The sequence below is a fragment of the Amphritea atlantica genome, from assembly GCF_018860855.1.
Taxonomy (GTDB): domain Bacteria; phylum Pseudomonadota; class Gammaproteobacteria; order Pseudomonadales; family Balneatricaceae; genus Amphritea; species Amphritea atlantica_A.
This window is the reverse complement of the sequence record NZ_JAHKQE010000035.1, coordinates 1-57,671: the sequence shown is the minus strand read 5'-3', so window position 1 is coordinate 57,671 and position 57,671 is coordinate 1. Positions and strand designations below refer to the sequence as shown.

The 57,671-nt window shown below is 48.3% G+C and carries 17 protein-coding genes, 1 tRNA gene and 1 CRISPR repeat array (1 of these 19 running past the window's edge); of the genes, 15 read left to right on the top strand and 3 right to left on the bottom strand.

Going from position 1 to position 57,671, the window contains the following annotated elements:
* Positions 1 to 410: a CRISPR direct-repeat array (repeat unit 28 nt; unit sequence GTTCACTGCCGCACAGGCAGCTTAGAAA); it reaches 1,177 nt to the left of the window's first position.
* Between the two features lie 191 nt (positions 411 to 601).
* Positions 602 to 688 (bottom strand) — tRNA-Leu (locus tag KO512_RS15805).
* Positions 689 to 926: 238 nt separating this feature from the next.
* Positions 927 to 1,700: a ferredoxin--NADP reductase gene (locus KO512_RS15800; RefSeq protein ID WP_215953319.1), complete on the bottom strand. Its 774-nt coding sequence runs from the start codon at positions 1,698 to 1,700 to the stop codon at positions 927 to 929.
* Between the two features lie 144 nt (positions 1,701 to 1,844).
* Between KO512_RS15800 and KO512_RS15795 the strand changes: the two genes are divergently transcribed.
* From KO512_RS15795 to KO512_RS15780, 4 genes are all read left to right on the top strand, one after another.
* The gene (locus KO512_RS15795; RefSeq protein WP_215953318.1) at positions 1,845 to 2,735 is read left to right on the top strand and encodes a LysR family transcriptional regulator; all 891 of its coding nucleotides are present in this window, start codon (positions 1,845 to 1,847) and stop codon (positions 2,733 to 2,735) included.
* 153 nt (positions 2,736 to 2,888) lie between these two features.
* Entirely contained in the window at positions 2,889 to 4,235 is a 1,347-nt protein-coding gene (locus KO512_RS15790) for a vWA domain-containing protein (RefSeq protein WP_215953317.1), read from the top strand.
* 55 nt (positions 4,236 to 4,290) lie between these two features.
* Entirely contained in the window at positions 4,291 to 6,066 is a 1,776-nt protein-coding gene (locus KO512_RS20540; protein ID WP_215953316.1) for a sensor histidine kinase, read from the top strand.
* A gap of 12 nt (positions 6,067 to 6,078) precedes the next feature.
* On the top strand, positions 6,079 to 6,771 hold the full coding sequence (locus tag KO512_RS15780; protein WP_215953315.1) for a response regulator transcription factor: 693 nt from the start codon (positions 6,079 to 6,081) through the stop codon (positions 6,769 to 6,771).
* A 61-nt stretch (positions 6,772 to 6,832) separates the two neighbouring features.
* On the opposite strand, the gene trhO is transcribed toward KO512_RS15780, so the two are convergent.
* Complete coding sequence (gene trhO / locus KO512_RS15775) at positions 6,833 to 7,813, bottom strand: oxygen-dependent tRNA uridine(34) hydroxylase TrhO (RefSeq protein ID WP_215953314.1); 981 nt, start codon at positions 7,811 to 7,813, stop codon at positions 6,833 to 6,835.
* A 445-nt stretch (positions 7,814 to 8,258) separates the two neighbouring features.
* On the opposite strand from trhO, the gene KO512_RS15770 reads away from it, so the two are divergent.
* From KO512_RS15770 to KO512_RS15720, 11 genes are all read left to right on the top strand, one after another.
* Positions 8,259 to 8,744 (top strand): hypothetical protein, encoded by a 486-nt coding sequence (locus KO512_RS15770; protein WP_215953313.1) that lies wholly within the window; start codon positions 8,259 to 8,261, stop codon positions 8,742 to 8,744.
* An 83-nt stretch (positions 8,745 to 8,827) separates the two neighbouring features.
* Positions 8,828 to 9,313, top strand: a complete 486-nt coding sequence (locus tag KO512_RS15765) for a hypothetical protein (protein ID WP_215953312.1) — start codon at positions 8,828 to 8,830, stop codon at positions 9,311 to 9,313.
* 79 nt (positions 9,314 to 9,392) lie between these two features.
* Positions 9,393 to 9,881: a hypothetical protein gene (locus tag KO512_RS15760; protein WP_215953311.1), complete on the top strand. Its 489-nt coding sequence runs from the start codon at positions 9,393 to 9,395 to the stop codon at positions 9,879 to 9,881.
* 451 nt (positions 9,882 to 10,332) lie between these two features.
* Positions 10,333 to 11,370: a tRNA preQ1(34) S-adenosylmethionine ribosyltransferase-isomerase QueA gene (gene queA, locus KO512_RS15755; RefSeq protein ID WP_215953310.1), complete on the top strand. Its 1,038-nt coding sequence runs from the start codon at positions 10,333 to 10,335 to the stop codon at positions 11,368 to 11,370.
* A gap of 169 nt (positions 11,371 to 11,539) precedes the next feature.
* Complete coding sequence (gene tgt / locus KO512_RS15750) at positions 11,540 to 12,664, top strand: tRNA guanosine(34) transglycosylase Tgt (RefSeq protein WP_215953309.1); 1,125 nt, start codon at positions 11,540 to 11,542, stop codon at positions 12,662 to 12,664.
* A 41-nt stretch (positions 12,665 to 12,705) separates the two neighbouring features.
* Entirely contained in the window at positions 12,706 to 13,041 is a 336-nt protein-coding gene (gene yajC, locus KO512_RS15745) for a preprotein translocase subunit YajC (protein WP_215953308.1), read from the top strand.
* Positions 13,042 to 13,217: 176 nt separating this feature from the next.
* The gene (secD, locus tag KO512_RS15740) at positions 13,218 to 15,068 is read left to right on the top strand and encodes a protein translocase subunit SecD (RefSeq protein WP_215953307.1); all 1,851 of its coding nucleotides are present in this window, start codon (positions 13,218 to 13,220) and stop codon (positions 15,066 to 15,068) included.
* A 14-nt stretch (positions 15,069 to 15,082) separates the two neighbouring features.
* Positions 15,083 to 16,006, top strand: coding sequence for a protein translocase subunit SecF (gene secF / locus KO512_RS15735; protein WP_215953306.1), 924 nt, complete (start codon positions 15,083 to 15,085; stop codon positions 16,004 to 16,006).
* Positions 16,007 to 16,310: 304 nt separating this feature from the next.
* On the top strand, positions 16,311 to 19,007 hold the full coding sequence (gene rnr / locus KO512_RS15730) for a ribonuclease R (RefSeq protein ID WP_215953305.1): 2,697 nt from the start codon (positions 16,311 to 16,313) through the stop codon (positions 19,005 to 19,007).
* Positions 19,008 to 19,475: 468 nt separating this feature from the next.
* The gene (locus KO512_RS15725; protein ID WP_215953304.1) at positions 19,476 to 20,831 is read left to right on the top strand and encodes a TolC family outer membrane protein; all 1,356 of its coding nucleotides are present in this window, start codon (positions 19,476 to 19,478) and stop codon (positions 20,829 to 20,831) included.
* Between the two features lie 127 nt (positions 20,832 to 20,958).
* On the top strand, positions 20,959 to 57,671 hold a 36,713-nt coding region (locus KO512_RS15720), incomplete at its 3' end, for a DUF4347 domain-containing protein (RefSeq protein ID WP_215953303.1).

Genomic DNA, 57,671 nt, shown 5'->3' with positions numbered 1-57,671 from the left:
TGCGCTGGTTGGTTGCATCCTGGTTCACTGCCGCACAGGCAGCTTAGAAAGCAACACACCTCGGGCATACGCCTTCTTTAGAGTTCACTGCCGCACAGGCAGCTTAGAAAAAAATAGGACAATCGCCGGCGCGTATTGAGGCGTTCACTGCCGCACAGGCAGCTTAGAAAAGGCACCAGACCACCAGCGCAGCAAAACAGAAGTTCACTGCCGCACAGGCAGCTTAGAAAACAAAAGGCCGCTGGGTTCGCGCAAGCCGAGCGTTCACTGCCGCACAGGCAGCTTAGAAACGTATTACTAATCGAGGGTTTTAAGAGCCTAAGTTCACTGCCGCACAGGCAGCTTAGAAAGACCAAATTGTGCCGTTTTTTAACGCGTAGCCGTTCACTGCCGCACAGGCAGCCTAATAGAAAAAATTATTAAGTTTTAAGTGGAGCTGTTGTATGACTTGGCTCTGCACCAAAATCTACAAGGAATGGGGCGTTTTCACGGCCTATTTTTTCATGGGAAGTCTACATGGGTATTTCTGTAGACATAAAAAAACCGAGGGCTAAGTCAGCACTCGGTTGTCTATTTAGTAGTTTTGAATCAATGAGTTAAGTGGTACCAGTGGCCGGACTCGAACCGGCACGCTTTTAAGGGCGGGGGATTTTGAATCCCCTATGTCTACCAATTCCATCACACTGGCGCAGACACTTAAACTCTACATGGCTCTACATGCCATTTTTAACGCTTGAACTTAACAATTTACTATAAAAATCAAATTGTTGCAGTAGTTTTCTTGCTAGAGGGGTTGAATTTTGAATCCCCTATGTCTACCAATTCCATCACACTGGCGCAAACGTGGAGCGTATTATACGGTTCGTTTTCATTGGGTCAATGGGGTTCATGAATATTTTTTAAAATCATGAACCTTATGACCATTTTTAGCGTTCAACAAAGGCTCGTTCTATAACGTAATGGCCTAAAGTACCATTGCGAGCTTCGGTAAAGCCCATGCTGTCGAGGATGTTGGTGGTGTCTTTTATCATGCTGGGGCTACCGCAGATCATAAAACGATCATCATCCGTATTAAGATCCGGCAAGCCAAGATCTTTCGTCAGCTTACCCGTAGCGATCAGGTCGGTCAGGCGACCCTGGTTACGGAAGGCTTCGCGGGTGACGGTGGGGTAATACAGCAGTTTGTTGCTGACCATGTCGCCAAAGTATTCGTTGTTCGGCAGATGATCTTGAATTACATCGGCGTAGGCCAGTTCTGATAGTTCACGTACGCCGTGGGTGAGGATCACTTGATCGTATTGTTCGTAGATTTCCGGGTCTTTAATGATGCTCATAAAGGGCGCTAGGCCGGTGCCGGTGCTGATCAGGTAAAGATGCTTACCCGGTAGCAGGTTATCGTTGATCAAGGTGCCAGTGGGTTTGCGGCTAATCAGAATCTGATCGCCTACTTGGATGCGTTGTAATTTGGAGGTCAACGGACCGTCCTGTACTTTAATGCTGAAGAACTCGAGTTGTTCCTCATGGTTGGCACTGGCAATGCTGTAAGCGCGCATCAGTGGGCGGCCTTCGTGTTCTAGACCGATCATGGTGAAGTGACCGTTTTTAAAGCGAAAGCTAGGGTCTCTGCTGGTGGTGAAGCTAAATAGGGTATCGTTCCAGTGATGTACGCTGAGAACTTCTTCGCGACCGATATTAGACATGGAACTACCTCATACTAAATGGGTGATAGTGGTTTGTATTCAGGTTATAAAAACTGAATCACTTATTTCTTAAGTGCATATTAAACCTACCTGCTATATTGTTAAAGACGATTGTTATGATAATGCTTATCGGAAAAACAGATTATGAAATATACCTTGCGGCAATTAGAGGTTTTTTTGGCGGTGGCGCATTTCGATAATATCTCGCGAGCGGCGGATAGTTTGTCGATGTCCCAGTCGGCTGCCAGTGGTGCGCTGCGTGATCTTGAATCTCAATTCGATATTCAGTTGTTTGATCGTATTGGTAAACGATTGAAAATTAACGAGTTGGGACGGTTGCTACGGCCCCGTGCTGAGGCCTTATTAGAGCGTGCTCGAAGTTTGCAGTTGGATATGTCCCAGCATCAAGCGGTGGGGCAGTTGAAAATTGGGGCTACCATGACTATCGGTAATTATCTGGCGGTGGGCTTAATGGCCCGTTATCTGGATGAGCAGCCTCGCGCTAAGTTGGATCTTCAGGTGGCTAATACATCGGTCATTACGGCTCGGCTGATCAACTTTGAGTTGGATATCGGTTTGGTGGAGGGGGAAGTGCAGCATCCCGATCTGGAGGTGATTCCTTGGGTGAAGGATCAACTGGAGGTGTTTTGTGCGCCGGATCACCCCTTGGCTAGCAAACATCAGTTGAGTGATACCGATTTGGTGTCCGCTCGCTGGGTGCTGCGTGAACAGGGCTCAGGTACCCGTCAGGCGTTTGATTGGGCGTTACACGGGTTGTTGCCTAACTTGAATGTACTGTTAGAGTTGGAACACGTCGAAGGGATTAAACAGGCGGTGATGCAGGGCTTGGGGATCGGTTGTTTATCCCGCATTGCATTGCAGGAATCTTTTGAACTGGGCTCCTTGGTGCCGTTGCGTGTTGCGGGTCGTGATTTTAGTCGACAGTTATATTTGGTGATCAATCGACATAAGTATCGCAGTGCCGGTATCGAGCGCTGGATGGAGTTATGCCATGAAACGGCTAATCCGATTTAAGCGATGCGCTGTTAGGTGTGACGGGTGACGCCCGATGTTTTACAAATTTCTTACAAAATCGATAACTTCATCTGACTTTTTAATCTCGGGCTGAGGGTAGAGTCACTACAACGGTGGTTTACGCCACTAGACTCTCAACTCAGGAATGTGACCATGAAAACTCAAGCTGATAAACATATGTTAAGACGATCCCTCAGGACATTGGGCTGTGTATTGTTGACCCTGTTGCCGCTGTGGGCTCAGGCGAATCAGGTCAGTCTGAATATTAATCTGGCCACTCCGGTGATGCAGGCGGATCAGTCCCATCGGGCCTTTATTAAGGTGTCGTTGGAAGGGTTCAAGCAGCAGGATAAACAAGCCCGGATACCGGCCAATGTCGCTATTGTGCTGGATAAGTCCGGTTCTATGGGTGGCGATAAAATTCAGTATGCCCGTGAAGCGGCGATTATGGCGATCAAGCGGCTGGATGAGCGGGATATCGTCTCGGTGGTTAGTTACGATTCACGGGTTCAGGTGGTGGTGCCCGCCACTCAGGTGCGCGAGCAGCAGCATATCTATGATGCTATCCGTCAAATTCATGCCAATGGTAATACCGCGCTGTTTGCGGGTGTCAGCAAAGGCGCCAATGAACTGCGTAAGTTTCTCAGCCGTAATAAAGTGAATCGGGTGATTTTACTCTCCGATGGGCTGGCCAATGTTGGCCCACAATCAGCCTCTGAGTTAGGTGAGTTGGGGGCGTCATTGGCGAAAGAGGGCATCAGTGTCACCACTATCGGTTTAGGGTTGGGTTATAACGAAGATTTGATGACCCGCTTAGCTGGCTTTAGTGATGGCAACCATGCCTTTGTCGAAAACGCGGAAGACTTAGCCTCCGTATTTCAGTATGAGTTTGGCGATGTGTTATCGGTGGTAGCGCAGGGGGTCAATATTGAGATCCATTGTCAAAACGGCGTTAAACCGATTCGTTTGCTCGGACGGGAAAGTGAGATTATGGGCAATCGGGTGACGACACGGCTGAATCAGCTGTATAGCGAGCAGGAAAAATTCGTTATTCTGGAGGTCGAGGTGCCCGCCCAGCAAGCCGAGACCGAACTAGAACTGGTGTCAGTGAAGGTGGCTTACGATAATCTGTTCACTCAGCACCAAGAGCAGTTGGCCGGCCAGAGCATCGCCCGTTTTAGTGGTTCACGACAGGAAGTCTCTGCGGCGCGGGATGATAAAGCACTGGAAGCAGCGGTTGAGCAGGTGGCGAACGAATACAGTCGGGATGCCATTGAAGCGCGGGACAGTGGTGACCTCGAAGGGGCGAAGAAAATCCTGCAAGATAGTGCTTCTTATTTAGGCTCGCAGGCTAAGTCTTTGAGCTCGCCCCGTTTGCAAGAGCAGCAAGAGGAAGCCCTGCAGGATGCGGATGCGCTAGAAACCGAGCAGGACTGGAACAAACAGCGTAAAGAGCTGAAAGCGCGGCAGTATAAACGCGCCACTCAGCAGACCTATTAATACCACGGGTGTGGGGAAGCCAATTGGTTAACCCCACGCCACAGCGGAAGAGCCTGTGAAAAGACGAACACCCTTGTTGCTTGCCGTGATTATTGCCTTGCCGCTGCTATTGCTGGCGTGGTTTGGGGTGCGCTGGCAGTTGGATCAACAGCAGGTGGTCGCTCATCAATTAAGTAACTTGGTTAGTGAACGGTTGCAGAGTATTGATGGGCAGTTTCAAGAGCATTTTTTTCTGCTGCAGCAGGGCTTTATTCGTCAGGCAGAAGCCTTACAGCAAGAAACGGCGGGGCAGTATAGCGTTGCGCCTATACGCCGTTTGATCTCGCAGTCGGCGGTGGTTAAACAGATGTTTGTGTTGTCGCCTACAGGGGAGCGTCGTTTCCCACCGCGGGATCAGCCGTTAACTCAGCAGGAGCAGGCGTTTGTTGATTTAAGTCGTAACCTATTGCGCGAGCCGGAACGTTTTACTATGCCGGTGCTCGATCCGGTTGGGCCGGCTGGGCGTCAGGGTTTCTCCTCGGCCAGCATCGATGAGTTGCAGAGCGCTCAATTAAACGAATCCGTGGCGCAAAAATCCCGTTATCGTGCCGATGCTTCTGTTCAGGCGCTGTCGGGCTCCACCGGACTCAACGCTTCGCAGCAGCCCCACGGCTGGATCGCTTGGTATGCTGAAGCGGGTTTGCAGCAGATCTTCTGGTGGCAAGACAGGGGTGGCAATACCATTGGCTTTGCGCTGAACTCTCCCCGTTTGTTATCGGATCTGATCAACCTGTTGCCCTCTAGTACGGTGAGTGCTACGGATGATCAGGCAGATGACATTGAGAGCCATAGTGAAATTCGGTTGATGAATGATCGTGGTGAAATGGCTTATAGCTGGGGGAGTTCGGTGGCGGGGTCCACGGCAAAACCGCTGCAGATTCTACCTTTGAGCCACCCGTTGGCGAGTTGGCATCTGGCCTATTATGCTGCTGAATTGCCGGTGGCGATCACTGGTTGGCTGGGATTAGTCGTGTTATTGGTGTTGCTTGGGGCGGGGTTGTCGACGCTAGCTTACTTGTTGTATCGCGAACATCACCGCGAGCTAAGCATTGCCGAACAGCGAGTGAATTTTGTGAATCAGGTTTCCCATGAACTGAAAACGCCGTTGACCAATGTGCGCTTATATACCGAAATGCTGGAACAAACATTGCCGGATGATGAGCCGCTGGCGCAGCGCTATTTGGGCGTGATCAGCAGTGAAGCAGGGCGATTGTCGCGTTTGATTGATAATGTGCTGAGCTTTTCCCGTGCAAAGCGAGAAGGGCTTAGTGTTCGCTATCAGCAGGGCATGATCGATCAGTGCATCGCTCAAGTGGTGGCGCTGTTTACGCCGGTGTTGAGTGCGCGACAATTAAGCCTGCGTTTTAGTGGCAAGGCGACGCAACGGTGTTATTTCGATAGCGAAGCGTTGGAGCAAATTCTTAACAACCTGCTGAGTAACTGTGAAAAATATGCGGCGGCGGGGCGTTTTGTTGATATCCATAGTTGGCAAGAGGAACACGTGGACGGCTTATATAGTTATATTCGGGTGAGCGATTTCGGCCCTGGGGTTTCGCCGGATGATGTCGAAAAACTGTTCGAACCCTTCTACCGTGGCAGCGATAAACTCACCGAAGGGGTGAGCGGCACAGGGATTGGTTTAGGGCTGGCGCGGGATTTAGCCAGAGCGCACCGGGGCGATCTTATTATCGAACCTCATGGACTAACAGCCCCGTCGGGCGCTTGTTTTTTACTCACGCTGGCAACCCCTATTAGGATAGAAACTGCCTCCACGGAGGCCTGCCATGAATAGACGGACCCTATTATGAAGCTTTTGATTGCCGAGGATGACCTGCATATTCGTCAGGGGCTAGCGCTGCTGCTGGAAGCGGAAGGCTATGACTGTATCGAAGCGGCCGATGGTGAGCAGGCCTGGCAGTTATATCTGCAGCATCAGCCGGATCTGGTGTTGTTGGATATTATGATGCCAAAGCAGGATGGTTATGCGGTGTGTCGGCGTATTCGGCAACAGAATGAGCAGCTACCGGTGATTTTTATTACCGCTAAGTCGGAAGAGATTGATCAGGTGCTGGGTCTAGAACTGGGGGCGGATGATTACATTAAAAAACCCTTCGGTAGCCGAGAAGTGATTGCCCGGATTCGGGCAGTGACGCGGCGGGCGCAGCGTCCAGTGGTCGATCTGGCCGAGTCGGATAACTTTGTTATGGCCGACCTTGAGATTAGGCCTGCTGAATTTCGTGCGCTGCGGGTTGATAAGGTGATTGAGTTAAGCCTAAGAGACCTGAAAATACTGCGCTTGCTGTTCGAGCAGCAGGGCAAGGTGGTGGATCGCGATGCGCTGTTTAATCACTGCTGGGGGCGGGACTATTTTGCCAACAGTCGCACGCTGGATCAGCATATATCGAAACTACGTAAGGCAATTGAGTTGGATGCGAAGTCGCCGCGGATTATCATCACGGTGCATGGCGTCGGTTATCGCTTTGATGGGGTGTGTTGAACGGGCGTGAGTTGAGGCGAGAGACTAAGAGGGCGCCTGATAACACCCTCTTAGGTTCTGTTTACTTACTTTCGTGTTGGGCTTCACGCAGTTGCTGCTTGAGCTCGCGTCGTTTGCTGCTGGTATCGTTAGCGTCGGCACCGATATGGGCTTCGCCCCGCTGCTGTGCCAGTTGCATCTGTTTCTGACGTTCCATGAAACGTTGACGCTGCTCATCGCTGAGGCTGTCATAGCAGTTCGGGCAGCTGATGCCGGCCTGATATTGCTCGCTTTGCATCTGTTCTTCGGTCAGTGGTAAACGGCAAGCATGACACTGATCGTAGCTGCCTTTTTCAAGCTGGTGGTTGACGGTTACGCGGTTATCAAACACAAAGCATTCGCCCTCCCACAGGGACTGTTCCTGTGGAACCTCTTCCAAGTATTTAAGAATACCGCCTTCTAAGTGATAGACCTCATCGAAGCCTTGCTCTTTCAGGTAAGCGGTGGATTTTTCACAGCGGATACCGCCGGTGCAAAACATTGCGACCTTCTTGTTTTTCTGCGGGTCTAGCTGTTCTTTTACGTAGTCCGGAAACTCGCGGAAGGTGTTGGTGTTGGGATTAATAGCCCCTTTAAAGGTGCCCACCTGTACTTCATAATCATTACGGGTATCAACCAGTGTTACTTCAGGATCAGAGATCAGGGCGTTCCACTCGTCGGGTTTAACATAGGTGCCGACGATCCGTTTGGGATCGATGCCGTCCACGCCCATGGTGACAATCTCTTTCTTCAGCTTAACTTTGGTGCGATGAAAGGGGTTGCTGTCGTCAATGGATTCTTTATAGCCGATATCGGCTAGGCGAGGGTCGTTCTGCAACCAGCTCAGCAGGGCATCAATACCGGCGCGGCTGCCAGCCACGGTGCCGTTAATGCCTTCACGCGCCAGCAGCAGTGTGCCGCGCACATCGTTGTTCAACATAACGTTGTGCAGTGGTTCACGCAGGGCTTCAAAATCTTCAAGCACGACAAACTTATACATCGCGCAGACTATAGTCTGTGACATCTGTTCTCCTCAGCCGACCGAATCGTAAATCCGGAGCCTATGGTTAATAAAGGGTTAATAAATGGTTGATATAATTAAGAGGGTTAAAAAGATCAGGGCGGCATTATACGCGCATCCAAGTACTATTAAGACGGATAAATAGTAGGGGCTTTAGTGGTGCGGCACAAAAATCGTTCAGGTGTTTTGTAACTTATTGATTAAAAAGAAGGTTAAGGCGTTAGTGGACGACTATGTAAGCCAGTCTTACGCTCGGAGACTTTTACTTCCTTCTTCTGAACCATAGTAATGTCGAATTAACGCTTTGATTTAACAGGATGTGGCTATTATGCTTGAAGTACGTTTATGGCAGGGATGCAGCCTCGATAGGTGCTATAACGCGCTGTTTAAGTGCCTTAGCCGCAAAATCAATATCGTTTTGTAAAAGATGACACAAGGAAAGAACATAATGAATATATTTAAAACGTTATTAAGCATCACCTTGCTTATTCCCACTTTAGTATTTGCCCAAGGCGGGAATACTCCTGTTGAAGGGATTGATATCATTATTAAAAGCATAACTATGTCTGAAAAAGTAGAATTAAATGAGGGACAGTTAGAAAGAGTCAGCGCGTTAAAAGACGAAGCCCGCTCATATTACCTTTCTGAAGTAATTCCCCCGATGCTGAACAAAGCGATGGGCGGAAAATACAATGAAAAAGAACTACAGAACATCTTGCTTAAACAGTTGCTCGCTAACCGATGTAACCCCTGTAAAGCTTTTGAAACTTTCTCGTATAAAGCTAAAGACTCACGAACAAAAGAGACTTATTCCGTCACGTTTAATCTACATACTCAAGTTGATATCGCAAAACCGCAACATAAGGTGGCTGAAGTGAGTGCTTCACGCGAACTCAAAGTGAAAGCCGTTCCTGATGCGATAAAACCTAAATAGGATGCATCATATCACGGGCTGTTAAGTGCCTTAGCCGCAAAAGCAATACTGTTTTGTAAAAGATGACACAAGGAAAGAACATAATGAATATATTTAAAATGTTATTAAGCATCACCTTGCTTGTTCCCACTTTAGTATTTGCCCAAGGTGGGGATACTCCTGTTGAAGGGATTGATATCATTATTAAAGCAGCAGGTTTATCTGGGAAAGTGGAATTAAATGAGGGTCAGTTAAAAAGAGTCAGCGCGTTAAAGGATGAAGTACGCTCATATTACCTTTCTGAAGTAATCCCCCCGATGCTAAACAAAGCGATGGGCGGAAAATACAATGAAAAAGAACTACAGAATATCTTGCTTAAACAGTTGCTCGCTAACCGATGTAACCCCTGTAAAGCTTTTGAAACTTTCTCGTATAAAGCTAAAGACTCACGAACAAAAGAGACTTATTCCGTCACGTTTAATCTGCATACTCAAGTTGATATCGCAAAACCGCAACATAAGGTGGCTGAAGTGAGTGCTTCACGCGAACTCAAAGTGAAAGCCGTTCCTGATGCGATAAAACCTAAATAGGATGCATCATATCACGGGCTGTTAAGTGCCTTAGCCGCAAAAGCAATGTTGCTTTGTAAAGATGATACAAGGAAAGAACATGATGAATATATTTAAAACGTTATTAAGCATCACCTTGCTTATTCCCACTTTAGTATTTGCCCAAGGCGGGAACACTCCTGTTCCAGGGATTGATATCATTATTAAAAGCATAACTATGTCTGAAAAAGTAGAATTAAATGAGGCTCAGTTAAAAAGAGTCAGCGCGTTAAAAGACGAAGCCCGCTCATATTACCTTTCTGAAGTAATTCCCCCGATGCTGAACAAAGCTATGGGCGGAAAATACAATGAAAAAGAACTACAGAATATCCTGCTTAAACAGTTGCTCGCTAACCGATGTAACCCCTGTAAAGCTTTTGAAACTTTCTCGTATAAAGCTAAAGACTCACGAACAAAAGAGACTTATTCCGTCACGTTTAATCTACATACTCAAGTTGATATTGCAAAGCCGCAGCGTAAAGTGGCTGAAATGAGTGCTTCACGCGAACTCAAAGTGAAAGCCGTTCCTGATGCGATAAAACCTAAATAGGATGCTTCATCAGTTAGATGATGATTCATATAGTGAGTGCAACAACGCTTAGTTGAATTTGCGCAATAGGTCATTTCACAACAGATTGCTGCAGGGGAAAATACTGTGCTAGGCGTTGGGTGTTGTCGTTTTCATGTTTATTGACGGGTTTACGTTGGGCGTCATCCGCTGTGAATGTCTGCATGATCAAGTACCTAATTAGTTGTACGGTAAGGTTTATGTCGTGTCTTCTGCTCTACTATGCTCTTTCTAGCAAGCGACCCTGTCGTGTCGAGCCACCTTTTATTCTGAGCGTTCCATTGTCGTAGTGGTCGAAATCATTAGATTGACGTGGTTAATATTGCTGAAGTTTAAAGGGGACTCGGGTAGAATATGCGCCCTTTTGTTGGCTGAACGCAGGTAGTGCGGTTCGCCTTAGCTAAATCACTGAATGTTAGGTTGACGTTTTTCTATGCAGGTTAAAGATTTTCATTTTGATCTACCCGATGAGCTAATTGCCCGCTATCCCTTGGAAAAGCGTAGCGACAGCCGTTTATTCTGTGTTGATGGCAATAGTGGCGAGTTTCAGCATCGACAGTTTTTTGATGTGTTAGAGCTGCTCGAACCCGGTGATTTGGTGGTATTTAACAACACCCGGGTGATTCCCGCGCGCATGTTCGGCGAAAAAGCTTCTGGCGGTAAGATCGAAGTGCTGATTGAGCGAGTGTTGGATGAGCGTTCGGCGCTGGCCCATATTCGGTCAAGTCGTTCACCGAAGCCCGGTGCCGAATTAACCCTCGATGGTGGTTTGAAAGCGACCATGGTGAGACGCCATGATGATCTGTTCGAACTGGAATTCGATCTGGCGGAAGGTCATCTGATCGATGCGTTAGAGCAGTTTGGTCATATGCCATTGCCACCTTATATGAAACGTGAAGATGAATTGTCGGATCGCGAACGTTATCAGACGGTGTATAACGAGAAGCCCGGTGCGGTGGCTGCGCCGACAGCTGGTTTGCATTTTGATGACGCCCTGATGCGCAGCTTGGAAGAAAAAGGTGTTAATAAAGCCTTTGTTACCCTGCATGTTGGCGCGGGCACTTTCCGCCCGGTGAAGGTCGATAATATTCAGGATCATAAGATGCATGCTGAATATATTGAGGTGTCTGAAGAGGTGTGTCAGGCGGTTCGGGAAACCAAGGCGCGGGGCAATCGGGTCTTGGCGGTGGGCACTACCTCGGTGCGTTGTCTCGAAACAGCCAGCAAAAGTGGCGAAATTGAGCCGTTTTTTGGTGATACCGATATCTTTATCTTCCCCGGTTATCAATTTCGTACGGTGGATCTGTTGATTACCAACTTCCACTTGCCCGAATCGACTCTGCTGATGCTGGTGTCGGCATTTGCTGGGTATGATCATATGATGGCGGCCTACAAAGAAGCGGTGGCGCAACGGTATCGTTTCTTTAGTTATGGCGATGCGATGTTGCTGACCAAGCAAACAGTGAAATAAACCCGAGTGACGGTTTGGCGACGTTGTTGCTGCGAAACTAACGGCCGTTGGCGTGGGTAAAAATGGCAGTGAGCCTTTAATTTATGTAATTCAGCCTTATATAGGGAAGAGATAGCCGTTCCCCTGGCGAAACCAGACAGTAGGAAAGCGTGTGACCAGAGAATGTTTTATGAAGTTTGAGCGTTTGGCGACCGATGGCAAAGCCCGTCGTGGCCGCTTAAGCTTTCCCCGTGGTGATGTTGAGACACCGGCCTTTATGCCGGTGGGAACCTATGGTTCGGTTAAGGGGATGTTGCCGAAAGATATTGAGGCGATTGGCGCTCAGATCATTCTGGGTAACACCTTTCACCTGATGCTGCGTCCCGGCACGGAAGTGATTAAAGCCCATGGTGATCTGCATGACTTTATGAACTGGAAAGGGCCAATTTTGACCGACTCCGGTGGTTTTCAGGTGTTTAGCCTAGGCGCGATGCGCAAGATCACTGAAGCGGGGGTGCATTTCCAGTCTCCGGTGAATGGCTCAAAAGTCTTTATGGGGCCGGAAGAGTCGATGCAGGTGCAGCGTGATCTTGGCTCTGACATTGTGATGATCTTCGATGAGTGTACGCCATACCCTGCCACTGAGACGGAAGCGGCTGAGTCGATGCGTTTGTCATTGCGTTGGGCTAAGCGTTCTAAAGCGGCTCATGGTGATAGTCCTTCTGCGCTGTTTGGTATCGTGCAGGGCGGCATGTTCCCCCATCTGCGGGATGAATCGATCGAAGGACTAAACGAAATCGGTTTCGATGGTTATGCGATTGGTGGGTTATCCGTCGGCGAACCGAAAGAAGAGATGGTTAAAGTATTGGATCATCTGGCGTATAAAATGCCGGAAGATAAGCCGCGTTACCTGATGGGCGTGGGTAAGCCAGAAGATCTGGTTGAAGGTGTGCGCCGCGGGGTCGATATGTTCGACTGCGTGATGCCAACCCGAAATGCGCGTAATGGTCATCTATTTACCCGTAATGGTGTGGTAAAACTGCGTAACTCCGCCAATAAAACGGATACGCGGCCACTGGATGAGCAATGTACGTGTTATACCTGTCAGAATTTCAGTCGTGCCTATTTGCACCATCTTGATAAATGTAAAGAGATCGTTGGCTCACAGCTAAATACGATCCATAACCTACATTACTATCAGGAGCTTATGGCTGGATTGCGTCAGGCCATTGAACAGGGTAAATTGGACGACTTTGTTGACCAGTTCTACCAGCTTAAGGGGATGGAAACACCGCCTCTTAATGATGACGTTTGATTTTATTTTTTTAATTATTGTAAGTATTAGGAGAAGCCTTAATGAGCTTGTTAATCTCTTCAGCACACGCTGCAGACGCTGCCGGACCGGGTGGTTTGGACCCAAGTATGTTCAACCTGATTTTTCTGGTTGGCTTCGGTGTTATTTTTTACATGTTTATGTGGCGCCCTCAGGCTAAACGGGCAAAAGAACATAAAGCACTACTCGGTGGACTGACTAAAGGTGATGAAGTGATCACCGCAGGCGGCCTGATCGGTAAAGTTGTGCGTCTGAATGATGATTACATTGTTCTTAGCGTCAACGATACCACTGAACTGACTTTCCAAAAGACTCATGTCAGTGCAGCGTTGCCAAAAGGCACAATCAAACAGATCTAAGCATCAAACTGTAACAAAACGCCACTATCGTGGCGTTTTTTGGATGTGATGAAATCATGCCTGTCACGGGTTTGGTTTTTTAACCGTTTAAATCTAAATACTGGTGCCTAGGCGGGGCATGCATGGTTGTAAATCATGTATTTACCCATCGCCGGGCTAGTTAGGGACAGAGCGCCATGCTCAATAAAAATCCACTGTGGAAAAACGCGCTGATCGTGCTGGTATTGCTGATCGGCTGTATCTACGCTGCGCCTAACCTTTACCCTGATGATTATGCTGTACAGCTCTCCGGTACTCGGGAAGCGAATATTGTCAACCAGCCGTTGCTGGATCAGGTTAAGCAGGAACTGCAGCAGGCTAATATTAGTGTTAAAGGTGATGAACTGACCGATAAAGGTGGATTGATCCGCTTTGAAGACGGTCGTGCTCAGCTTGAAGCGAAAGAGATTATCAGCCGGACCTTGGGTGATAATTATGTTGTGGCGCTTAACCTAGCACCGACAACGCCGGAATGGCTAAGATCTCTGGGCGCAGGCCCGATGAAGTTGGGTCTCGATCTACGTGGCGGTGTGCATTTCCTGTTGGAAGTGGACATGGTGTCTGCCGTTGCACAGCGTCTAGATGTTTACGTGAGCGAAATTAAAACCAAACTGCGTACTGAAAAATTACGTTATCGTTCGGTTGATCACCGTGAAGACGGCAGCTTAGAGCTGAAGTTCTCTACGGCAGATGTTCGAGATCAGGCCGAGACGCTGCTGCGTAAGGACTACACGGAATTTCTGGTTAACAGTGAAGACAAAGACGGTGCGTTTTACATCAATGTCAATCTGGCGGAAAGTCAAATCCGTGAGATCGAAGACTATGCGATCAAACAGAACCTCACCACTCTGCGTAATCGGGTGAATGAGCTGGGTGTCGCCGAGCCACTGGTACAGCGTCAAGGGCGTAACCGTATTGTGGTTCAGTTGCCGGGTATCCAAGATGCCGCTGCGGCTAAACGGATTATCGGTAAAACAGCGAACCTTGAGTTCCGTCTGGAAGCCACGACTGATGCCTCACGGGCGACCACCGAAACTTATCCGTTCCGCGATCAAAGCCGTGATGCCACTCTCGAAAAAGACATTATCATTACGGGAGCTAGCGTCTCTAATGCACAGTCATCCTTTGATGAGAACGGTCAGCCGCAGGTGAATATCTCGCTGGACGCCAAAGGCGGTCAGATGATGAACCGTACTACCCGTAATGCGATCAAGCGACGCATGGCGGTACTGTTTGTCGAGCATAAGAATCGGACACTGTATGAAACCGTGGATGGTGAGCAGGTTGCCAAGCGGGTTCCTTATGTTGAGAAACGGATTATCTCACTGGCGACGATTCAGAGCGTACTGGGTGCTAGCTTCCGGATTACCGGGCTTGATAGTGCCACAGAGTCTTCTGAATTAGCATTGCTGTTGCGGGCCGGTGCTTTGGCTGCCCCTATCTATTTCGTTGAGGAACGTACAGTCGGCCCAAGCCTAGGTGAGCAGAATATTTCACAGGGTATGTTGTCGGTACAGATCGGCTTTGCTCTCGTGTTGCTGTTTATGGTGGCGTACTACCGGGTCTTTGGTTTGCTGGCGAATATCGCGCTGACCTTTAACCTAGTGTTGTTGCTGGCGGTGATGTCGATTATGTCGGCGACCTTAACGTTGCCGGGTATTGCCGGTATCGTGTTGACCGTAGGTATGGCTGTCGATGCTAACGTGTTGATCTTCTCGCGAATACGAGAAGAGCTTAAGAATGGGTTGCCGACGCAATCGGCGATCAGTGCCGGTTTCGACCGAGCGTTCTCCACCATTTTTGATGCCAATATCACCACCTTGTTAGCGGCCGTGATTCTGTTTGCGATGGGGTCTGGTCCGGTGAAAGGGTTCGCGATTACCCTGTCGGTCGGTATTATCACCTCCATGTTCACCGCCATTTTGGTGACTCGGATGTTGGTTAATTTGACTTACGGCGGTCGTGCGCTGAAAAAACTGTCGATTTGACGGAGTAGAGTAAGATGACGACTGAAAAAATCTATAACTTTATGGGGCTGCGTAAAATCGCAGCGGCCTTATCGATTGCTCTACTGCTGATTTCGATCGCATCGTTGGCGATTAATGGGCTGAAGTTTGGTCTGGATTTCACCGGCGGTTCACTCATCGAGGTGGGCTATCAGCAGGAACCGGATCTCAATGGTATTCGGGATAAGCTGCAAGGTGCCGGCTATGATGATGCGGTGGTGCAAACCTTTGGTTCGCCGGTTGATATCCTTATTCGTATGGGTGTTGCCCATGATCCCAAGCTTGGTGATCATGTATTGGAAACTCTGCAAAGCGGTGAGACCCAAGAGCTGACTCTGCGGCGTAACGAATTTGTGGGTGCGCAGGTGGGTGAAGAACTGCGAGAGCAGGGTGGTTTGGGCATGTTGCTGGCACTGTTTATGGTGATGGTATATGTGGCATTCCGCTTTCAGCTGAAGTTCTCGATCGCATCGGTGGCCGCTTTGGCACACGATGTTTTGATTGTGCTGGGCTTCTTCTCGCTATTTCAATTTGATTTTGATCTGACGGTGTTAGCGGCGATTCTAGCGGTCATTGGTTATTCGCTTAACGATACGATTGTGGTGTCTGACCGTATCCGCGAGAACTTCCGAAAACTGCGTAAGGGTGATGCACTCGAGATTATGAACGTCTCGTTGAGTCAGACCCTTGGGCGTACCTTAGTGACCTCGTTAACAACCTTGTTGGTGCTGGTGGCGCTGGCGGTGTTTGGTGGCGAAATGATCTTTGGTTTTGCTGTCGCGCTGCTGGTGGGTGTCTGTGTGGGTACCTATTCTTCCATCTATGTGGCGGCAAACGTGCTGATCTTGATGGGGCTTTCTAAAGAAGACCTGATCCCTCAGGAAAAACCTGAGGGTGAAGAAGTCGACGAAATGCCTTAATTGCAGCTATTGGCTTGGGGTTGTTGACCCACTAGGCTAGTACCTGAAAAAACCGTGACGATTGTCGCGGTTTTTTTTCGCCTGTCGGTTGGAGTGGTTTGATAGTGTGCCAGTTATTGCCGGTTTTAACGTTGGTCCGGTTTATATTCGGTTATTGCTGTCCCAAAGAATGGCGCTATTATTATGGCTGTAGCGGGAAGTGTTACTTTCGGCTTTTAAACATGATTCTGGTCCGGCAAAACGAGCCAGATTAAGGTATTGTTGAAGTATCGTTATTTCAAACCTACATAGCAGAAGATGATGCATGTCAGACTCAAAACATTTTTCTGAAGATCCTCATGCCGACCGCGAAGCGGAGAAATATGAACGTCCGATTGCCAGCCGAGAGATGATTATGGCGCTGCTGGCGGAGCAGGGCGAGCCCTTGACCCGACCGCAGATTGAAGCGCTGCTGGATATCGAGGATGAAGAGAGCGCGGAGGCGCTACGCCGTCGCTTGCGAGCGATGGAGCGCGATGGTCAGTTAATGCGTGACCGTAAAGCCCATTATATTTTGTTGAGTAAGTTAGACCTAGTGGCGGGTCGGATCGCGGGGCACCGAGATGGTTTTGGTTTTCTTATTCCGGATGAGGGCGGTGATGATATCTTTCTCTCAGCTCGGGAGATGCGGCAGGTGTTCGACGGGGATCGTGCGCTGGTGCGAGCTACTGGGGAAGATCGCCGAGGCCGGACAGAAGGTGCCATTGTTGAGGTATTAGAACGGAAAACTCGGAAGCTGGTGGGCCGTTTTCATGGCCATGGGGGATTCGGTTATATGACCCCCGAAAATCAGCGCATCAGTAATGATATCCAGATCCTGCCTGATCCCGACGGTAAGCTGAAATATAAAGAGGGCCAGTTGGTGGTGGTTGAGTTGATCACACCACCCTCTAAGCGAGCTAAGGCGACGGCTCGGGTGACCGAAGTGCTGGGCGATCATATGGCGCCGGGAATGGAGATCAAGGTTGCCATCCACAACTATGATATTCCTAACGAATGGACTGATGGGATACGCCAAGAGGTCAGTGAGTTTGGCCCAGATGTACCTGATTCAGCGATGGAAAACCGTGTTGATCTGCGTGATCTGCCGCTAGTCACCATTGATGGTGAAGATGCCAAGGATTTCGATGATGCGGTCTACTGTGAGCCGATCCGTTCCGGTGGCTGGCGTTTATGGGTAGCTATCGCCGATGTATCGGCCTATGTGCATCCGGGTAGTCAGTTAGATATTGAAGCGCACCTGCGCGGTAACTCGGTGTATTTTCCTGAGTTTGTAGTGCCGATGCTGCCTGAGATACTGTCGAACGGCCTGTGTTCGCTGAATCCCGATGTGAACCGTTTGGCGATGGTCTGTGAGATGACCATCAGTGATGCCGGTAAACTAACCGACTATACCTTTTATGAAGCGGTGATTCGCTCTAAGGCGCGGCTAACCTATACCAAGGTCGGTGCCATGCTGGAAGAGCCAGATTCGGAGCAGGGCATTGCGATGCGCCAACAATATGCGGAGGTGTTGCCGCATATTATCCATCTGCATGATCTCTATTTTGCCCTGCGTCGTGCCCGTGAAGAGCGTGGTGCCATCGATTTTGAAACCACTGAAACCCGCATTTTGTTTAGTGAAGAGCGCAAGATCGAGAAGATAGTGCCGGTGGTGCGTAACGATGCGCATAAGATTATCGAAGAATGTATGCTTTGCGCCAATGTCGCGGCAGCGAGTATTTTGCAGAGCATGAAGCAGCCTGCGCTGTTTCGAGTGCATGATGGCCCGAAAGATTCAAAACTACAGACTCTGCGCACCTATCTTGGGCCTTTAGGCTTGAGCTTGGGCGGAGGCGATGAGCCAACCCCGCCGGATTATCAAGCCCTGTCGGAATCGTTAGAAGGGCGCGCCGATAAGCATGCTATTCAGGTGATGATGTTACGGTCTATGTCGCAGGCGGTATACAGCCCCGAACATAAAGGTCATTTCGGGCTGAATTATGAAGCCTATGCTCATTTTACCTCGCCGATTCGTCGTTACCCGGATCTGTTGGTGCATCGGGCCATACGGGGTCTGATTCACTCGGATAGTAAGAGCAGCCATATCACCCGTCCGGCCAATTTCAAGCTCGATAAACGCTTTGCGCATCGTTACACTCTCGCACAGATGGTTGAGCTAGGTGAACACTGTTCGATGACCGAGCGGCGTGCCGATGATGCTACCCGTGATGTGATGTCGTGGCTCAAATGTGAATATATGCAGGATTGCGTCGGTGATGAGTTCAGCGGAGTGATTTCGGCGGTGACTGGTTTTGGCGTGTTTGTCGAACTGGAAGAGGTCTATGTTGAGGGCTTGATTCATATCTCTGCCCTGCCGGGCGATTATTATCACTACGATGCGGCTCTACAGCGGTTGCATGGTGAACGCAGTGGTAAGTCTTTCCGTCTAGGAGACCGAGTACAGGTGCTAGTCGCTAGAGTCGATCTCGATGATCGTAAGATCGATTTCGAGCTGGTGAAAAAACTGGAGCTCGGCGAAAAAACTGATGGTGATACCGCTAAGCCAGAACCAAAACGCTTGAGTAAGCGGGAGCTGTTGCGGCAGGGTAAGCTGTCTCTAGCCGAGCTAGAAAGCCGACAGGGACGCAAACCTGGAGGACGACCATCGGCTAAACCCTCGAAATCGACTTCGGGTAAGCCCGATAGCAAGCGCTCCCGTCAGACGTCTGAATCGGAAGCGCCTTGGGCGAAGTCGGATAAGCGCGATGGCGCTCGGCCACCCCGTAAGCGTGGGGCAGAGCCTAAAGAAGGCAAAGGCTCACGTCAGCCAATGGAAGCGAAACCGGCGAAAAATAGTGCGCGTCTGAGTGAAACCGAGTTAGAGCTGACACGGCTATCCCGCAAACCCTCCAAAGGGCTGAGCAATCGTGCGAAAAAACGCAAGTTGAAGAAATTGCGAGGTAAGCGTTCGGATAAATAATCGGCTAACTCGACCACTTCTGCCGCGTAGCTGATGTTAACGAGGGCTTTTGCGGCGAACTAATTAAGGCAGATATCATCCTTGGTGGTATCTGCCTTTTTTGGTTTTCTAGCCGTGTGTTACGAGATATAGACAGGTTTTCAGTCTTTCATCACTGTTTGAGTATCGAAGTAGGTACAATCTACCCATTATGGTTAATTATTTTTTTATATTAGGTAATATTAATTTATTGTTTTTATTAGGTTTTATTTTTTTTGATTATTTGTTGGGAATTTTTTGCGTGCTGCAGGCGATAAAAGGATATTGACAATTATTGTTTGTAGTACGTTGAAAAATTGTTCATACTGCTAACTGCACAAAAAGTAATCTATGCTTTTATAAAACTAAAATAACTAAATAGCATTGGATGCTGACTCTCCTGTTAGGTTGCCAGAGAGAGGCTCCTCAGGATGAGGCCGAGGGGGAACCATGGAAAACAAAAAAATAACCCGCGCTATTGTTAGTGCGGGTTTCTGTTCTGTATTGCTCTGTTCTACCCAGGCCTCGGCCGAGGACTTGATGGATGTTTGGAAAGTCGCTGAAGAGAACGACACCAAATACCTTTCTGCCTATCATAAGTTCCGCGCAGACCAAGAGATCATCAACTTGAGTCGAGCGGATCTATTGCCAACGATATCCTTCCAATACGAACATACAGAAACCAGTAAAACCATCAATGAGTCGGATAATGCCGTTTTTTATGGTAACTCTGCCGATTATCCCACCGATAGTTATGGTCTGACACTTACCCAGTCAATCTTTGATTACTCCCGATGGCAGCGCTTTGATCAGTCCAAAATCAGCGCTAATCGGGCCGAGGTTGAATATACGTTATCCAAACAACAGTTGTTATTAAGGCTGTCAGAAAGTTACTTTTTAGTGCTTGAGCGTAGTGATCAGCTACGGGCGGTTGCAGCAGAAAAGAAAGCGATGCTGAAACATTTCGAGGTCTCTGAAAAGAAGCATAAAACGGGCCTTGTGAGAACAGTCGATCTACAGGATGCCTCAGCGCGTTACCTAAATGCCTTGAGTAAAGAGATCGAACTACAAAGTCGTTTAATGGACAGTCGTTATGCCTTGCGGGAATCGTTAGGGACGATGCCGGGCGAGTTATCCCGATTACGCCCAGATATTCAACTTGAGATGCCGGTACCTTCCGACCCTGAAGAGTGGGTTAAACTCGCTGCCAGACATAACCCCGAATTACATGCCCTTAACCTATCCCTAGATGAAGCGGATAAAGAGGTTAAAGCGTTACGCGGCGGTCACTATCCCACACTCGATTTCGTATTAACTCATGGTAATGAAGTGATTGAAGGGTCGCCCTTTGGTGGCGGCAGTAATATCGATACGACCGAGATGTCAGTCCAGTTGAATGTGCCTTTATATTCAGGTGGCAAAACCTCTGCCAAGCTGCGTCAAGCGATCGAAAAGCGTAGCAGTGTGCTTGAAGATCGCAACGACAAACAGCGTTCTGTTGAGCGTTCAGCACATGATGCATATTCCCGTATCAATGAGGCGATTGTGCAAATTGGTGCGCTTGACAAGTCTTTGCAAGCACAGGAAGGACGCTTGAAGTCTAAGTTGGCAGGCTATCGTGGTGGTCAAAATAGCCTCGTGGAGGTTCTGGATGTTGAGCAGGATCTTTCCGATGCAAGACAGGCCTTGATCAAGGCTCGTTATGATTATGTGCTTAATGTTCTGCGCTTGAAATTTTCGGTGGGCGCGCTACAGGAAGACGATCTGTCTGCCATCAATGGCTGGCTGGTCAGTCATGAATCATAACGGGCAGGCAATTCTTCCCTTTAACGCACTTTAGTCTAGAGCCGTACCTATTTACCACAGGTAGTCACTGAAGAAAGCTTATTGGTTAGCCGCTTTTTTCGAATGAAAAAATCATTGGATGAAAATTATGTCGTATATATTCAACCGTCTATTCCGAATGCGTTATGACAAATTCCGCAATTTAAGACAGTACATTTGGAGCAGTCAAGGAATCACTGCCCGACGACGTAATACTTATCTGATGGAACAGATGGAAAATCGTTATCTGCTGTCGGCAGATGCCGCCCCGCTTGCGTTAAGTGCCGAGCTACTTAACGAAGAGGTCATGGTCGAGCAGCTTATTGATGCAGGCCTAGCCGAAGCGAGTAATTCACAAGAGCTACAGTTAGTTCGTCAGCATGATGATGACTCGAGCAATGCTGATACGAGTAGTGATCCCCATGCGGATATTGAAAATCTGAATCTAGTCGATCTTCAGGTTGCAGCTGAGGAGTTAGAAAAATTAGCGGCACTGCAGCCGAAAGAGGCTGAAGAGCAACCGAACGCAGAGGGTGAAACTGAAGCGGCCACTACCGTTGCGATCCAACATATTCAACAGTTGAGTGGACATCAGTTTGTTGTCATTGACCGTTCAGTTGAGGATTATCGCGCACTGTTGAGTACCTTTATGGGGGATGCGGGTAGCGATCTTGAATGGCATGCAGAAACGACCAGTGCGGGCGATGTCTTGGTTGCGGATTGGTATCCTGCGGACGAGAGTGTTAACGAAACGTTAGTGGCTGATGCCGAGTTAGCTGATGCGTTAGTCGATGCGCCGGTTGCACGTTCGCAGGCGGAGCGCGTCACGGTTGTTTTGCTAGATGCTGAAGGTGATGGTGTTGAGCAACTGGCTGATATTCTTTCCGCCTATGAAGATATTGCCGCGTTGCATGTGTTATCGCATGGGGCAACCGGTTTGCTGCGTCTCGGTACGGCTTCTTTAGGCAGTGCTTCGTTAGAGCGTTACCGTCAACAGTTGGAAGCTTGGGGGAAAGCATTAAAGTCAGACGGCGATATTCTAATTTACGGCTGTAACGTTGCTCAAGGTGAGGTGGGTATAGCGTTTGTTGACCGGCTGGCGGGTGCAACACAGGCCGATATTGCTGCGTCCGATGATTTGACGGGCAATCGCTTTATCGGTGGCGACTGGATACTGGAGACTGAGTCAGGCTATGTCACCCAGACCCTTGATCTGATGTCCACTGAACAGTTCTCTTTTGCCTCGAATGATCCTCTGTATAGCGGGCTGTTGGCGGCCGATAAATCGGTGACTATCGGGGAGTTAAATGGCACGGCTGCACCGGTCATCCTAGCGGCAGGCACTGATACCATTAACTTTACCGGCGTTGGTAGTGATATTCGTATTACCGTGACCGGGAAAACCGCTACCGCGCCATTTAAAATTACTGCACAGGCTGTCAATGAAGATACGGGCGCACTCGTACCCAATACGTTACGTACTTTTCAGTTTGCCGACGGTGATGATGCCACTATTAAGAATATTAAAGTGGGTCGGCTTGGTTATAAAACCGAGCTTGAGTTACAGACTAAAATAGATGTTTTAGATACATCCACACTAGCGTCCGCGCACATCGCTATCAGTAAAAAGGGTACCGCTTTATCGAGTGATGATGCCTATAAATGGGTTAAAGACTATGCGGTGATGGGGATCGATCCTACCGCAACGGATGCAGCTACACAGTTAGATACTAAAAACGCAGTTGCAGTGGTCACTACCGGAACCGGTGAGATTGGCAAATTATCGATCGGTAAGGCCCTTGATGCTGGGAATACCCGACTTATTATCGATGATATTGGTGCGCCAATCGATATTGATAGAGCGAATACGAATTACAGCGGCAAAATTGATCTGCTGTATAACTCCGGTGCTTCAAATACGGTGTTGACCAATTACGTTAATCTGTCGGCGGGCAATATCATTAAGGGGGTCGACACTTTAACGGGCTTTACGACCGCATCATTTGCCTCATTTACCGCGGATAAGGGCGATCAAAAATTTGATGTTACCGGTTTAACTGATGTGACGGTAGCTGCCGGAGCGGGTGAAGATTATCTCGTCGGTGGTACCGGAAGTCAGACCTTAGTGGGTGGGGCCGGAACCGATAATTATGTGTTTAAAGACAATTGGGGCGCTGATCAGGTTATCGAGCAAGCGGATAGCAAAGATGGCTTAACGGTGATTAAAGGCGGTGATGCCGATACGCTGGACTTTTCTGCACTGACCCAAGCTATCACCGTTGAGTTTCATCCATCAGTTAAATCGACAGAACCATTGTCGACTCCTACAGTGCCGGCTATTCCGGTGGTATCTGAAGTGTCGGATTCTGATCGAACGTCGACCGATCAATACGGTGTGCAGGTCTTTCAAGGCGCAAATGTAACGACCAGTACACACTCAGTAAAAAATGCCATCAATGTTGAAAAAGTGGTCGGTGGACTGGGTGATAACACCTATAAGTTCAATAATGACTGGGGGCAGTTCTATCCGGATACAACGCCTGCACTGACAGAAACCGTTAACTTTTTTATTGATGATACTCAATCGACCAGCAAAAAAGGGACGTTGGATTTCCGTGAGGTTACCCACGACTTAATCTTTGAGTTGGATAGCGTCAGCACGACCTCTACCGGTACACCGGCGGTCACAACGATAACATCTTCAGTGAAAGTGACGGCTGTTGTCGAGAAGCAAATTAATATTGGGACGACGGCAGTTCCCATCTTAAAAACAATTACTTACACCTATGTTGTGAACGCAGATAACGTTGCCAACATCATTGGTGGTCAGGGTAAAAATACCTACATCATCAAAGATCAGGATGCCTTGCAGGGCAAGATTCTGACCGCGAAGACAACCGGTAGCTTGGCTGAAGGCTTGGTGACCGGTAATGTCTATGTGGCTGGCGCTAATATCGCCAAAACCGATGGTGTGAATATTCTGGACTATTCGCAATACAAATCTACTAATACTAACGATGTGGTGGTCGACCTAGGTGAAACAACGCCAGGGGTCGCTAAGAAGGCGGTAACTGGCATTCTTAATACCGCCGATGGTGTCGCCGCTCCGACGGCTACCAACGAAGTACAAAAGCTGACAATTCCAAAAGTTAAAGCATCACCCACTGTCGCTCAAGAACTGACCAATATCACCAGTTTTAGGTTGTCTTTGGGTGGAGTGGAAACCATCGACATTAGCAATTCAGGTACTGCCGCTTCAATAGCAACAGAGATGGCTGCTGCGCTGAACTCTCTGGTGTTGAAAGCAACGCCGGTTACGACTACCAGCACAACTCCTCCAGCAACGACTCCAGTAACCCCTGCACCATTGGTGACGGTTACGGGGAGTGGTTCGGCTACCGGCACCACGCCTTACGATTTCACTATTACGTTTCAATCGTTATCGGCTGGACTGAATATTCCAGAAATTAAGCTGATAGCGGAAGCTCGCCAAGAGAAAAGGACTACGGGGGGAACCACTCAAGCGACGATTGTTTTAAGTGCTGAGACTGAAACTAATCCGGATCCTCTTACTATCGTTAAAGCATATACATCCAGTGGGCCGACTGCCGAAGATCGTTACACCCTGACCACGACCGTTAAGACTCTAACCATTGATGCCGTTGAATTTACGGCGGCTAACACAGGATTAAAGGCGGGTGCCATTGATCGTATAGATGGTTTAAAAGGTACCACTGATTCCGGTGCGGGTACGGTTAAGAGCATGACCGTCTTAGGCGACTTTGGTTTGTTGGTTAATAGTACGGGCAGTGGTGATGACCTCATATTCTCTGATAACTATACCCAGACTGTCAGTGTTAAAACTGGGCGTGTCTGGGATGGCGGTGATGGTCAAGATGTTATTACGGGCACACTTCAGGGCGATATCTTTTATGGCGGTTTAGGCAATGATGCCATCGGCGGTGGCGCAGGTGATGATAACCTCAGTGGTGGTGCAGGCAATGACCGAATCAGTGCAGGCTTAGGTGATGATGTTATCAGCGGCGGTGCTGGTAATGACCATCTCAGTGGTGGCCTAGGTGATGACAGTATCGTGGGTGGTACCGGTCATGACGTCCTCTATGGCGGCATAGGTGACGATACCCTTATTGGTGGTAAAGGCTACGATCATTATGTGTTCATCAATGATTGGGGCCAAGATGAAGTGATTGAAAGCCAAGCAGGTAAAGATGACAAAACCACGGATGCCGGACTAGAAGCCCGTGGTGATGTGCTCGATTTCTCCAATGTTACCCAGGAGATGACCTACTTATTTAACAGTTCTAATCTGTTGGCGGGTACTGGTACTTTCATTAAAGATAAAACCAGTTGGACTAAAACCCTGTCTGGCTTTGGTGATGTGTCGGGTCATTTTGCACTGACCGCTAATACGGTGCGTGTAAATAGCGAAGGTAATGCGAATGAAGTGCAGCGACTATATCTAGGTGGCGCTAAATCTGGTGATTTCACGGTAAAACTGAATAACTTTCCTAAACCCGATGGTACTTTTGAAACGACAGCACCGATCTCAATAACTGTCGGCGCCACCACGACGCTCACAGCGGCGAATATAAAAACGGCACTGGAAACAAAGCTTAGAACACTGCTGACGGATAATGGCGTAGCGCCCGTCGGTGATCTGGTGTCGGTTAAGTCTGCAGGGGCAGGGACCGGTGCTTTTGATATTGAGTTCAAAAAACCGATCTATACCAATATCCCATTAATGACGATTGTTAGTGCGACTGGACTGACCTATACGCCGCCGGTGGTTGGCACCGTGGTGTCGGGTGTTAATACCGTTGACACGACGACTCAATTAACGACTAAGCACACCAACGGCTCTATTAATATCGATCTAGGCCTTGCTGAATCTGGCAGCTTCACTTTAGGTTTTGAATATACTAAAACAGTGAGTGGCGTAGGAACGCCTAATCAGTCTGTATCTATTACAGTGCCTATCGCATCCGGTTCTACCCCTAACGATATTGCCGCCCAGATTCAGCAAGAGTTAAACGATCATAGCCCACAAATATTTGCCAATGTGGTGGTTTCCGGTACCGGTAATAAGTTTGAAATTACCGTCTTAAACCCTGAAATTAGTGATCTTCATGCGGTTGCGATCACTAACGCGACAACACTTAAAGGCAAGCCCGACATCTGGTCTACTGTTGAGGGGTCTTCGGTTCGCGAAATTAAGCAACTGACACTCAATAATGTCACCGAAGGTAGCTTTGTTTTAACCATTGGTAAGTACTCCACCGACCCTATTACCATTGATACGACGGCCGCGTCTGTTGATCAGCAAAAAGAAAATACGCGTTTAGCTATCCAGACGGAATTAAATAAACTTAACCGTAATTTTGTGCAGAAATATACGGTAGAAGTCGTCACCGATAGTTTTACTGATGCACTGAAAGAGTGGCAAATCACCTTTACAACGCCGAGTGAAAATGATGTGACGGATATGTCTGTCGACGTGACAGGCCTATCCGGGACGAATAATTTACAGGGCCGTGTGACGACTCTGGCCGATGGTAGCGTGTCTGGCAATATTCACGCGTTTGAGACTATTCTGGCGCCTAATGCGGACGCGACCTTTATCTTTGGTTCTGCGTCGATAACCGACATGCTGGCGGCTATTGCCGTTCCGGAAGCGTTACGTAAAACAAATTCTGTCACCATCGACACCAGTACTTTGACGGCGAATGACCATGTATTGGATATCGATTTTAGTCAGGTTACGGATGAACTGAATTTTAATTTTGAGCAGGTTGGGGCGGTTAAAGAGGTTCAGCCACTCATTATCAGTAGCAGCACTGTAGGTGAGTTTGCGCTTGATTATAAGATTCAAGAAATCCAGCGATTGGCCTTTACCGGTGCGGAGCAGCCAAGTGGAACCTTTAAGTTAAGTTTTACCGATCCTGGAGGCTCTCACGCTGTTAAAACCACGGCAACGCCGATTCAAATCATTACAGATGCCGCTACCGGTAAAGTAGACGTTAAAGCCACTGCTTTAAAAATTCAAACCGAACTGAATAAACTGACATTCACATCCACTTCTGGTTCTCAGAACCTTAATGTGAAAGTGACCGGTGTGACGGTTGATGGCTCGCCTATAACAGCAGAAACCACCAACGAAAGCTTTAAAGCCAACAGTTGGAATATCACCTTTACCAACAAAGAGCTGGTCGATGTCGATCTGTTGCAAGTCACCTCTGCAACGGTGACCCCCGTGGTCACTACAGTCAAAGATGGCGTACACAAAGTAACCGATAAGATTACCTTTGTTGCAGGGAATAAAGAGGCGAATATCACCGAGCTGAGCAATAAGCTGAACGAATTATTGGGTGACGGCTCGGTTACTGTTAAGGAGCCGCGCTTTGGTAGCTCGGCGGCGCAAACTAAGCTAAATATTACCTTTAATAATCCGGGCGATGTGGTCTTAACAAAAGCCTTGAAAAATCTAGATGGCTCGGCTCTGGGGTATACCGCAGCGGTGACGGGGGCATTTGAATTGGCCACGACTGCGGCTAAGGGCAAGGTTGATGGTAATACGGGTCAATTATCGCTTACTGTCGAGCGTGTTGCGCCAAGACCTACCGCACTCAGCACTGATGCTCAAGCGTCGGGTCTGGTTGACACATTACTCGGTGAGAGTGTTTTTGAAACCTTTGTCTTTACCGATGTAGGTGAAAATACCATTGTGCGTGGTGGCGTTAATTCGAATACGTTCGCCATCTCGGGTAATACGACGTTCAAAGGAACGATTATTGGCGGTACAGGCTTTAAGCCTCTCTCGGCGCAGCTCAATGTTGACGGTTTGATCGATCTCTTGTCGCTAACACCACCTGATTTAGCCGTCAAAAATACTGTTGATATATCGGGGGGGAATTTCGCGGATCTAACCAAGATTTCGTATGTAAATTTAGCCGAAACCTCCAAATCATCCGTTGCTGTTGATACGGTTGTTGATGGTCATCGAGGTGCTGAAGTCCAGCGTCTGTCTATCCCCGAAGCCCAGCGTGGCGGTTTTACATTAACCGTACAGGGAGACGCGACGACGGTAACCACGGCCCCTATCTATATGACGCCGCCGGTTCAGCAACAGCTGTTGGTCACCGACGCGACGGACTTTAATCTGACCTATGTTACAACCATCGCTGGCGTTCAAACCGTTCAAACCATGACCGGTTTAAGCAGCGGCGCTGCAACGGGCGATAATTCAACGGCTATAGCGGATAAAATAAATACGCAATTAGCCGCAGAGTTTGGTTTGGCTACTGGTTCAAAGGTCGTTTCGGTGACTAAGAATGAGGGAGGCTACCTCATTGCTTACACGAACCAGAATAACATGGTGGAATTTACCGGCGTCCTGACGTCTGCGTCAGGTAGTGTGGCGGTATTTACGCAAGAAACGGCAACATCGCTTAATGATGTCGCTCTGGCACAGCGTATTGAAAATGCGATATACGCTGCGATGGCTCTGCCTGCGGGTACGCCAAAAGCGATTTTAGTCACGGCGGGTGACGCGGGAACATTTGATCTGCGCTGGCGTGTGGAGGGGGATAAAGCGGTTACTACGCTGACTAATATTTCTCTTTCTGCACCAGCGGTTGATCTCGTTTTAACGCCATCAGCGATGACTGCGCCACAAGTCCACTCAATTACGATTACTCACGGTGCCAATACTGATCCTTATAATTTATATATTGGTACTCATAAAACAGTCGATTTAGCTCAGGATGCCGATAAGGATGCTATTGAGGCCGCCTTACAGCAGCTTATTAATCAGCAATCGAGTTTGACGGGTACAGTGACAGTGACGGGCACTGGTCCCTTCACTATTAGTATTGCGGGTGGCTCTGTTGCATCCATCGTGGCTAAGAACAGTCTTTTTTCAACGGTATTGGGTACATCGACTATTACCAGTCAGTCGACCAATGGCCAGGAGGTTCAAACTCTCAATATTAACGACGCCTCGCAGGGCATCGTGGGGCTGAAATACAACCTGAAGACCTTGGCTGATAACAGTCCGGTCACCGGCTCCGTCTATGTGGATGTTGCGCTACAAACAGGCGAGACTGTCGAGACGCTTCGCGCACGAATCGAAACGGCATTAAATAATGAGCTAGGCACCAACGCGACAGCCACCGTTACCCTCGTTGGCGATAATTTCAGTATTAAACTGACACCGTCTACTACGCATATTGTCGAATCGATGGGTGGCACCGGTTATGGCTTATCATCGGCCACGACCGATCAATCCTTAACGCCGGTAAAAGTAGGGCAAATTGATGCCTATCTGGATCGCACGGATAGTAGCAATGCTTCTCTAGTTGAGACCAACCGGATCTATAAATTTGCTATGCCGCCGGTGGTTGCCGGTGAGGCTATTAGCGGTACATTCACGCTCAGCTTTGGTGGTGTGACCACCGGTTCCATTGATTATGACGCTAACAGTAGCACGCTGCTAACGAATATTAATGCAGCTTTGACGGCATCCTCTATCAATGCCTTACCCGCCACTTTAGTGGGAAGTGAGTTTGTCGTTGAAATCGTGGTTGATCTCAGTGCGGCTGAACAGCCTTTTATTGTTGATGGCTCAAACTTAGCGATTGTTAAGAGTACCGCCGTTGCTGCCCCCGGTGTGGCTGCCAATATTGTCACCATTGCCAATGGCAGCGCGGCTAGCAGTGTGGCAGAAAAACAACGTGTTACGTTGGTGGATCAGTCGCTGACCACCTTCCGTTTATCCGTTAACGGCGTCAGTACGCTGGATATTCCGGTCAATCAGAATGATGAGACGACTAAAGGCGCTATTCAGAGCGCACTGAATGCGGCCTTAGGTGCCAATAAAATTACCGTTACGGTCAATCCTGATAGTAGCAAGACGAAGTCATGGATACTGGAAGTCACCGGAACCACTCGCCTTAGCGATACGGATAATCTTGTTGTTGGTGATAATGCTAATGCCATTACTGGCTATGCGAAAGACGACTTTACTCAAACGGTTTTAACCAGCTTATTGGGTAAACAGGCAGGTTTTACTGGCCGCATTCAGAATATCGATAATGTGACCTACGGCGCTGGTATCAACATCGCTTTAAATACGACACTTAACCCTGTTGCAGCGTTGGGCAATGCTTCATTGGGCAGCAATGTATTTGAGGTGGGTGGTAACTTAATTGAAAACTCAATTGCGAACCCTTATGCACAATTTGTTGCAAACGCGGTACTTTCTACGGCGATTAACGGCGAACCTTCGCTGTTTTCGGAAAATGTTGTAGCCCCCGGTGTTCATATTCTTGCGGGTGGTTGGGGGGCAGATACCTATAAGTTTAGTGGTTTATGGGGGGCTGCTGCTGTTATTGAAGTACCGGATATTCAGATTTTAGGTGTCAGTGATTTCTTTGATACATTAGATCTTTCTGAGGCAGGTTATGGTCTTAAAGGTCAGTTGGGTAGCGGTGAAGTTAAAAATACCCTGCACTATGATATCTGGGAAATTACCACCGCTAACATTAGCGAACTCACCGATCTGATCAGCGTGGGTCGAGATGATGCTGAAGTCCCTCTGCTATCGATTGGTGCTAATTTTATTATGGTCCGTGACGAGATATTCGGATCAGCATTGAAGCGATTTGGCATTCCGTTGCCTGAAGACATTTTGTTGGGTAACTACGTTTTTGCTACCGGCATTGAAAATATTGTTGGCGGTGGTGGTGACAATATATTCACATTCCATGGTGATGCTCGTTTACGTGGCGTGATCTCTTCTGAGGGTGACATTACCCTTAACTATCAAGACTACGATACTGAACTTGATTCTGCCGGTAAGGCTATTGGTGTCACGGTAGATGGTACTGCGGGTATTGCTTATACCTTATGGGAAGCGGTTGAGGTGCCGGTTTGGGGGGAAATCGCCGAGTCTAAAGTTCTGTTTGGCAGTGCGACCTCGGTATTGGGTGAGCGTTGGAGTTCGCTTTCCGGTTTGATTAATTCAGCGGTTGCTGCGGATTCGCAGTATAGCCTGTCTAATAACGCCGTGGCCGGCTTTACCAAAGTGATCGGTTCGAGCGGTGATGACACCTTTGTTGGTAACAGTAATGATAATATTTTTGTCATTGGTCAGGGTGGTGTCGATACGATTGATGGGGGTGAAACCGATGAAAACGGCAATACCCTTAGTTTAGAAGGCCAAAGTGCAGACTATTCTATCGATTTAGCGCTGGGCACAGCGTTACGAGCTCAGGGGGATGAACAGCAATCTTTAGTGCTTAATGCTGTAGAGGGCGACCAGTTTACCCTCGAGTTACCTTCAAGTGATGATTCGGCGGTTGGTGGCTTTACCACCGCGGATATTGCTGTTGGAGCAAATGCCATTGCGACCGCCGCGAATATTAAAACTGCGCTTGAATTATTCCTTGGGGCTAATAATGTCAGCGTAACCCCCGATGACGTGACGGCGGGTAAGTTTGCGATTACCTTCTTGAATTTGGACCGGTTTGATAATCCCGAACAGCTGATCTTTACTCCAACCCACTTAACGGCTTCGAGCGATACGTCGGTTCAAGCGGCGGTTGCGGCGCAGTCTCCATTAGATGGTACTGAGCAAAACTACATTCATCAGATTGCTTTAGGCAGTCAGGTCAGCGGCGGTGAGTTTACGCTTAGCTTTGATCACCCCGATGGTTCGAGTGGATTGGTCAGCGTTGTTATCCCAGCCTTGGCCGATTATTCGGCGATGATGCAGCAGATTGAAGATAAACTGAATGGGGTTGCAGATCTGGCGGTCAATGTGACTCAGCCGGATCCAGCTTTGGCAGAAGATCAGCGTAACTTCACTTTTAATATTGAATTTATTACCCCGGCCTACACTGATGTGACGAATGTTAGTTTGGCTACAGGGAACCTAGAAAATGGGTCGACCATTGTCACTGTTTTGGATGGTTCTATCATTGTCGCCAACTACAAAAATATCCAAAACTTGGAAAGCGGTGAAGGCAATGATGTCTTTATCGATAATAGCGGTGGTGTGGTTGTCACGGATCTGGTGGATAGAAGTACAAATCCGACCGACCCCGCTTCGTTTGAGCTAGATTTTACTGCGAATAGCTTTAATGAAGGTGAATTAGTCACCCTGTCTTTTGCCAATTTTGAAACAACCTCGGGTGTAACACCCGATCCCGCGCGTTTGGCGGCGGTTTTTGCTATGGGTGCCGACAATGCGGCAACACTCAGTAATATAACAGCGGCACTGGATGAGCTGGCGGGTATCACTGTTGCGGTTAGTAGCGCGGTTGATGGTCAGTTTACGGTGCTGTTTTCAGCCTCGCCTGCCCCTGTGGTGAGTGACTTTAAGGTGGATTTGGCTAAAACCACTTTTACCTTTAATGACAAATTTGGTCAGGACAAGGTCTTCTCCAGCGGCACATCAGATGTGCTCGACTTTTCATCGATCACGGCAGAGATAACTCAATCGGCACTGCAAACAGACGCCGATGGTGACTATACCTCATACTCATACAGTGACGAATCCGGCACCCTCCATGAGGTTAAAGCTTACGGCACATTCGAAACGAAAGGGTTAGAGGGAATTGCGTCGGGAGAGGGGCTGTGGACAGCCTTCAAATCATCCCAAGGCTTTGGTGATATTGTTACGACGGCGGCAATAGCAGGGACCGGCGCGACGCTTGATGCAACAGTCGCAGCCGATGTAACGGCGATAGACGTACTTAAAACTGAAGCCATTGCTCGTTGGACAGAGGTATTGCCGGCAGCAGCATTGACTAACTTACAAAATATTACGGTTACCGTGGGCGACATTGGTGGGAATGTTGTCGGTAGAACGACCAGTGCGAATGGCTTGGATTACACCATCACGCTTGATGATAATGCCGCCGGTGCGACTTGGTATTTAGATGCAACGGCGAGCGATGACACCGATGATGGTGTTTATGATGGCATCGACCTACTGACGGTATTAATGCACGAGATGGGGCATGTGCTAGGGATGAGTCACCCTGATTTCGCCACCACCGATCTGATGATGGAAGAGATTGATAAGGGCCAGCGTTTGTTGCCAACATCGGATCACTTTAAGAGTTTGTCGGATCAAACCAAGTTAAGTATTGGCTTGGGCGAGCTGGCCACTTGGTCGTCGCATATCGGCACTAAAATTGATAACTATCTGGATGATTCAACGGCTATTCCGTTTACCGATTTATCGTTGTCTGACCTATTGGGAGACAAAGTCACCAATTTAGATGGCACGATTCAAACCAAAGTGCAGTCCTTTGTCGACACCATTGATGCTTATCTCGACCTAAATAGTTCGGCCACGACCAAAGACCTCCTAGAGCATTTACAAACCACCGGTTCGACTGATGGCTTTGACATCAATGTCGCCTCATCCTCGAATTTAAAAGAGTATAGCGTTGCGCTGACGCTCGAAAGCTTTAGTGAATTGGTCAATCTGGATCTGAATGAACTGATTTCATTTGGTGACTTTGATTTTGATCTGCCGATTGATATTACTCAGTCTCAGCCTCTGGTGATCAGTGGCGGTATTGACTTTATGTTTAACTTTGGCGTTGACGATGACGGCGCCTTCTATGTTCGAGACCCTGGGTTAGATGCGCACTTCAATTTTGGCGAAGAATATATTGATATTGTCGGCATGACGGCGGGTTCTGCTGACACGATACCGGCGACGGTGACTATTGCCGGTGATCATATCGGCGCGATAAAAAGTACCAGTGCCGGCCAGTTTATGGTCGGTGATAGCTTTTACCTACAGGGGTCAGGCTATACCGATGAGCTCTACACGGTTGCAGCGATAGAATTAAGTTCCGATGGTAACTCGACGATCATTACGCTGGCAGAGGAAATTTCAGCCTCAGACCTGTCTGATGAGATTGCTGGGAATCTGATAAAAGCCTTCGATTTTGGTGTTAATTTAGGGCCGGTTGGTTTTGAAGTGAATGACGCAGCGCTATCCTTAGGTGCATCGATTGGTATGGGCTTCGATGGTGTGCTGAATTATCAGGACATGCTCAACGATAGCACTGCATCGCTAATGGGATTGCCGAGCTTAGAAGGTGATGCTCACTTTGAGGTGTTATTGCCGGTATCACTCTCGGGTGCGCTGGATGGCTTTAGTAATGAAGTCGGCTTTATCACCGCTAGCAGCAGTGGTTTGCCTGAAGATGCCTCCATGGGGCAGTTCCTCGCCAGTATTCCAAGCTCGGTTCAGTTTGATAATTTAGAAGAGGTCTTCTCATTAGGTGGATTGTCACTCGATATGATTATCGGTGGCATCGATGAACTTCTTAAAGATGTTGTCGGCACCGATCGCGAAGTATTGGGTCAGCAGACCGGTAATATCGTTAATTTCTATGAAGAGCGCTGGGGGGCGGGGGTTACTCTGGCGACGGACAGCTATGAAGTTGCTCCGGTCGGTGGTCCACAGGCCAGTCGTTATGAAATTCTTGAAGATGGTAAAGGCATTACCCTGCTTGAATGGATAGAAACAGCCAGTGGCGATAGTTTCTGGGGTGTTGAGCTATTCGAAAGCGATGTGCGTGTTGTTCAAACCTACGCTCATACTGCATGGGAATTAATGGGTAGCTATGATGCTGACGATGTCTTGGTTGAGTCGATTACCGAAAATGAGGTAACAGGCGCTACCTTTATCGATACAACGAGTAACCTCTTTACGACGGGCGAAACTCTGTCGCGCTTCAACATTAAGGATGGCGTGCTCTATGACAAAATCGCCCTCATTGATGCCAGTCTCGCCGATATCTTAGGTGATGGCGGTGTCAGTTTTGCGGCGGGTCTGAGTAATGCCGTCAGCACTGTGCGTGATGCGGCGCGAAATGTTCAGCAGTTGGAAGATATGCTCAACGAAGAGCTGCGTATTTTATTGGCGCCTCTGGGTATTGCCGCAGATGCCGACATGGTTGATATGAGTTATCTCAATTCAGCGTTTGATTTCGATCTAAACCTGGACCTGATTGCGGAAAAAGAGTTCGACCTCGCACTCGATATTGATGATCTTGGTTTAGACACATGGTTAGGCCTGTCGGCTGGTGCTTTAGATGCCATCAACGTGGAAGCGAATGCGAAAATAGATCTAAGGGCTGAAGCTGGCTTAGATCTCGGCTTTGGCTTTGATTTAAGCGATGTACGTACACCGATTTTTTACATCGATGAAATGACAGGTATCCATGCTTCATTGCATGGCGGGGTTGATGATCTCGATATTGAGCTAGGCTTTGACGCAGGCGTGTTGGGCACCATCGGTCTGTTGGGCAAACAGGGTAGCGCTAATATCGATTTAGGTTTTTACGCCAATATGGGCAATCCTGGCGCTGACGCGAATGGTAACGGCTATCTAGATTTAACCGAAGTGACAGACGGTTTCCAAGCCTCGGCTTTTGGTTCTGCTGACCTGAACCTACCGATGTTCTTCCCGATTGAAGCACTGCCTCTGGGCGGAACAGATAAAGACCTTGATGCTGATGGCGTTGCGGATAACGTCCTATTTGCCAAAGCGGCATTTAGTATCGATCAAAGCCAGAACTTTGTGAGTACCTTCGATTATAACCTGCCGAAATTCGATATGAATTTCGATGTCATCGTACTGTTATTGGATCTATTGAATGATCCGAAAACGGTTCGGGAAGGTCTGGAGGGTGCGTTCTCAGCGATCAACGAAGTGGCTAACGGTATCGATAATATCGAACTGCCGCTGGTGGGTGGTGAACCGTTTGATGATCTGGCGAATAGCCTGCGTAGCATTGAAACCAGTGTGCTGGGTGAAAAAGATGCCAGCGGTTATATCAACGGGTTAGGCAAAAAATTACAAGATCTTGAAGCGGTCGGCGGCAAAGTTTTTGAAACGTTGCTCAATGAGGTCCGCCAAGGGCTTTATGACGGGCTGAAAACCATCAATAGCCCACTGTTCTCCTTTGTGGTGCCATTGTTAGATGCTTCCGGCGCCGTTCAATATGATGAAAACGGCAAGATTAAAACACGCCTACCCACCAGTGCAGATGATATTGAGTTAACCTTCTCAGCCAATGGCTTATTAAGCTTCGATATCAAGTTTGGCGGTGTGTTGGTTGATGGTGAACTGCCGGTTGATTTCACTGTGGGTATGCCCGGTTTAGGCTTAGATATTGATGCCGCTTTAATTGCTGAAATTGATTACCTGATGGGCTTGGGGATTGGCTTAGGTAATATGGCGGCGGTAGGTAGTGGACCTGATTTTGGCCTGTTCCTCGATACATCGGGTATTAACGCGAAGGGTGAAGAGATTGCGCTCGATGTCGATGCACGTCTTAAAAATGGTTCCACTGCACAGGGGACATTGGGCTTCCTAAAGGTTGATGTGACTGACCAAACCGCGGGTGAAGTGCTGCAATATGATGCGGCGGGCAATGTCATCAATGACAAAGGTGCAGGCATTAGCGGCCACTTCGGTTTTGATATTAAAGATATTGGTGGAAAAACCGGAACCGTCGCTGCTGATGGGCGTTTGGAGTTAGGCGAAAAAGTTGAATTGGTTATCAACGCCAATGCCTATGCTGAGGCGAAGCTGTTTACTAAGGTATCAACGTCGGCTGCCGATGTGTTGCCATCTATCGATACCACCATCGTTTACTACCAAGATTTAGCCAGCGGCTCACTATCTACGACGAGTGGTGCGAGTATTTCGTTTGGCGATCCGAATATCACTCTACAAAATGTACGCTTAGACGCAGGCTCGGTGTTTGAAAGCTTCCTCGGCGATACTTTCGAGACCATTGCCGATATTATTTTGCCTCTTAAACCGGTTATCGATCTGCTCAATACCGAGATCGATATGGGTGTAGCTAAGCTTAAAATTCTCGATATTGCCTACCTTCGTTTGCCAGCCACAACCGTTGATACCGCGAAGAAAGTGATCGCTGCGCTGGCCGCTACCATCGACTTCTTAGAGAAAGCACAAACATTAAAATCGGCCGGTTATATCGATTTTGGTGATTTCAATTTAACCGGTGGCTATGCGACGGATACATCCGCGGCGGTAACATCACAAAATACCGCCGGAGCAAAGTCGGAAGCTGACCGTAATGCACAGCTTGGTTCGCATGCGTCAACCATTGCCGGTCCGTCACAAGAGGGTGTAGAGGGTGGCACATCCAGTGCCAACCAGTCGTCAACTAATAATCGGGCCACCTTTGGTAACCCTGCAGGACAGAAGAACTTCAGAATTCCGATTCTGGAAGATCCTGCCAGTTTGCTGCAATTTATTACCGGTCGTGGCGAAGTCGATCTGTTCTGGTACGACTTACCTGATTTGGATCTATTTTTTGAATATCAGAAAACCTTTCCCGTTTATCCTGGTTTCAATGTCGGCTTTTTCGGTGAAATTGGTGCCAGCACTAACTTTGATTTTGGCTTTGATACCCGTGGATTCCGTGAATGGATGGAAACCGATTTTGATGTAGCTGAAACCTGGCGCTTATTTAATGGTTTCTATTTAGATGATCACGGCATTGAGAATACCGTTGAGGATCAAGCTGAAGTAACACTGCGCGCTGCGGTCGGTGTTATCGCTAGTTTGGGGCTTGGTGGCCTAGTTGAGGCGGGCGTTAAAGGTGGCATTGAAGCGATTATTGGTTTTGATCTTAACGATATGGAAACCAACTTCCTCGACGACTTGCCGGTCGGTGATGGCAAGCTTTATGGCTCCGAACTGATTGAACGTATCACCCATGGACCAGAATGTCTGTTTGATATGACGGGTTCACTCAACCTATTTTTAGAAGCTTTCTTATGGGTCGGGATTGATGCCGGTATCAGTAAGATAACCCTGTTCGAAGCACGTAACCGTTTTGTGAATCAAGTGTTGGCAACATTCGAGCTGGAGTGTATTCATCACGCGCCGGACCATATCGCTTCTTGGGAGAACGATGACCAAAGCACGGGTAACCTGATCTTAAGTTATGACAAAGGTGCGGATGCTGATGCTCACAATTATACGGTTGATGTTATTACGCCGGATATCGATTTAACCCTACAGAAGCTGTCAGAAGAGGGATATCTCGATACCGAGTATTACACCAAAGCGGAAGAAACCGCGCTGCGTGATCGTATACGGACCTTGAAAAGTGACAACCCGGGTGAAGATATTATTGTTGTAAGTACCGGGCTTGTGGCGGAGGTTTATCTTGCTAAAAATGTCAGCACATTAACGATTGCAGGCACCTCCGGTAACGACCGGTATAGCTTAAAACGCTTAAATGGTCGGGTCGATCATATTGATGTGGAGCTCGGCGGTGGTAGCGACTTCATTGAGATGATTGCCGATACTGAGAATACGGAGATCTTGGCCGGTTTGTATATCAGTGGTGGTGCGAATAGCGGTACTGCATTGGTAGCAGGGATTGAAGATGATGTTATCTCTGTCGATGCGGGTTATTTTGGCTCCGGTAATGCTAATGATACTTATGAAATCGTCACCGGTGACGGTAATGATCAGGTGGTGGTGACCGGTGAAAATTTTGCTTACGACGGCTTAACGGTTCGGGGTAACGCCGGTGATGACATCATCTTTACCGGTGAAGGTCACGACCGCGTCTTTGGTGGTGACGGTTTCGATACCATCGCCACGTATGGTGGTAATGATTATGTTGAAGGTGGCGATGAAAATATAAGCACTGATATAGCGACCTTTACCGATCCGGATGGCAATCTACGGTTAACGCCAATCTATCAATTGGATGGTACGCCTTACGCCCATTATAACGATCAAGGGATGCCAACCGACGGTGCGGGCGGGGCTGTTTTAACGGTGACTAAAGAAAACTCACAGTTTAGAACTCAGTTTGGTGATTACATTGACGGTGGCTTAGGCGATAACACGATCAGAGGTGGTGCCGGTAATGATGAGATATCGGTGGGTGGTGTTGATGATGACGGTAATCCTATTCTGGGTGGGGTGAATGATATTCAGGGTAATGCTGGAGACGATATCATTAATGCTGGCACCGGCTCCGTCAATGTTGATGCCGGTGATGGTGATGATACCGTGGTCTGGAATTATGCACCGTTAGCGGCCGGCGCCAATCTAGTTATGCTGGGCGGCTTGGGTACCGATAGCTTTGATATCACGGTGAATGACGATGCCAGTCATGTCGATTTACGCAAGCTCAATGCAGCGTTTTTCTTAGCCGATGGAGTGACCAAAGATACCCGGGCTAAATTAACCATCGATTATGCGTCTGATTATATTGTTATGGATGATATCGAGTCATTAAAACTCGATACTCAGAAAGAAAGTGATGACATCACCATTGGCGATTTGATGGATACTGGCTTGCTCAGTGTCGACATCACTCTAGGTCAGGATAAAGCGCGAGAATGGCAGCCAGACCGTGATGTTGACGGTAACTATCAGGTTTATCCTGCGGATTACTCCGCCTTCCTTGCGCAAACCGCTCAGTTAGATGAAAACGGTGAGGTGGTTAAAGATTCTAATGGCAATGTTATTTATGTGCCGGTAGAACCCCAGAGCTACATCACCAATGTGCGTCAGGGCGAATACTTCTATCGTTTCGATTTACAAGAGGGAGGCCAGTATCTGACCACCTCCAATGGTGCCCCGGTACTCGAATCGATTGTCAATGTTGCCGATTATTTAGCCTCGTCACCTGAAAATAACCAGCAAGAACTATGGTTGGCTGACGGACTGGATAACGTGACGCTGTTTTACGGTTACGATGACACCAAAGCCGACGACGGCCGTACAGCGGGCAATTCAGCAACGATTACTGCCGGTATGAGTGCCGCAGAGGTGCAGGCTGCGCTTGAGTCTATAACCGCTATTGGTGTGGGTAACGTGACTGTTACGCCTGCCGCAGCGGCAACCGAGAGCACTCATGGTACGCAAGCGAATCCATGGGTGATTACCTTTGATGGTGCGACCACTGATTTGAACAGTAACTATCTGGTTCTGGCGCATCAGTATTTAGTGCAGAAACATAGCGGCCCAATGACTGAGCGTGACGATACACGTGCGCAGCAGTATCTGTATCATCTGGATGTGGTGGGTGCTGACTATTTGTCGAATGCTGATCATACCCCTGATGTCACCACCATCACCGATACCATGAGTGAAGTCCCACGCAACGGTGCGCAACTGTTGGCCTTTGATGTGCTGGATTACAACGAAGACGCGCCTGTCGAGGTGAATGGTATTGTTTGGTACAACAACGAAGGAGTTGCTGTATCGTCATTAATGACAACAGACGAAGTGCAGACTGCACTCGAAAGCCTGACCGATATTCCTGCCAACAGTGTGGGCGTGAGTGGACAGGGAACGACGAATAATCCTTGGTTGATTCGCTTCTCTGATAACCCGTCTGGGTCGGCGGCGGATGAAGCCAGCAAAGGTGTGGATGGTAACTTCCATACCCTCGAATTTGTTGTCGGTGGTAATGTCTTAGACGCTGGAATCATCACTAAAACAACGGTATTGGGTGATGATATTAATCTTCCGACTAATATCGAGCAGTCATTTACGCTTCCTGCGAGTAGCAAAATAACGGCTGTCAGCTACGGTGGCGGCACGGTGACCGTCGATGCTGATAATACGCAAGCGTCCATAGAACAGGCATTGTTAGCGCATTTCGGTATTGATGATGTGGTCGTGACTGAGGGTGAAATAGCCGGCAGTTGGGTTGTCCAAATACTGGATGCTATTACCGATGCTGATGGTAACTATAGTCTCTTGAGTTTTGAGTTAGTGGACAGTGTCTCTGGCGTCAGCACACAAACGGCGATATCTTCGACGCTGACTGACCATGTGGTTTTCCCCGCTAATGATCGTCAGGCGCTCACTATTCCCGCCAATGCTTTTGCCGCTGAATTCGCCTATAACGGTCAGACGGTAGCGATCTCCTTAGATCTGCAAGCCTCAGAAACGGTGACATTAGCACAAGCCACGGCTAACGCCATCGAAGCGGCACTGCTAAACCATCCCGATATTAGTGCGGTTAAAGCGGCCTCGGGTTCTGAGCCCGGTCAGTGGGTTGTGCAATTATTGGATGCAGCCACGGATGCGCAGGGTGGCTTCTTTGGTTTGAGTCTAACCGTATCAGAGCATATCGCTGATGCATTGTTAGTTCCGGCTAGCACGACAATACTGGTAAACCCTAGTTATGTTGACGGTGTTAGCGATCCCGCAGAGGCGGTGTTCAGCTTCACTAATGGCGAACAGAAGCTCCATTTCAGTACCGACACGGCCATGGTTTGGTACGGTACAGAGAAAGTGTTATTGAACAGCAGCATGAGCGAGGCGGATATTCTCGCTGCATTTGATAGCATCGATGCGTTAAGAGCATCGACGGTGACGGTTGTTCAAGCGGTCGATGGTTTGGGTGACCCTGACTGGACGATGACGTTCTCGCCTCTGGATGCGAGTGATATCACTTATGACGTGATGAAGTTAGCTGAAATTACCTCTGTTGCGGTTGTTGATCAAGCCAGTATTGAGTCACAGGTGTTGGAAAATGCTGGGCGGGTTCAGAACCTCACGTTGGCTGGCGGCCCTGTTTCGCTTTGGTATGGTGATAAAGCGATTGATATCAGTGTGTTGAGCGCTGCAGCGATAGAATCGACGTTAGAGAAATTTGATTCAATTGATGACGTGCATGTCACAGGAACAGGCTCTGTTTCCGATCCTTGGCAGGTTACTTTCTTGCAAGCAGAACAGTCGGATGATGGTTCATATCTGCAGTTACGTTCCGACCAATACACATTGAACAGTTCGGTCATTCAGGCTTCAACTGCGTTCTCACGAGATTTGAGCAACGGCGTTGCTGCGACACAAACGTTGTATCTGGAAGACTGGCAGGATCATGCTTATTTCTCCTACAACGGCGAATCGGTGGTCTTACAGCGTGATATGAGCGCGCTTGAAGTGGAGTTGTATCTTGAAACGCTTGATACCATTACCGATGTTTGGGTCGGTGGTACGGGTATTGAAAATGACCCATGGACCGTTGCCATTATTGATGCAGACCAGAATAGCGGTGCTAACTATGTATTCGAACGCTTTATTAATATCCAGAATATGGAAGTTAAAGCGGATGTAAATACGGCTGATAACAAACAGCAGCAATACATCGATAAGGCCGACGTTGTTGCCGGAACCTATCTGTATTACGGTGATTTTAGTGTTGAGCTGGAGGCTGCCGATCTAACGGCGGCGGGTTTGCAAACGGCCTTGATTAGCGGTGGCATCAATGTCGCTGTGTATGATGAAACCAGCGTTTTCAGAATAGAGTTTGTTAATACCGCGAGTCAGGCCATTATGGTCAACCCTGCAGGGGGCGGTTCGATTGATAAGTTAACGGTAGCGCAGGACATTAATGTCCAAATGACGCTGCCTTTGGGTGTTTCCAGCACAACCTTTACTCATCCAGACTATGCTTCAATTACGGTTGATTTGACCGCGCTGAACGCCGCTAAAGCCGCAGGAGATAGCGTTGCAATGACCGCGGCCGCGAATGCGGTTGTTACAGATCTCGAAGCTCAGTTTGGTGCTTGGAATGCTGTTGATCAACTAGGTGTGGCGACGCAGATCATTGTTGCTGGTGATGGTTTAAGCCGAAATACGATGTTTACTATTGAGTTAAACGGCTTCTCATCTCAGACACCGATCACTCAAAGCTATGATTTCAGTGGTCCAGGTGTACAGGCACTGATTGATAACACCTCATCCAGCTACAAAGTTATCGAGCGGGTGGACACTGCAGGTAACTGGAACATTGAACTCGATGGTGCAGGTGATTACGCTGTGCTGCCGCTGAATTCACTGACAGGCACGGCTGAGGGGTATTTATCATCGTTCCAGACCATTGAGCAAAATGTGCCACGTATGGTTGAGAAACCGACTTGGTCGATCCCTGATGGTGGTGGTGAAGCCGAACTGGACGGTGGTACTGATTGGTTTGAAGATCCTACCTACAATACCGATAACGCTAACGATAGCGTGTTAATTGAAGGTGGTGATGATGCCAGTATCCGAGATTACTTTACGGTCGGTCACGAACTGCAAGACACCGGTCTTGTTGATGCGAGTCTCGATCCTATCCTGCAGAAAAATACCGATACTGTGCAGGTTGTTCACCGTCGGGTTGATTTAGCCGAAGCGGATAACCTCAGCGAACGTCAAGTGACGATCACTATTCGGGGTATCGATCGTAAAGCAGATGAAGCGGACACCACCGATAAATTCGATACCATTAATATCAATGCCTTGGGCGGTGATGATTTCATTATTGCCGGCTTTAGTCCAAATGAAGAGCCCATTTTAGGCAACACCATTAATTCTGATGCGGTCATACTCTCCCGTGCTGTGGATAACCTTGGTCTCAGTGGTGGCGACGGTGATGATCGTTTGATCGGTAGTCAATATAACGATCTTATCAATGGCGGTGAGGGCAATGATGTTATTACGGGTGGCCGTGGTACCGACACCTTTGAAGATGTCGATCTTGATGATAATGACATTGATACCCTGTTAGAACAGCGTGATTTGAACTTCAGCTTGTCGGATGATTCATTCAAGGTAACAGGCCAGCAGCAATCATTGCTTGATCCGACAGAAGACGTTGCGGTGTATGAAGATGAAACCAGCGTTGGCGTGTTTGAGCAGTTTGAAATATACGGCGGCGCGAGCAGCAATAACTACGGCGTTTTAGATTTTACCAAAGGCGCCTATTTCGACGGTGGCTTTGGTTCAGATAGCTATGTGACGACCCTGAGTGGGGTTGTCGATGATCAGTCAAACGTTCATATCATGGACAGTGGCACGGGGGCCACTGAGAGCGATACGTTAGAAATTCGCGGTGCCGATGATGCGGATGATCTGTTCCACCTAGATGTCGATACTCAGTATCAACTGTTAGAGAGAGCGAGAGATTCGATAACCCATGGGTTGAGCGATTTTGTGCTTAGCTATGACAATATAAGCATCAATGTCCTTACCTCTGATACGGCCAGCAGCCTACAAACTAAATTGGCGAGTGCGGGTATCACGGCTCGCGTAGCTGAGGTGGGCGGCGATGCGCTGATGATCGAGCTGATAACCGCACCACAAACGTCAGAAGAAAAATTCATGCGTTTTGAGGTGTCGGATGCCGCGGCGGCTTCGGTCTCTGTTATTCGCTCATTTGTCGAGCGTTTGGCCGAAGATGGCACGGGTGATGCGTTGCTAGCGGGTAAGCCCGATATCGATGCTATGTTCGAGCGCAAAGATAATGAGATTCAGGTTTACAGCATATTACCGGGTCAAACCGGCAGCTATACCTTGAGTTACGATGGTGTCACAACCGACTTATTAAGTAGCACCGATGATGCAGCAACTATTAAAGCGGCGTTGTTGGCGCTCGTCGACCCAGCGACCGGTGAGAATGTCATCAGAGAGCTGAACATAAAAGGCACGGGGACTAGCCGCGATCCTTGGTATGTCAGCATTAACGATGCGACGCAAGATATCCAAGGCAATTTCTATTTGTTGCAGTCGAGCAATGCCGCGCTGATCAACAAACCGGTTGATATTGCGGATGCGATTGCCAGTACGACACCCTCAATCTCAATGGCAGATCCAGAGTTCTATCAACGGGTTTATTACACTGATGGTCTAGGTACTGTGTTGGTGCATGGTGGCGGCGGTAACGATACCTTCGTTGTCGATGGCACGATGGCTTCTCTGAATGTTTCTGGTGATGAAGGTGATGATAACTTCTTAATCGGACGGGTTATCGACACGCATTTTGTTGATGATGGCCATGGCGAGTTAATCGAGGTGGTCAAAGGTCTGAATGGTATTACCGCCGGTGTTAATGACAATAGCTTCTTCTATGGCGGTATCGGCGACGACTATTTTGAGGTTAACCATAATATTGGTCAGCTGTCCTTATACGGTGAAGCGGATGACGATACCTTCTTCCTGAAATCCCATTTACAAAGTGGGGTATCGGCTTCAAGTGTGGCAAGTGACACCGGCGGTGGCGGTATTGTTGCTGGCGCAGGCGATGAGAATAATCTCACTGCCGAAGATGAAAAAGACACCATGATTAACTACGTGCAGAATAATCGTGTGTCTATTTATGGTGGTTCTGGTTTCGATACGTTGATTCTATCGGGCACCCGTCAGGGTGATGAGTTTAATATTTTCACTGACGAAAACGATAAGCAGTACATCTATGGTGCAGGCCTTAAAATTGAAGGTGTTAGCGGCATTGAGCGACTAGCTTTGCTCACCGGGGCCGGTGAGGATGTTATTAACCTCTATGGCTTGAATGCCGATATAACCCTGTTGTTGAGTCTGGGGTCGGGTGATGACCACATCAATTACGGTGGTGCGGGTGACACCTTTGAAGTCATTTATCCTGAATCCAATGCAACTTACACGGTTGAGCAGGATGTGTTGCAGGACGTGCTTGATGCGCAAAGTGTGACTAATAATGAGATTGTCTTTTCGAAGCGGGAAAACAGTTTTGATGCTGCTGCGTGGGAAGCATTCTTCCAAAAATGGGTGAAGGCAGATGCCAACCCTGTTATTGATGAGGCCCATTGGCGGTTATTTGAGGCTAACTTAACCGTTGCTTTAAAGCTCTTCGCTCAGGGTGTTGAACGGGCTCGTACCAACCCGGTGAATGGCGTCAGCTTGTCTAGCCTCGAAAGGAAAAACTTCGGTTCTTGGACATTCACCGTTCGCCAGGACAATACCGCAGCCGTTGATGCTTATGTGCAAAATACCAATTTACTCGAAGAGGCGTTGAACTTTACGGGTCAAGAGTGGGGACAAAGTTTCTCTGATGGCGATTGGGAAAATTACTTCGCCAGTTACGCGCCAATCGAAGATGTCAAAGTTAGCGAATTAGGGCATGCGATCGCGCCAGCGTTGCCGGATGAAATTGATTTTGACCTGTTCAATAGTCTCGCTGATACGGGATCGATCAATGCCGGTAATAACACGCTGGATGATGTTTTCTTCGGCACCTATTTAAACTGGGTAATAGGCCAAACAGTCACCGGCAGTATTATTCAAAGTGATGGAGTTCGTTTAGGCTCATCTAATAACGACACAGAGATTGATAACTGGGGCTATGATCCCGATCTGTATTTGACGGATCTCTATACGCGTAATGTGCCGGTTTATCATCAGGCGAGTTACTGGTTCTTTGGCACGCATCACTATACCTATACCACGGCTTGGGAGGGGGTGACGGGTGTCGGCGAAGAGAAGTACGCTTCAAACGATCGTATCGGTGTCGCAGGGACAACCCCTGGCAAAGATATGTTCTGGGATATGATTTCGCTGTTTTATGATGTTGAGGCGAAGAAGGAAAGCGATACGACTATTAATGTCGTGCAAGATTATAGCGCCGATGAAGTGACCGGTACCGCCGCGTATAAATTCGATAATTTACCTGAGCGTAGCGTACTTAAGATATTGCCTGAAAACTACGATATGTCGCGTATTGCTGGCTTGGTTCGAGTTGTGGGTGGTGCTGGTACTGATACGGTGACCGTTAACGCGCGAGATAACGCGGGTTTGGATATAACCCTAGAGAAACAAGCATTAGAAACGGTTGATTTTGATTTTAACCTCACTAAATTAGCAGAACTGACCGATGGTACCGGCTTTACGCCGGATGATTTGAAGAGTGCTTTAATCCGCGCTCATAACGACACCCAAGTCGGTGTTCTGGATGACCTACTCAATGGTGATGTTGCCGAAGCCAGCGTCACCTTGTCGAAAGACTTGTTGGTTGAGGAGTTTACCGCACTCGAGTACCTCAACCCATTGCAGGCGGCCGTCACGGCATTAGCTAACACCAATCCCGTTGTCTCGGATACGACCTTTATTGATCGTTTAGATGGGTTTGTGAAGCGCGGTCTGCAGTTAATGGGTGAAAACCTGATTAGCACCTATGATTTCTCTCTCGATGTATTGGATGCTTTGCTGATTGACCCGATGCTGGATGAAATATCTTCTTCTAGTCTGAAGAGCGATGTTGTGGCTCGCCTTGAAGGCTTGAGAAGCTATCTTGATCTGTCCGGTGTCCGTGCGCAATTGAAAGATGGCAGTTTGCCGGGTGGTCGAGTTTATGACATCGCCTCTGACTCTGCGCTTAGAGTCTATAAGCAGACTCAACTGGATACCTCAATACGATCAACGAGTTATGAATATTCTCAGAATATTTGGGATAACGAAACCTGGGATGCAGCTTATGACTGGAATGCCTCGTTGGGCGAATATGTTCGCCGTTTAGATCCTAACGCCGATGATGTACAAGCGCTGACGCGCAACGATAATGGCTATGGGGATGGCCCACAGGCCGATAGTACCGCGGGTAAAACCAACTATAGCGTCGACCGTGAGATCGATACCCGTGAAATTTTAGCGATCAATTACACCGTGGGTGATACCTCAGGAACCTTTGGTGTGAATTGGGTCAGTGGTACGGTGGGTAATACCGATGCAACCCGGGGTAAAGATATTCTGCTTAATAATCAGTATGCAGAGATCGTGGATAATCTGGACCACTCTTATTACAGCTATTCCTACTACGGGGTTGGTGCTCAGCACGAAGAAATTCTGGAAGCAGTTGCGCTACGTCGTTTTAATCAGGATAGCGGTGCCAATGATGTGGCGCAGAGCAATGACTTAGACGACGGTGTGTATCTCACCGCGGATAATTGGAAGGATTACGCTATTGCTGTTGGCCAGAGTGCCTTGGGCGATCTTGACTTCAACGATGCCAACGTTACGCGCTTAATCGAAACCCTCGATGGCGGGCAGGCCCTGCGTACCGATGTCGAAGCACCGTTACTTGATGGTTTAATCATTACCCGTGATATCAATGGCACTGCCGTGGATCACGAGATAAATATCAATGCTGTGCAAGACGACTATGGCTTCTATTTGGCCGAGTCGGTAGAAATAATCATGACGATCAACGAAACGCTGGTGGTCACCGATGAGTTTGTTACCGGTAAAGGCGCCGTTGAGAATGTTGTCGCTTTCGATACGCTGCAAGGCTTAGGGGAGTATGCCGTCCGCATGGTCGGTGTAGAAGACATCGTACTTAACCTGAATGCCGATGATGCCAATGACAACAGTCAGGTTGTTGTTGATAAGGTCTCGGTTGAAAGCCTGCATCACGCAACGGACATTACAGTGAATACCGGTGCTGGTGGCGACAAGCTCTTTGTTTCAGCCGCGGGTGCGGAGAATATTCAATTGAACTCGGGTGAGGGTAATGACTTCATCACCCTGTCTGATACCGGCACATACGCTGAAGTCAATGCGGGAGCCGACAACGATACAATTCGGGTTAATTACAACGCTAATGATTTGCAAACCAATTTGAATGGCATTGCTGGTGAACTCGTTTTACGCGGCGAAGCGGGCTCCGATTGGTATTACATTGGCCTAGCCGGTGAAGGTGAGTCAGTTATCAGTATTGATGACGATGCGGCTGATACCGGTTTTGACCGAGTGGCGATTCAGGGTACTGACCAAGCGGATAACTTTTTATTCCGCCCAGATACTATTTTTGCCCTAGAAGTGGATGCCGATGGCAACCCATTGGTCGGCGCGCCTATTCAGCGTGTTAATTACAACATCGATAGCAATGACGAAATCAATGTTTATGGCCGCGATGGTCATGACAGCTTCACCTTTGATGATACGACCGCGAAGATGTCCGTTTACGGTGATGCCGGAGACGATACCTTCCAAGTAGGTCAAGTATTTAACGCAGCTAGAAATAATGTTGAATCTGGTCTGGCGCCGGAAGATTATTTTGATACAACCTTGGTAACGCAGGGCTATATCAGCAATGGTATTAGCTACGATGCTTCGCTCAATGGTGGTATTGGCGAGGATAATTTCATTGTCTATCGCAACGTCGCTTCTGTTGATTTGAATGGTGATGAAGATAACGATACTTTCTTAGTTCGCAGTTTCGTACTGGTTGATCCCGATGATGAAAATGCGCCGGTTGCCAATATTAATGGTGGCCAGGGCGCTGACTTCATCAACTACGCGATGAATGCACCGGTTAATATACGTGGCGGCGATGGTTTAGATACCGTGACTATTCTGGGGACTGAGTTTGGTGACGATTATGTCATTACCGAACAGGGCGTTTTTGGAGCGGGTCGCTTTATTGGTTTTGAGGGCATTGAGCGGTTAATTATTAATGGCATGGAAGGTAATGATAACTTCTATGTTTATAGCACCAGTGAAAACCTCGATCTGAACCTGATCGGTGGCTTAGGCAGCGACACCTTTAATACCGCAGGCGGTAATGACGGTGAGTCGATTACCGTCGTGGCGGATGATCTACAAGGCCATAGTGGCTTGTTGGAACACACCTTAACCACGGGCGATACTCGCTTTCAGGCATTGACCCAAACCATCTCTGTCGATGTGATGGACGATGATGAAGCCGGCGTTATTGTTCGTCCCGTCGGTTCATCAATACGCACATACGAGAAAACCGCCGGCGTTGTTTTAGCCGATCGCAATAAAACCAATAACACCTATGAAGTGGTTTTGACCCGAGCACCGCAGGATGTTGTACGGGTGACTGCCAGTGCCGTTTTGGCGACAGAGCTGGAATTAAAACAGGGTGGTAAAGGCGTTGCGTTAAATGGTAGCGAAGACACCACCACGCTATTGTTCGATCGTACCAATTGGTTTATTCCACAGTTGGTGACGGTCACCGCGCCCGATGATGATCTGGCTGAAGGTGTCCGTAATATCGTGATCCGCCATTCGGTGACAGAGGGTGATACTGATCAGGATGGCGATGAGTATGATCGTCTTCTGGTGGGGCAGATTACAGCAGAAGTGGTGGATGATGATTTAACATCCCATAAAGTGATTGATGATAACCCCGATGTTGCCGTGACCTTAATGAGCAATAATCGTTATGAGGTCACGTTATCGCAAGCGCCGACGGCGGATGTTGTGATAGAGATCGAGACGCCAGACTCAATGGCGACGGATAAAACAACCTTAACCTTTACAGCAGCAGACTGGGGCGCGCAGGTTGTCACCTACAGTGATGCGAGTGGCGGTGCACCGGATGGTTTGATTTCTCACTTAGTGATTACCGATGATGCCTTCTTTAGTGGGCAGGTCATGGGCAGCATCGATGTACGTTCGGTCTCGCCAACCATCTTAATCGCTAAGAGCAGCAGTGAGCCGTTGGTTGCTGAAGCGGTAGCCGCTTTGCGCAGTGACAGCTATGAGGTGATGTTAAGCCATCAACCGTCTGACAATGTGACGATTACCGTTGCGAGTGATGGTCAGTTAGCCACCGATGTGACTGAGTTGACATTTACGCCAGGTAATTGGAGTGAGGCGCAAACGGTTACCTTTACGGCGATCGACGATACAGATGTTGAAGGCATTCATTACGGTCGTTTAAGCCATACCGTTAGCAGTGCTGATCCGTACTATGACGGTTTGACGATGGCTGTGGTCGATGTGACGATCGCAGATGATGAATCGCCCTCGCTGCTGATCATTCAAGAGAATGGTCGTGCGCAGGTGACAGAAACCGATGCTGCGGGTGTCCTCGGTGAAGGCATGGTGTTGGTTGATAGTACGGGGCTTTCGGTTCAGGCGAGTTTTGGTTTAGCGGAAGTGGACGAGTTGCAAGGCAATGATAGCGTAAAATCAGCGCAGGATTTAAGTGCCGCCCGTTGGACAACCGCTACCGATCCAACGATTGCCCATTCTAAAGCTGCACCGCACATCACCGTCAATGGTCGGGGCGATGGCTCGAAGGATTACTTTGAATTCACCGTTACGCAAACGATGATTGATGATGCAGGCTCTGCTGGCATTGATTTCTGGGCCGATGTGGATTCCGATTATGCTGCAGGTGATAGTGTTTACTGGCAGAGTAAAACGAACCTGTTGACATTAGATCAGGGTAAAACGTCGGTGCTGCCGGTTACTTATTACAACGACAGTTACATTAATTACAACATCACTGAAGCGGGCACCTATTTTGTCGAGGTTGAAGGCAATACCAACAACATCAACCCCGCATGGGAAGGAGTACCTGAAGGTACCGATTATAAACTGCACCTCAGCCTGCCACAGCAGGTGACGACAGCGTTCGACTTTACTCAGTCACCGCTGCTCGAAGCTGAGAATGAAACAGCCTTCTATAACGGCACTGGCGGTCAGCTTATCAGTGATATTGATGGCGTGAGTGGTACGGGCAGTGACAATAAGGGCTGGTATACCGATCCTAATATTCTGGTTGGTAATACTGATGTCGGCGGTGTCATTAATGACACTATGTCGCATATTACTATTGAAGGTGGCGGCTCTTATAAAGCGGATAGTTACCTCTTCGAAGTCACGGATGATATGTTGTTCAGCCCCGCGGGCTCGGTTCATGCGGACGACTCCAACTTAGGCAGTAAAAGCGGTTGGTACACCTCTGCGGGTATAAACTTCCCAGCGTCGGTTAAAGTGGGAGACCAGTGGCATGTGACTGTTTCTGGTGTGACTTATGATGTTGAGGCGATGGGCACCAGTGGTGCTGACCTGGCTGCCTCATTGTTAACTCAACTGAACGGCTTGGATAGCTTCTTTACCGCAGCTATTGGGAGTTCTGCAGACGATGTAGTGATAACGAATATCGAAAACGGCTTTAAGCTGTCTATTACCCATGAGACGGCTTATGCCGCTGATCAAACCTCGATCTCTTTGCAAGAAACCAATGTCGTGCTAAAAGCGCCATCATTTGGTGTGGAAAATGGACAGGATTGGATAGTCACCATTGATGGTCAGGATTACACCTTTGATAAATCGTCCGGTGCTAACAACCTCAATACCGTAGGTGCTGGTTTAGTTGGCGCGGTTAAGGATGTGCTAGGTACTGATTATCGTATTAAATACGACGATGCTAGCAAAACCCTCACCGTGACGGACGATGCGAGCAAAGCGGTCAGCGTTCGCGTGGTTGATGATCGCTCTGTTGATGCGGGTTCAACCCAGTTAATTGAGCGTAAGTTCACCATCGACACCGGTGTTGCCAACAATCGTACTTGGTCTGTTACTGTCGATGGAGAAACGGCTGAGTACACGAGTAGCTATACCGGTGCCGCTAATGCGCCAACATTGGCTGCAATCACTGACAATATTCAAGCACAACTGGATAGTAAGTTAGATGGTAACTACAGCATTACCTATACCAGTGGTAATACATCCTTTGTCGTGAAACGCTCGGATGGTAACGGCATGACGACATCCGATGCACGTTTCTCTACTTCAAATGAAGTACATCAGCAAAAACTGGTGCTGGATAGCACCCTTACTGCTGAAAACTGGCGCGTATTGTCGGGTGTTAGCGCGGTGGCCAGTAATGCTTCAGCTACCGATGTGGACATTGTTGGTGTGGATCTCGCTGCACAGCTGACCGCAGGTGATTATGTTGCTCATTATGAAGCCTCGAGCAATACACTGGTGATAACCCGTGATAATGGTGCCAGCCCAGATTTGACGTTGAGCGCGATGGTGACTGAAGATACTGAAGCGTCTCAAAGCACCGTTAATGTGACGGTTTATTCTCAGGCTTTAACCATTGATTCTGGTTACAGCCATAGCAGTAGTGATGTTTGGACAGTAACGGTTAAGGATAGTAACGGTGATGATGTCTCATACAGCGGCGCTTCATTGTCGACCATTTATGGCACTGCTGGAGCAGCTGGTGGATTAGCGGGTGTAGCGACAGCACTGACCAATGGCTTAGCTGGGATTACGGTAACCGTCGATACGGGTGCCTTAGTATTTGTTGCCGATGATGAGAGCCGCGTCTCTGCGAACTTGAGTATTGAAAATATCGAAGCTCTACAGGGCCCACAGGTCGACGATAGAGATCGTTGGGATACCTATGCGTTAGATCTTACTGATGATGCTCTACCCGCGGTGGGTGATGCTTGGTCGATTACGGTTAATGGCATCACTTATACGTATCTCGTGAGCCAAAGTGATATTGATGCGCCTGAGTCGATTAATGACAAGGTTGCTACCGGTTTGATGGACCTGCTTCATGCTGCAGGCCTGAGTAGCACTGTAACAACCATCGGCAATCGGGTGTTGATTGATACGGTCGATGATGCCCTTGTTTCAAATGGACGTAAGACTCAGGTTCAGGGCTTGTTCGATATCGATTACGGTTCTTCTTTTAGTAACAGTTCGACTAACGTCTATCAAAGTGAGTCATTTTCATCTTCAGGTAATATTTTTACGACTCTCACAGAGACCAAGCGTGTAGTAGAAACACGGGTAACCTCTACGCAATCCTATTTGCCGTACATGAAAGTGTTTGATATGACGTCTGGCGCTGTTAATGGCACAGAGATGACCTTTGATAAAGACTTTAGCTGGCTGGCGGACAACGGCAGCAGCAGTCAGGGAGACCCTATGTTGGAGTTCCTGTTTGCTAATAAAGGCACTTATCGAGTTGAAGTGGGTTATTCGGTTACCTATACCAGTGATGTGAATGTGCGCACGGAAATTACCACGCTGGAGCGATCGTTATTTAATACCACTATCAATACATCGGTAATCACTAACGGTAATAGTTATTCAAATACCTACCTAGAAGGTATGACAGAGAACTATAAGCTGAATATTTCGCTCGAGGGTCATGCCACCGATAGTAACTATGTGAAGATGGATGGCATGTTATTGACGGTGACATCGGGCGATAACGCAGGTCAGACAGCCATTATCGAAAGCTATGACGCGCTAACCGATACCTATAATCTCAAGTCCAATCTGGTGTTGAGCGCAGGTGATCGTTTCGAAGTGAGTTATCTGATGAGCGGTGTGGATGGCTACGTTAATGAAAGCTGGCAAGATGATTCTTATCAAGTGGTCTTGTCGGGTGCACCTATGGTGCTTGATCCAGTCACGGGCTTGCTGGTGCCGGATTTAGTTACCGTTGATTTTGCCGGCATTGAAACACGGACTTATCATAGTAATTACGCCTTCGAAGACGGTAAAACGGCCGAGCATAATCAGGTTCAGGTAGGCACAGACACATCGAGTATTACCTTTGTAGGTGGTACGGCCGGTGCCGGCCAAGTAGCTTGGGATGATATTCAAACGATTACCTTGTCAGCGGCCGATGACGACATTATTGATGGCGGTGATGCCCAAGTATTTGCTCCGTTAGGCGAGCGTCTTAATAGCATTCGCGGGCCGATCTCTATCGATGGTGGCTTGGCGGATAGCGCCGCTTTAACCCTAAATAACCCATTGCTATTACCGGAAGAAAATAACTGGTACAAAATTGAAGGCACGCTCACATCAATTGATAATGTTGGCGGCCAGATTGTGGTTACTGACAGTGCTGCTGAATATTGGGATAAAGACGAATCTCAACACAAACCCGGCTTCAATTTAGATCTTGAGAACGGCCTGTTTGAATTGATTGTGGTTGATAATGCGACGGGCGAAACGGTCACTATGGAGATTGAATCTCAAAGTGGTCAAACATTCACCTTAGTGGGGGATTGGCCAAATGGCATTGCGCCAACGGCCCGTGACTATTACATCAATCCAGTTAACATGAACACTCGGGTGACAGAAGAGACTCAAGTCGATGTGCTGAATCTGTACAACAGTGCGAGCCCTGCTGCTGAAAGTGGCACCTTAACGGCGGATAGTATTACCGGCTTTGGCATGGGGGATACTCTCAAGCTGGGTGATGAAGAGATTGCAGGGGGTATTCGTTATGCCAATCTTGAAACACTGTCGATTGAATTGGGTAATGGCGCCGATGATCTAACGATTAAGTCTACTCATGCAGGCAGTACGACAATCGATAGCCGTGGCGGAGATGATCTCATTGTCGTTGAGACAGTGGCTGGCGCTTTGACCCTGAAAACAGGCGATGACGATGACATTGTTACCGTGGGTAGCGAACAACAATTAGCCGATGAGATCGCAGCATTGCTGGTGGTTGATGGTGGCGCGGGTAATAACCAGTTGATCGTTAATGATTCTGGTGATGCTGATAGCAATGAATTGTTCGTCACTTATGACAGCATAACGGGCTTAGATATGCCGTCGCTGTCTGAGGTGCAATCGCTCTATATACGGGCAGTCTCTGGTCATTACGTTCTGGATATTGATGGTGTCGCGATAGCTATTCCTGATCTTGAAGAAGCAACGCTATTAACGGCGTTGAAGACTCACTTTAGTGCCGGCCTAGGTTTAGCGGTTGAGCGTCAAGCGGTTGTTAACGGTTACAGCTTTAGCATCACCTTTGGTGGTGAAATGGCAGGTCAGTCTATTCCTCAGTTGGAAATTACCGATATCACGGGTTTAAATGCTGCAGCCGATGCCACCGTTGAGGTTAAAACGAGTACCGTTAGACAGGGGGCATTAACAGCACAAACTGGCCAGATTCAGACGCTTACACCGGCATTAACGGGCACTTATCAGTTGGAAGTGTTGGGGCAGTTAACGGCTTCTATAGCCGCAACGGCAACACAAGCGGAGATCATTGAAGCGCTACGGCCAATATTGAACCCGAATAACAAGCCCGCGTCTTTTGTCAATGACGACCTTTCTGATCAACAGGATTACTTGCCGTACACGGATAATATTTCAGTCATACGGGTGGGTAATGAATGGTTGATTCAGTTCCAAGGCGCATACGCCGATGTTGAAATTACCAATGTGATTGGTGATGCGACCTTTGAAACTCGTATGGAGGGTATTAACTATTACAACATTGGTCAGCTGGATATCAATTTAGGCAGTGGCAGCGATATCGTTAATGTTCAATCGACACACCAAGACACGGCAACCAATATCAATACCTTTGCGGGTGAAGACTCGATCTACGTTACTAGCGATGCTAACGCGGATTTGACCAATCAGCCTGATGCCCACGGTAGCTTGGATGGCATTAATGGCTTGTTGAATATTGATGCGGGTAGCGGTGAGAACGCGCTGTATATCAGTGACTTTGATGATGTCGATGTTGATAACGCGACCTTAAGTAGTGATCGCCTCAGCGGTATGGCTAGCGGGGATATTACCTATACTGCAACCAATGGCGACTTTAATAACGATTTAGTTATCTGGGCCGGTCAAGGTGCCGATCAAATCTTGGTTACCAGTGTGTACGTTGAAGGCGTTAGCGTGACTACCTTATATGGTAATGAGGGGGATGACAGCATTACGGTCACGGCTAGCGATGACCTAGCGAATCCCGCGCATATGGCGTTGGCGCCGTTAGGAGACAGTGAAGCCCGTCGCTTGGATATCTTCGGAAACAGTGGTGACGATAACGTCTATGCGGGTGCCGCTACACTGGCCATCCGTGTGTCTGGTAATGAAGATAATGACTTAATCTTCGGTAGCCAAGGCGATGACATACTTTACGGTCATGAAGGCGATGATCGTATTTACGCGAATGCGGGTGATGACATCGTTTACGGTCATAGTGGGCGCGATACCTTAGAGGGTAATGAGGGTAACGACAGAATAATAGGCGGTTCTGAAGACGATATTATCAGAGGTAATGCGGGTGATGACTTCATCTTAGGTGAAACCGGTAACGACATTATCTTTGGTGAAGGTGGCTCGGCACAAAACGCTGCAGGCAATGATTTGCTCGCCAGTGAGTTGGATGATCTTTCATTGATTACCAGCGATGATCTCAGCGCTGATGGCAGCGATACGATCGATGGTGGTGAAGGCGACGATCGCATCATGGCCGGTTTAGGTGGCGACGTTGTCACTGATATGAGCGGCGATAATATTGTGCTGGGTGACTTAGGCGCAATCGGCTATATCGATGTTAGCGCCATTAGTGCCGGTGTTGTTACCTTGGTTCGCTCAAGTAGCGCTCAGGGTGGTGATGACGATATCCGCGTGGGAAGTCTCTCAGGTAATAATATTGTGATGGGCGGTCAAGGCGCAGACTTTGTCGAGACGAGTGTTGGCCATGACCGTATTATCGGCGATAACGGTGAAATCGTTATCGGAAACGACGGCGTGATCCAGACGATTCAGACTACCGGCATTATCAATGGTGGTGATGATGTCATTATCACAACAGGCGGTAACAATACTGTTCTGGCCGGTCAGGGTAATGACCGAGTCACAGCGGCTGGCGGTGATGATGATATCTTCGGCGATAATGGCCTGATTGAATATGTTGATGGGGTGGCGGTACGTTTGCTGTCGACGGATGTTGATGAGACAACCACCGGCCAGGATGCTATTGATGCAGGCGAGGGTAAAAACCGCGTAATTGCTGGTTTGAATGCCGATACGGTCACTTCGGGTGGTGATGTGGATGTGATCTTGGGCGATGCTGGAGAGCTGGTTTATAGCAACAACACTTTGACTCGAGTGAGTAGCACGGAAACAAGCTTAGGCGGATCTGACCTGATTAATGTTGGCGAAGGTGATAATACGGTCATTGCCGGACAGGGGGCTGATACTGTTATAAGTGGAACCGGTAATGATCGAGTTGTAGGCGATAACGGTGAAATCGTTATCGGAAACGATGGCGTGATCCAGACGATTCAGACTACCGGCATTATCAATGGTGGTGATGATGTCATTAGCACAACAGGCGGTAACAATACTGTTCTGGCCGGTCAGGGTAATGACCGAGTCACGGTGGCTGGTGGTGATGATGATATCTT

What these genes read in the sequence shown, in the direction of transcription:
- KO512_RS15800 (WP_215953319.1), bottom strand. Translation starts at nt 1,700, where the DNA reads ATGTCTAATATCGGTCGCGAAGAAGTTCTCAGCGTACATCACTGGAAC.
- KO512_RS15795 (WP_215953318.1), top strand. Translation starts at nt 1,845, where the DNA reads ATGAAATATACCTTGCGGCAATTAGAGGTTTTTTTGGCGGTGGCGCAT.
- KO512_RS15790 (WP_215953317.1), top strand. Translation starts at nt 2,889, where the DNA reads ATGAAAACTCAAGCTGATAAACATATGTTAAGACGATCCCTCAGGACA.
- KO512_RS15780 (WP_215953315.1), top strand. Translation starts at nt 6,079, where the DNA reads ATGAAGCTTTTGATTGCCGAGGATGACCTGCATATTCGTCAGGGGCTA.
- trhO (WP_215953314.1), bottom strand. Translation starts at nt 7,813, where the DNA reads ATGTCACAGACTATAGTCTGCGCGATGTATAAGTTTGTCGTGCTTGAA.
- KO512_RS15770 (WP_215953313.1), top strand. Translation starts at nt 8,259, where the DNA reads ATGAATATATTTAAAACGTTATTAAGCATCACCTTGCTTATTCCCACT.
- KO512_RS15765 (WP_215953312.1), top strand. Translation starts at nt 8,828, where the DNA reads ATGAATATATTTAAAATGTTATTAAGCATCACCTTGCTTGTTCCCACT.
- KO512_RS15760 (WP_215953311.1), top strand. Translation starts at nt 9,393, where the DNA reads ATGATGAATATATTTAAAACGTTATTAAGCATCACCTTGCTTATTCCC.
- queA (WP_215953310.1), top strand. Translation starts at nt 10,333, where the DNA reads ATGCAGGTTAAAGATTTTCATTTTGATCTACCCGATGAGCTAATTGCC.
- tgt (WP_215953309.1), top strand. Translation starts at nt 11,540, where the DNA reads ATGAAGTTTGAGCGTTTGGCGACCGATGGCAAAGCCCGTCGTGGCCGC.
- yajC (WP_215953308.1), top strand. Translation starts at nt 12,706, where the DNA reads ATGAGCTTGTTAATCTCTTCAGCACACGCTGCAGACGCTGCCGGACCG.
- secD (WP_215953307.1), top strand. Translation starts at nt 13,218, where the DNA reads ATGCTCAATAAAAATCCACTGTGGAAAAACGCGCTGATCGTGCTGGTA.
- secF (WP_215953306.1), top strand. Translation starts at nt 15,083, where the DNA reads ATGACGACTGAAAAAATCTATAACTTTATGGGGCTGCGTAAAATCGCA.
- rnr (WP_215953305.1), top strand. Translation starts at nt 16,311, where the DNA reads ATGTCAGACTCAAAACATTTTTCTGAAGATCCTCATGCCGACCGCGAA.
- KO512_RS15725 (WP_215953304.1), top strand. Translation starts at nt 19,476, where the DNA reads ATGGAAAACAAAAAAATAACCCGCGCTATTGTTAGTGCGGGTTTCTGT.